Origin of the sequence: Massilia sp. Bi118, assembly GCF_918697865.1 — a bacterium.
Taxonomy (GTDB): Bacteria; Pseudomonadota; Gammaproteobacteria; order Burkholderiales; family Burkholderiaceae_D; genus Telluria.
Map to the genome: position 1 here is coordinate 57672 of NZ_CAKKMV010000019.1, position 45970 is coordinate 103641.

Annotated in this window: 49 protein-coding genes (1 of these 49 running past the window's edge); 26 read left to right on the forward strand and 23 right to left on the reverse strand. The window is 65.0% G+C overall.

Annotation, left to right across the window (positions count from 1 at the left end; translation table 11 throughout):
- Positions 1-178 carry the 3' portion of an SIR2 family protein gene (locus LQV39_RS22980; protein WP_230029507.1) on the forward strand. Its footprint begins 1127 nt before the window's first position, so 178 of the gene's 1305 nt are visible here — the last part of the coding sequence; the start codon falls outside the window, past its left edge; its stop codon occupies positions 176-178.
- A 193-nt stretch (positions 179-371) separates the two neighbouring features.
- Here LQV39_RS22980 and LQV39_RS22985 read toward each other — a convergent pair whose 3' ends face one another.
- A complete protein-coding gene (locus LQV39_RS22985) occupies positions 372-2135 on the reverse strand; it encodes a bifunctional 2-polyprenyl-6-hydroxyphenol methylase/3-demethylubiquinol 3-O-methyltransferase UbiG (RefSeq protein ID WP_230029508.1) in 1764 nt (587 codons plus the stop codon).
- 163 nt (positions 2136-2298) lie between these two features.
- Between LQV39_RS22985 and LQV39_RS22990 the strand changes: the two genes are divergently transcribed.
- The gene (locus LQV39_RS22990; RefSeq protein ID WP_230029509.1) at positions 2299-2526 is read left to right on the forward strand and encodes a hypothetical protein; all 228 of its coding nucleotides are present in this window, start codon (positions 2299-2301) and stop codon (positions 2524-2526) included.
- Positions 2527-2532: 6 nt separating this feature from the next.
- On the opposite strand, the gene LQV39_RS22995 is transcribed toward LQV39_RS22990, so the two are convergent.
- Entirely contained in the window at positions 2533-3420 is an 888-nt protein-coding gene (locus tag LQV39_RS22995) for a LysR family transcriptional regulator (RefSeq protein ID WP_230029510.1), read from the reverse strand.
- Between the two features lie 104 nt (positions 3421-3524).
- Between LQV39_RS22995 and leuC the strand changes: the two genes are divergently transcribed.
- From leuC to LQV39_RS23010, 3 genes are read left to right on the forward strand one after another with little or no spacing between them, the layout of a single operon-like run.
- Positions 3525-4931, forward strand: coding sequence for a 3-isopropylmalate dehydratase large subunit (gene leuC, locus LQV39_RS23000; RefSeq protein ID WP_230029511.1), 1407 nt, complete (start codon positions 3525-3527; stop codon positions 4929-4931).
- The gene (gene leuD / locus LQV39_RS23005) at positions 4928-5578 is read left to right on the forward strand and encodes a 3-isopropylmalate dehydratase small subunit (RefSeq protein ID WP_230029512.1); all 651 of its coding nucleotides are present in this window, start codon (positions 4928-4930) and stop codon (positions 5576-5578) included. The genes leuC and leuD overlap by 4 nt, the downstream gene beginning before the upstream one ends.
- 29 nt (positions 5579-5607) lie before the next feature.
- Positions 5608-6951 (forward strand): MFS transporter, encoded by a 1344-nt coding sequence (locus LQV39_RS23010; protein WP_230029513.1) that lies wholly within the window; start codon positions 5608-5610, stop codon positions 6949-6951.
- Here LQV39_RS23010 and LQV39_RS23015 read toward each other — a convergent pair.
- A complete protein-coding gene (locus LQV39_RS23015; RefSeq protein ID WP_230029514.1) occupies positions 6891-8456 on the reverse strand; it encodes an amidase in 1566 nt (521 codons plus the stop codon). The genes LQV39_RS23010 and LQV39_RS23015 overlap by 61 nt on opposite strands.
- 68 nt (positions 8457-8524) lie before the next feature.
- On the opposite strand from LQV39_RS23015, the gene LQV39_RS23020 reads away from it, so the two are divergent.
- Positions 8525-9256 carry a transcriptional regulator gene (locus LQV39_RS23020; RefSeq protein WP_230029515.1) on the forward strand — a complete coding sequence of 244 codons (732 nt, stop codon included), beginning with the start codon at positions 8525-8527 and terminating at the stop codon, positions 9254-9256.
- Positions 9257-9260: 4 nt separating this feature from the next.
- Positions 9261-10931 carry an AMP-binding protein gene (locus LQV39_RS23025; protein WP_230029516.1) on the forward strand — a complete coding sequence of 557 codons (1671 nt, stop codon included), beginning with the start codon at positions 9261-9263 and terminating at the stop codon, positions 10929-10931.
- Here the strand turns inward: LQV39_RS23025 and LQV39_RS23030 are convergent.
- Positions 10928-13051 carry a TonB-dependent siderophore receptor gene (locus tag LQV39_RS23030; RefSeq protein ID WP_230029517.1) on the reverse strand — a complete coding sequence of 708 codons (2124 nt, stop codon included), beginning with the start codon at positions 13049-13051 and terminating at the stop codon, positions 10928-10930. The genes LQV39_RS23025 and LQV39_RS23030 overlap by 4 nt on opposite strands.
- A 117-nt stretch (positions 13052-13168) precedes the next feature.
- Between LQV39_RS23030 and LQV39_RS23035 the strand changes: the two genes are divergently transcribed.
- From LQV39_RS23035 to LQV39_RS23045, 3 genes are read left to right on the forward strand one after another with little or no spacing between them, the layout of a single operon-like run.
- Complete coding sequence (locus LQV39_RS23035) at positions 13169-13498, forward strand: helix-turn-helix domain-containing protein (RefSeq protein ID WP_230029518.1); 330 nt, start codon at positions 13169-13171, stop codon at positions 13496-13498.
- 8 nt (positions 13499-13506) lie between these two features.
- Positions 13507-13764 (forward strand): hypothetical protein, encoded by a 258-nt coding sequence (locus tag LQV39_RS23040; RefSeq protein ID WP_230029519.1) that lies wholly within the window; start codon positions 13507-13509, stop codon positions 13762-13764.
- A 17-nt stretch (positions 13765-13781) separates the two neighbouring features.
- Entirely contained in the window at positions 13782-14225 is a 444-nt protein-coding gene (locus LQV39_RS23045; protein WP_230029520.1) for a hypothetical protein, read from the forward strand.
- Here the strand turns inward: LQV39_RS23045 and LQV39_RS23050 are convergent.
- Entirely contained in the window at positions 14192-15532 is a 1341-nt protein-coding gene (locus LQV39_RS23050) for an alpha-amylase family glycosyl hydrolase (protein WP_230029521.1), read from the reverse strand. The two genes, LQV39_RS23045 and LQV39_RS23050, sit on opposite strands and share 34 nt — an antisense overlap.
- Before the next feature lie 176 nt (positions 15533-15708).
- Between LQV39_RS23050 and LQV39_RS23055 the strand changes: the two genes are divergently transcribed.
- Positions 15709-16707, forward strand: a complete 999-nt coding sequence (locus LQV39_RS23055) for a porin (RefSeq protein ID WP_230029522.1) — start codon at positions 15709-15711, stop codon at positions 16705-16707.
- A gap of 49 nt (positions 16708-16756) precedes the next feature.
- Positions 16757-17182 (forward strand): hypothetical protein, encoded by a 426-nt coding sequence (locus tag LQV39_RS23060; protein ID WP_230029523.1) that lies wholly within the window; start codon positions 16757-16759, stop codon positions 17180-17182.
- Positions 17183-17235: 53 nt separating this feature from the next.
- Here LQV39_RS23060 and LQV39_RS23065 read toward each other — a convergent pair whose 3' ends face one another.
- From LQV39_RS23065 to LQV39_RS23080, 4 genes are all read right to left on the reverse strand, one after another.
- On the reverse strand, positions 17236-18276 hold the full coding sequence (locus tag LQV39_RS23065) for an SDR family oxidoreductase (RefSeq protein ID WP_230029524.1): 1041 nt from the start codon (positions 18274-18276) through the stop codon (positions 17236-17238).
- 26 nt (positions 18277-18302) lie between these two features.
- Entirely contained in the window at positions 18303-19358 is a 1056-nt protein-coding gene (locus tag LQV39_RS23070; RefSeq protein ID WP_230029525.1) for an SDR family oxidoreductase, read from the reverse strand.
- A gap of 217 nt (positions 19359-19575) precedes the next feature.
- Positions 19576-20586 (reverse strand): sulfate ABC transporter substrate-binding protein, encoded by a 1011-nt coding sequence (locus tag LQV39_RS23075; RefSeq protein ID WP_230029526.1) that lies wholly within the window; start codon positions 20584-20586, stop codon positions 19576-19578.
- Positions 20587-20690: 104 nt separating this feature from the next.
- Positions 20691-20903, reverse strand: a complete 213-nt coding sequence (locus LQV39_RS23080; RefSeq protein WP_230029527.1) for a hypothetical protein — start codon at positions 20901-20903, stop codon at positions 20691-20693.
- A 152-nt stretch (positions 20904-21055) separates the two neighbouring features.
- Between LQV39_RS23080 and LQV39_RS23085 the strand changes: the two genes are divergently transcribed.
- Genes LQV39_RS23085 through LQV39_RS23095 form a run of 3 tightly spaced genes read left to right on the forward strand, consistent with a single transcriptional unit; the run spans position 21056 to position 23563 of the window.
- Positions 21056-21784: a phosphatase PAP2 family protein gene (locus tag LQV39_RS23085; protein ID WP_230029528.1), complete on the forward strand. Its 729-nt coding sequence runs from the start codon at positions 21056-21058 to the stop codon at positions 21782-21784.
- Complete coding sequence (locus tag LQV39_RS23090; RefSeq protein ID WP_230029529.1) at positions 21781-22749, forward strand: diacylglycerol kinase family protein; 969 nt, start codon at positions 21781-21783, stop codon at positions 22747-22749. The genes LQV39_RS23085 and LQV39_RS23090 overlap by 4 nt, the downstream gene beginning before the upstream one ends.
- The gene (locus LQV39_RS23095) at positions 22724-23563 is read left to right on the forward strand and encodes a metallophosphoesterase (protein ID WP_230029530.1); all 840 of its coding nucleotides are present in this window, start codon (positions 22724-22726) and stop codon (positions 23561-23563) included. The genes LQV39_RS23090 and LQV39_RS23095 overlap by 26 nt, the downstream gene beginning before the upstream one ends.
- Positions 23564-23683: 120 nt before the next feature.
- On the opposite strand, the gene cls is transcribed toward LQV39_RS23095, so the two are convergent.
- Positions 23684-25084, reverse strand: a complete 1401-nt coding sequence (gene cls / locus LQV39_RS23100; protein WP_230029531.1) for a cardiolipin synthase — start codon at positions 25082-25084, stop codon at positions 23684-23686.
- The gene (locus LQV39_RS23105; protein ID WP_230029532.1) at positions 25081-27180 is read right to left on the reverse strand and encodes a site-specific recombinase; all 2100 of its coding nucleotides are present in this window, start codon (positions 27178-27180) and stop codon (positions 25081-25083) included. The genes cls and LQV39_RS23105 overlap by 4 nt, the downstream gene beginning before the upstream one ends.
- A gap of 120 nt (positions 27181-27300) precedes the next feature.
- Between LQV39_RS23105 and LQV39_RS23110 the strand changes: the two genes are divergently transcribed.
- Positions 27301-28137, forward strand: a complete 837-nt coding sequence (locus tag LQV39_RS23110; protein ID WP_230029533.1) for a branched-chain amino acid aminotransferase — start codon at positions 27301-27303, stop codon at positions 28135-28137.
- A 274-nt stretch (positions 28138-28411) separates the two neighbouring features.
- On the opposite strand, the gene LQV39_RS23115 is transcribed toward LQV39_RS23110, so the two are convergent.
- The 7 genes from LQV39_RS23115 to LQV39_RS23145 form a co-directional block, all read right to left on the reverse strand.
- Positions 28412-28975 carry a DUF3617 domain-containing protein gene (locus LQV39_RS23115; RefSeq protein ID WP_230029534.1) on the reverse strand — a complete coding sequence of 188 codons (564 nt, stop codon included), beginning with the start codon at positions 28973-28975 and terminating at the stop codon, positions 28412-28414.
- An 81-nt stretch (positions 28976-29056) separates the two neighbouring features.
- Positions 29057-29650: an NUDIX domain-containing protein gene (locus LQV39_RS23120; RefSeq protein ID WP_230029535.1), complete on the reverse strand. Its 594-nt coding sequence runs from the start codon at positions 29648-29650 to the stop codon at positions 29057-29059.
- A gap of 104 nt (positions 29651-29754) precedes the next feature.
- Positions 29755-32610: a TonB-dependent receptor domain-containing protein gene (locus LQV39_RS23125; RefSeq protein ID WP_230029536.1), complete on the reverse strand. Its 2856-nt coding sequence runs from the start codon at positions 32608-32610 to the stop codon at positions 29755-29757.
- Positions 32611-32993: 383 nt separating this feature from the next.
- Positions 32994-33671, reverse strand: a complete 678-nt coding sequence (locus tag LQV39_RS23130; RefSeq protein ID WP_230029537.1) for an OmpA family protein — start codon at positions 33669-33671, stop codon at positions 32994-32996.
- A 104-nt stretch (positions 33672-33775) separates the two neighbouring features.
- Positions 33776-33922, reverse strand: a complete 147-nt coding sequence (locus tag LQV39_RS23135) for a lmo0937 family membrane protein (protein ID WP_230029538.1) — start codon at positions 33920-33922, stop codon at positions 33776-33778.
- 91 nt (positions 33923-34013) lie between these two features.
- The gene (locus tag LQV39_RS23140; protein WP_230029539.1) at positions 34014-34244 is read right to left on the reverse strand and encodes a hypothetical protein; all 231 of its coding nucleotides are present in this window, start codon (positions 34242-34244) and stop codon (positions 34014-34016) included.
- Positions 34245-34398: 154 nt separating this feature from the next.
- Positions 34399-35256: a glycine zipper 2TM domain-containing protein gene (locus tag LQV39_RS23145; protein WP_230029540.1), complete on the reverse strand. Its 858-nt coding sequence runs from the start codon at positions 35254-35256 to the stop codon at positions 34399-34401.
- A gap of 177 nt (positions 35257-35433) precedes the next feature.
- On the opposite strand from LQV39_RS23145, the gene LQV39_RS23150 reads away from it, so the two are divergent.
- A complete protein-coding gene (locus LQV39_RS23150) occupies positions 35434-36177 on the forward strand; it encodes a Crp/Fnr family transcriptional regulator (protein WP_230029541.1) in 744 nt (247 codons plus the stop codon).
- Between the two features lie 105 nt (positions 36178-36282).
- Here the strand turns inward: LQV39_RS23150 and LQV39_RS23155 are convergent, their stop codons facing one another.
- The 3 genes from LQV39_RS23155 to LQV39_RS23165 form a co-directional block, all read right to left on the reverse strand.
- Positions 36283-36504, reverse strand: a complete 222-nt coding sequence (locus LQV39_RS23155; RefSeq protein WP_230029542.1) for a glycine zipper 2TM domain-containing protein — start codon at positions 36502-36504, stop codon at positions 36283-36285.
- A 25-nt stretch (positions 36505-36529) separates the two neighbouring features.
- Positions 36530-36841 carry a BON domain-containing protein gene (locus LQV39_RS23160; protein ID WP_230029543.1) on the reverse strand — a complete coding sequence of 104 codons (312 nt, stop codon included), beginning with the start codon at positions 36839-36841 and terminating at the stop codon, positions 36530-36532.
- Between the two features lie 89 nt (positions 36842-36930).
- The gene (locus LQV39_RS23165; RefSeq protein ID WP_230029544.1) at positions 36931-39057 is read right to left on the reverse strand and encodes an AsmA family protein; all 2127 of its coding nucleotides are present in this window, start codon (positions 39055-39057) and stop codon (positions 36931-36933) included.
- 189 nt (positions 39058-39246) lie between these two features.
- Here LQV39_RS23165 and LQV39_RS23170 point away from each other — a divergent pair, with 189 nt between their 5' ends.
- From LQV39_RS23170 to LQV39_RS23195, 6 genes are all read left to right on the forward strand, one after another.
- The gene (locus LQV39_RS23170; RefSeq protein ID WP_230029545.1) at positions 39247-39639 is read left to right on the forward strand and encodes a DUF4398 domain-containing protein; all 393 of its coding nucleotides are present in this window, start codon (positions 39247-39249) and stop codon (positions 39637-39639) included.
- Positions 39640-39673: 34 nt separating this feature from the next.
- Positions 39674-40618, forward strand: a complete 945-nt coding sequence (locus tag LQV39_RS23175; protein ID WP_230029546.1) for an OmpA family protein — start codon at positions 39674-39676, stop codon at positions 40616-40618.
- Positions 40619-40657: 39 nt separating this feature from the next.
- Positions 40658-41194, forward strand: a complete 537-nt coding sequence (locus LQV39_RS23180) for a bacterioferritin (RefSeq protein ID WP_230029547.1) — start codon at positions 40658-40660, stop codon at positions 41192-41194.
- Positions 41195-41325: 131 nt separating this feature from the next.
- Positions 41326-41592 (forward strand): YqjD family protein, encoded by a 267-nt coding sequence (locus tag LQV39_RS23185; protein WP_230029556.1) that lies wholly within the window; start codon positions 41326-41328, stop codon positions 41590-41592.
- Between the two features lie 18 nt (positions 41593-41610).
- Positions 41611-41997: a phage holin family protein gene (locus tag LQV39_RS23190; RefSeq protein ID WP_230029548.1), complete on the forward strand. Its 387-nt coding sequence runs from the start codon at positions 41611-41613 to the stop codon at positions 41995-41997.
- Positions 41998-42008: 11 nt separating this feature from the next.
- On the forward strand, positions 42009-42362 hold the full coding sequence (locus LQV39_RS23195) for a hypothetical protein (protein ID WP_230029549.1): 354 nt from the start codon (positions 42009-42011) through the stop codon (positions 42360-42362).
- Positions 42363-42452: 90 nt separating this feature from the next.
- Here the strand turns inward: LQV39_RS23195 and LQV39_RS23200 are convergent, their stop codons facing one another.
- Together LQV39_RS23200 and LQV39_RS23205 are read right to left on the reverse strand one after the other, a co-directional pair.
- The gene (locus LQV39_RS23200; protein WP_230029550.1) at positions 42453-42863 is read right to left on the reverse strand and encodes a hypothetical protein; all 411 of its coding nucleotides are present in this window, start codon (positions 42861-42863) and stop codon (positions 42453-42455) included.
- Positions 42864-42928: 65 nt separating this feature from the next.
- Positions 42929-43405, reverse strand: coding sequence for a glycine zipper 2TM domain-containing protein (locus tag LQV39_RS23205; protein ID WP_230029551.1), 477 nt, complete (start codon positions 43403-43405; stop codon positions 42929-42931).
- A 195-nt stretch (positions 43406-43600) separates the two neighbouring features.
- On the opposite strand from LQV39_RS23205, the gene LQV39_RS23210 reads away from it, so the two are divergent.
- The 3 genes from LQV39_RS23210 to LQV39_RS23220 form a co-directional block, all read left to right on the forward strand.
- A complete protein-coding gene (locus LQV39_RS23210; protein ID WP_230029552.1) occupies positions 43601-44170 on the forward strand; it encodes a hypothetical protein in 570 nt (189 codons plus the stop codon).
- Positions 44171-44256: 86 nt separating this feature from the next.
- Entirely contained in the window at positions 44257-44571 is a 315-nt protein-coding gene (locus tag LQV39_RS23215; protein WP_230029553.1) for a BON domain-containing protein, read from the forward strand.
- A gap of 131 nt (positions 44572-44702) precedes the next feature.
- Positions 44703-45970: AI-2E family transporter (locus tag LQV39_RS23220; RefSeq protein ID WP_230029554.1), on the forward strand; the 1268-nt coding region annotated here is incomplete at its 3' end.

Below are 45970 nucleotides of genomic sequence, written 5' to 3' on the forward strand. Positions count from 1 at the left end.
TTTAAAGTCTATGGATAGTATGTCGAACAAATTTATGTATGGCTCTTCTTGGGATGCCTACAAAGCATGGGACGCGCGGTGGCCCAATATCCTTTGGGCGAATCGCGCTCTGATAAAGGGCCACATAGAGGCGAAGTGCTACAACGACGATGCCCTCGAAATTGTCGGTCGAGAGTAGGGCGTTGATCAAGCTCATGTCGAAGGGGGTTGGCATGTGGGTAGGCCTTAATTAATTGAAATCCTCATAGTGGAGTTGGCGGACACCGCTTCCGCCAAGAATACTGAACTAGAGCCCCATTTGTTGGGGCTTTGTTCTTTGTTCTTTGTGATGCGACGAATATTCAGCGTAATCACCGCATAAACTGCAGGGATTAGCCCGATGTCTGTCGACAGCGCGGTTCCGCTACCTCCACCGCTGGTGGTTTGCGACCTGTGAAACTGGCCGGTTCCCAAGGCCGCAACCCCTGATCCTTGCTCAGCCGGATACGGTGCACCTTCATCGCATCGATAACGTCAGCCGGTTCCGGACTGTTCACGAGTATCGGCAGGGTCTGTGAAGCTTCAAGGAAGAACTGGCGGCGCAAGCCTTCGCCTTGCGTAAGGAAGGCTTCGCGCCACCACTCGCCGATCGTTTCGCTCGCCCGTTCAAGCGCAGCCTGGGTAACAAGCCGATTCGACTTCTGAATATTGATCTGCCGCGCCGCCGGCATCAGGTTCCACGCATCCCCGCAAGGCCAGGCAGCAAAAGGGAAGCAGTGATCGACGTCGTACACGTCGCGCAGGCGGGCGCCGGACCACACGCAGTAGACCGGCTTGCCGGCTGCGCGGATGCGATCGACCGCCGCCCTGGCGAAGCTGGTGTCACGCACCGGATCCACCCAGGCGAGCAGCGAGTATGCAAGCGCGCGGATGTCCGGGCGCCCGTCGTTACAGTAGGACTCGATCAGCCTGACCCATTCCGACACCAGCACCGGCTCGATCCACACGTTGTAATGCGTCAGCGCCTGCCAGATCTCGAGCGGAATGCGGAAGTCACCGAGACTCCACAGGAAGGCTTCGTCGATCTGCAGCTGGGCGGGCGTGGACACCATGCGGCGGCGGGTGACTTCGAAGATCGGATTGTCGCTGGCCGGCCATCGAAGGTAATTCGCCGGCATGTTGCGAATCACTTGAGAGATCTCCGAAAGACTCCGGTGCAGGTGCTTCGCCGTCTGTCCGCTGAACACGGAGCCGATGCGCAGCTCGACTGCGGTGATGGGCCGGAGGGCGAGAAAACTGTCGGTAACGAAGCCGGGGCCCGTGCCCAGCCGCGACGGCGGCATTTGCGGCAGCGCGTTGTCGATTAGCGGCTTGTACATGCGCATCCAGAACAGGGACACCAGGCCGAGCGGAACCACCACGGAGTCCGCCTCGTAGCGGGCCAGGCCCGCCGCGGTATCGGCGATGCGCTCCAGGACACGCAGGAGCGCAATCTTGTACGTCGAGGCCTTCTCGTCGACCAGGATCAGATGCCGCAGCAAGGGAAGGGCGCCGAGACCATCATCAGGAAGACCCAGCACGACGTTGGTCCACGACACCTCGCTCCGGCCAAGCTGGTCCTGGCTATCGTTTGTGCGAACGATGCGGAGGCCGAACTGTTGGGCAAGGTTCGAGAGTTCCGGCAACGAGACCTCGTACATGGCGCGCTCGCTGTCGGGCGGGCCAAGCCGCAGGCTGATCGCGATGCGTCCATTTGGCGCCAGCAGCGTTGCCAGCTTCCTCAAGGCGCGCTGACGCGCCGCCGGCGGGATGTGCATCCAGACGGCGGAGAGGAGGATGAGATCGAAGCTCAGGCCGAGGCGCCGAACGTTCGCAAGGTCCGGCAGGCTGTCGGGCACCCAGTGAATGCGGCTCGAGGGATGCAACTTTCGCGCATGGGCGAGCATGGCCTCGGACGGCTCGACGGCGACCACGTCGTATCCATTCGCCGCGAACCAGGCCGCGTCACGGCCGGAGCCGGCGCCGACATCCAGCACCGTTGCGCCTGGCGGCGGCAGCATGTCGAGGAGGCTTGCGTGGACCTCTTGAAAAGACAGCGACTCGTATTGTTCGACCAGTCGAGGCGCATGCTGTTCGTAGTGAGGGATAGAGGCCATCTCCGGCTGTTCATGATTGTTTAGCTACAGCATATTGCAGTCCGGAAACGCAGCTTGGCGAGTCCAGGATGCGATGTAAAGGGCACTTGACATCGCAAATTACCTAACCTACGATGTAAAGCATGCTTGACACACCGTGAAAAACCCACCGAGGACCAAGGCCATGCCCAAACCATCGCACTGGATCGTTCAGTACCTGTTCGCCGTCGTCTCCATGTTCGGCCTCCTGCTCGTCATCGACCTCCTGATGCGCGACGAAACCTTCGCCCGCGCCTGGCCATCGGCACTGATCTGGGCAGCAATCGCATCCGCCCTCTTTATCGGAACCCGTTATCGCAACATGAAGCGAGGCATCGCCTGCGTCGTGTGCGAGACGCTCGACAAGAAATAAGTGCTCTCACTCGCCATCGCTCTGCAAATGCTTCAACAGGCGCGTCGCCGCCGGCGACTGCGGCAAATGCGCATTCCAGAGAATCTTGAATTTCCGCACGCACCACTTGTCGGTCAGCCGCACGACGCAGAAGCGCGAATTGTCCACGCCTCTCAAGGCAATCTCGGGGATGAGGGCAATCCCCAAACCTTCGGCCACCATATTGCGCATGGCCTCGAAATTGGTGACGAGCACGGACTGCTGGATCCGGCGGTCGAGCACCTGGGCGGCGGCCTGGGACATGGTGTGGATCGAGGCGCCGCTCTGCATCATGATGTGTTTTTCGTCCAGCGTTTCTTCGAAGGCGATGCGCTTGCGCTGGGCGAATTTGTGGGCGCGCGGGACGATCAGCACCAGCTGGTCGGTCACGTAATTTGCTTCCGAGACGCCGGGCATGCTGCCGGAGGGGGCGCAGATGCCCAGGTCGGCTTCGCCTGCCTTGACGGCATGGGCGATCGAATCGCTCAGCTTTTCCACCAGTTCGACCGAGACGCCCGGGTATTGCGCCATGAAGGTATTCAGCTGCGGGGGCAGGTAATAGCACAGCGCCGTCATGTTCACCCAGACGCGCACGCTGCCGGAAACGCCCGCGTGGTGCTCGCTGATGTCGCAGTCCATCTGGCGTAGCTGGCCGAGGATGGCTTTGGCGTGCTTGTAGACGGTCAGGCCGGCCGCAGTCGGTTCCACGCCCCGGCTCTTGCGCCGCAATAAGGCGACGCCGACGGCATTTTCCAGCTCCGACAGGCGGCGGCTGATGGCGGAGGTCACCACATTGCCGGGCTCGGCGGCGGCGGAGATGCTGCCGTGCTCGACGACGAGCACGAACAGGCGCAAGGTATCCAGGTCGTAGCGCATTGGTATCCAGTGATTTGCCGAATTGCGATAGCTCCGCTGACGAATCATCACTCCACGTCAAGGATGCACCCTGTTAGTCTTCTCACCAGACAGGAGACATCCGAATGCCCAAGCAAAAGACACTGTTCGAGAAAATCTGGGAGCGCCATGTCGTCGCGGATTACGCATCGTCGGCGCTGCTGTATATCGACAAGCACCTCGTCAACGAAGTGACGAGCCCCCAGGCCTTCGATGGGCTGCGGCTTGCCAACAGGATGCTGTGGCGTCCGAATTCGGTCATTGCAACGGCCGATCATAACATTCCCACCAAGAACCGGCAGGCTGGCATGCACGACCGCGTAGCCCAGCAGCAGCTGGAGGCGTTGGAGGGGAATTGCGCCGAATTCAAGGTCAATTACTTTTCGCTGCAGGACCCGCGCCAGGGCATCCTGCATGTGGTGGCGCCGGAACTCGGCGATACCTTGCCCGGCACCACCATCGCCTGCGGCGACTCGCATACCACCACCCACGGCGCCTTCGCCGCGCTGGCCTTCGGCGTCGGCACCTCGGATATCGAGCAGGTGCTGTCGACCCAGACCCTGACCATGCCCAAGCTCAAGTCGCTGAACATCCAGGTGGACGGGCCCCTGCCGGACGGTGTGTTCGCCAAGGACCTGGCGCTGGGGATCATCCGCGCCTTCGGCACCGATTGCGGTGCCGGCCACGTGCTGGAATTCTCGGGCAGCACGATTTCGGCCTTGAGCATGGAAGCGCGCATGACCCTCTGTAACATGGCGACCGAAGCCGGGGCGCGCGCCGCGCTGATCGCCGTCGACGAAGTAACGCTGGCCTATCTCAAGGACCGCCCGCTGGCGCCGAGCGGCGCCGAGTGGGACGCGGCCGCCGCTTATTGGAAGACGCTGAAGTCCGACCCCGGCGCCGTCCACGACAGGCAGCTGCGCTTCGATGCGAGCACACTGGCGCCGCAGGTGACCTGGGGCACGACCCCGGCGATGACGGCTTCGATCGACGAAACGGTGCCGACCCCGGACAGCATCGCCGACCCGTCCGCGCGCAAGGCGGCCGAGAATGCGCTGGCCTACATGGGCCTGCGCGGCGGCGAGGCTATCCGCGCCATCAGGCTGGACAAGATCTTCATCGGCTCCTGCACCAATTCGCGCATCGAAGACCTGCGTGCAGCAGCCCAGGTCGTGCGCGGCAAGACCGTCGCCGGCAACATCAAGCAGGCGCTGGTGGTGCCCGGTTCCGGACTGGTCAAGCAGCAGGCCGAAGCCGAAGGACTGGACCGCATCTTCATCGACGCCGGTTTCGAATGGCGCGACGCCGGCTGCTCGATGTGCCTGGGCATGAACGACGACCGCCTGTCGGCCGGGGAGCGCTGCGCGTCCACCTCGAACCGCAATTTCGAAGGGCGGCAAGGCCATGGCGGCCGCAGCCACCTGGTCAGCCCCGCGGTGGCGGCGGCGACGGCCATTGCCGGGCATTTCTGCCTGCCGGGAGAACTGCAATGAAGCCCTTCGACACCCTGCGCTCGAACCTGGTGCCGATCGACCGCGAAAACGTCGACACCGACGCCATCCTGCCGAAGCAGTACATGGCGATCATCACCCGGCTCGGCTTCGGCGACTACCTGTTCGACAGCTGGCGCTACCGCGAGCCCGGCGCCCCCGGCCAGGACAATTCGCGGCGGCCGCCGAATCCGGATTTCGCCCTGAACCAGCCGGCCTACGAAGGCGCGCAGATCATGCTGGCGCGCCGGAACTTCGGCTGCGGTTCCAGCCGCGAGCACGCGGTGTGGGCGATCCAGCAGTACGGCATCCGCGCCCTGGTCGCGCCCAGCTTTGCCGACATCTTCTACGGGAACTGCATCCGCAACGGCCTGCTGCCGGTGCGGCTGCCCGCCGATGCCGTCGATGGCCTGTTCGCGCGGCTGGCCGCGAACCCCCGGCTGCAGGTCTGCATCGACCTCGAGGCCCAGCAGCTGAGCGTGGAGGATGGCGCGCATGTCGAACACCACGGCTTCGGGATCGAGGCGCGCCACAAGGCCACGCTGCGCCAGGGACTGGATGAGATCGACCGCATCCTGGCGGAAAACAAAGCCGCAATTGAAGCGCTCGAAAGCCGCCGCTTCGCGCAGGAACACTGGCTCAGAAAATAAACATTCCGAATTCGGAAGAGGAGACGATGATGTTGGAAGCAACCCAAACGCAGCAACTCGCGCAGGCGCAAGGCAAGTGGAATGCGCGCCTGACCCCGAAGCACTGGAAGACCCTGAAGGGCGCTTTCTTGGGCTGGATTTTCGACGGCTATGAAGCGCTGGCGCTGGTGGTGGTGCTGTCGCCGCTGCTGGCGTCCCTGATGACGCCGGAGCAGGCGGCCTCGAAACCCTTCTATGCTGGCCTGGTGATCGGCATTACCTTGCTGGGCTGGGGCATCGGCGGCCTGATCGGCGGCGTGCTGGCCGATTATGTCGGCCGCAAGACGGTGATGATGTGGTCGGTCCTGCTGTATGCCTTGTTCACCGGGATGACCGCGTTCTCCGACAGCATCGCCATGCTGTGCGCCCTGCGCTTCATCACCGGCCTGGCGATGGGCAGCGAATGGAGCACCGGCATCGCGCTGGTGGCCGAGACTTGGCCGCCGGAAGCGAAGGCGAAAGGTGCGGGCTTCCTGCAATCCGGCTTCGGCTGGGGCACGCTGGCGGCCGCCTTCATCTGGTATCTGCTGCAGCTGGTGGGTCCGCTCGGCGTGGACGCCTGGCGCATCATGTTCCTGGTCGGCGCCGTGCCGGCCCTGTTCGTGCTCTACATCCGCAAGGACGTCGATGAATCGGAAGAGTGGATCGCCGCCGTCAAGAACGAGCAATGGGGCGCGACCGAAGCGTCGAAGGCGTCGAAAGAGAAGGGCGGCAAGCGTCCCTTCACCCTGAAACAGCTGTTCACGGAACGCGAAGCGGTGCGCCGCATCGTCCTGACCTCGATCCTGTCCGTCGTCAGCATCGCCGGCTGGTGGGCGGTGTCGAGCTGGCTGACCGAATACACCCGTACCCTCGCCGCGGCGCAGGGCGGCGGCTTCCACTGGGATTCCTATGTGTCGCTGCTGTACACGGTCGGCGCGATCGTCGCCTACATGGTCTCGGGCTTCATGGCCGACGGCATGGGCCGTCGCTGGTTCCTGTTCCTGACCTTTGCCGGCTCCCTGGTCACGACCTTCCTGATCTACGGTTTCGCCACGACGCCGCTGCAGGTGCTGGTGTTCTCGCCCATCAACGGCTTCTTTACCCTGGGCTGCGCCTTCGCCTGGCTGGCCATCTATCCGTCGGAGCTGTTCAACACTTCGGTGCGTTCGACCGCGGTCAGCTTCGTGTTCAACTCGGCGCGCCTGGTGGCCTGGTTCTTCCCGATCGCGGCCGGTTCGATGATCAAGGCCTTCGGCGGCATCGCCCCGACCGCGATGGCTTTCGGCTGCATCTACATCATCGGCATGGCGCTGCCCTGGTTCCTGCCCGAGACCGTGGAGCGCGGGCAGTAAATGTAGCTGCCGGTCACGGAGGCCGGCAGGCGCGCGAACCAGGGCTGCGCCTGTTCGAGCTGGTGCGCCAACTGCAGCAGCCGGTCCTCGCTGCCGAAGGGGCCGACGAACTGCACGCCCAGCGGCAGGCCATCCGCGCTCCAGTGCAGCGGCACGCTCATCGAGGGCGTGCCGGTCAGGTTCGACAGCTGGGTAAAAGGCACATAGCGCAGGTTGTCGGTGGCGATCTTTTGCACGGTGGCGTCGAGCAGCCCCATCTTCGCCAGCAGGCCCATGATGCCGGTGCCGTGCAGGAAGCCGAACAAGGACTTCTCGAAGCCCGAAGGATCGCCGGCACCATGCTTGACCGGCGGGGCGGCCAGGGTCGGCGTGAGCAGCAGGTCGTACTGCGCGTGGAAAGCCGCCAGGGAACGCGAGAACTCGTTCCACTTGTTCAGCTGCGTCGTCAGTTCGGTGGCGGACACGCTCGAGCCGAGGGTGACGAGAATGCGGTTCATCAGCTCCAGATCGTCCGCCTTCCCACCCAGCTCCCTGGCCTGCGCCACCGCCGCCGGAATCTGCCCGAAGTACAGGTGCAGATAGCTCCGCGCCAGCGCCGCCCCATCGATCTGCGGCGCGGCTTCCTCGACATGATGGCCGAGACTGGCCAGCAGCCTGGCCGCCCGCTCGACCGCAAGAACCGCCTCCGGATGCACCTCCGTCCCGATCGGCGAAGCGGACGTGAAACCGATTCGCAAGCGCCCGGGCTCACGCAGCATCGCCTGCACATAGGGTTCGGCGGGCGGCGCGATCACGAACGGATCTCCCGGCTCGGCGCCCTGCAGCACATCCAGCGCCAGCGCCGAATCCCGCACGCTGCGCGAGATCACGCCTTCGCTCGAGGCCCCGAACCACACCTCGCCGATCCCCGGGCCGGGTGATATGCGGCCGCGCGACGGACGCAGGGAAAACAATCCGCAGCAGGCCGCCGGAATGCGCAAGGACCCGCCGCCATCGTTCCCTGCCGCCATCGGCACGATGCCGGCAGCGACAGCGGCCGCCGCGCCGCCGCTGGACCCGCCAGGCGTGCGCGATAAATCCCAGGGATTGTTCGTGCGCCCGAACAGCTCCGGATCGGTCACCGCCCGGATCCCGAACTCGGGCAGGTTGGTCTTGCCGAAGATGACCAGGCCAGCCTTCAGGTAGCGCTCGACCACGTGCGCGTGCCTGGACGGGACCACGCCGGCCATCGAACGGCTGCCATAGGTGGTGGGGATGCCGGCATAATCCTGCACACCGTCCTTGAGCAGGAAGGGCACGCCGCCGAACGGGCCGTTCGGCGAACCGGCCTTCAGCTGGGCACGCGCTTCGGATTCCATCAGCCGCACGACGGCATTCACATCGCCATGCATCCGGCGATGCTGGCCCAGGGCCAGATCCAGCAGCTCATCCGGCCGCACCTCACCCCGCGCCACATGCTGGGCGAGGGCAGTCGCATCGCAGGCAAGGTATTCGGCAAAATCCATCTGGCGTCTCCAATGTTGTTATGGTGTAATCTGACACCGTATATTGTCATAGAAGAAACCCTACCGCAATGTCCGAAGTTTCCCAACTCCTCACCACCATCAAGCGCCAGCTGAAATTGCAGGGCAAGACCTACCGCGATGTCGCCGGCGCATTGCAGCTGTCGGAAGCAAGCGTCAAGCGCCTGCTTACCTCGGATACGCTGGGCGTCGACCGCCTGGTCGAAATCAGCAACATGCTCGGCTTCACGCTGGCCGAACTGGCGCAGGAAGCCGCCGTGACGGAAACGCGCGTACGCACGCTGACAGCGGCGCAGGAAAAGGAACTGGTGTCGGACACACGGCTGCTCCTGGTCGCCGTCTGCGCGCTCAACCACTGGACCCTGCAGGACATGCTGGCGGTCTACAAGCTGACCGAGGCGGAGTGCCTGCAGAAGCTGCTGCACCTGGACCGCCTGCACCTGATCGCGCTCATGCCCGGCAACCGCATCCGCCTCAACGTGGCGCGCGATTTCGACTGGCTGCCGGATGGGCCGATCCGCCGCTACTTCCGCACCGAGGGCCTGGACGATTTCCTGGACAGCGGTTTCGACAAACCGGAGCAGTCGCTGGCCTTCACGCACGGTATGCTGACGGAGAGCGCGCTGGCGCGCATGCAGGCCGAGCTGCGGCAGCTGCGTGCCCGTTTCGCCGAGCTGCACGAGGAGAGCCTGGCCTCGCCGCTGCCCAAGCGCCGCGGCAGCGGCCTGCTGCTGGCGCTGCGCGAGTGGGAGCCGGCGGCCTTTACTGCCTTGCGGAGATGAAGTCATGAACAAACCAAGCTATGTGCACGGCGCCCACGATGTCCCGCTGATCGGGCAGACGATCGGCAGCTTCCTCGCCGATGTCGCGGAACGATACGGCGGCAACGAAGCCCTGGTCGTGCCGCACCAGCAGGTACGCTGGACTTACGCGGCGCTGAACGAACGGGTGACCAGCCTGGCCGCCGGCCTGCTGGCGCTGGGCCTGCGTCCCGGCGACCGGGTCGGCATCTGGTCGCAGAACTGCGCGGAGTGGGTGCTGGTGCAGTTCGCCACTGCGCGCGCGGGCCTGGTGATGGTCAACATCAATCCGGCCTACCGCCGCTCGGAACTGGAATACGTGCTGGCCAAGGTGCAGTGTGCGGCCCTGATCCTGGCGCCGTCCTTCAAGTCCAGCGACTATCTGAGCATCGTGGCGGACGTCGTGCCGGAACTGGCCGCCAGCCAGCCTGGCGCCTTGAACGCAAGCGCCTTGCCGCACCTCCGCCATGTGATCAGGCTGGGCGCGGACAAGACCCCAGGCATGTGGAACTTCGACGATCTCACGAAACCAGCGACGCAGCTGCAGCTGGCCGGCCTGAAAGCCATCGAAGCCAGCCTCCAGTTCGACGACCCCGTCAACATCCAGTTCACCTCCGGCACCACCGGCTCGCCCAAGGGCGCCACGCTCACCCACCACAACATCCTGAATAACGGCTTCTTCGTCGGCGAGGCGATGAAGCTCACGGACCGCGACCGCCTGTGCATTCCGGTGCCGCTGTATCACTGCTTCGGCATGGTTCTGGGGAACCTTGCCTGCGTCACGCATGGCGCCACCATGGTCTTCCCGGGCGAGAGCTTCGAGCCGGCTTCGGTGTTAAAGACGGTGCAGGCCGAGCGCTGCACCGGCCTGCACGGCGTGCCGACGATGTTCATTTCCCTGCTCGACCATCCGGACTTCGGCAGCGTCGATTTGTCCACGCTACGCACCGGCATCATGGCGGGTTCGCCCTGTCCGGCGGAGGTGATGAGCCGCGTGATCGACAAGATGCACCTGGCGGAGATCACGATCGCCTACGGCATGACGGAAACCTCGCCGGTCAGCTTCCAGAGTTCGACCGGGGACCCGGTGGCGCTGCGCGTGGCGACGATCGGCCGCGTGCATCCGCACCTCGAGGTCAAGATCGTGGATGCGGAAGGCCGCATCGTCCCGCGCGGCGTCAAGGGCGAACTGCTGACGCGCGGCTACTCGGTGATGCTGGGCTACTGGGGCGACGAGGAGAAGACGCGCGAAGCCATCGACGCCGCCGGCTGGATGCATACCGGCGACCTGGCCGTGATCGACGAGGATGGCTATGCGGCCATTGTCGGGCGCGCCAAGGACATGGTGATCCGCGGCGGCGAGAACATCTATCCGCGCGAGATCGAGGAATTTCTGTACCGGCATCCGAAGGTGCTCGACGTGCAGTGCGTCGGCGTGCCCGACGAAAAATTCGGTGAAGAGCTGTGCGCCTGCATCGTCCTGCGTCCGGGCATGAGCGCCTCCGAAGACGAGATCCGCGCCTTCTGCAAAGGGCAGATCGCGCACTACAAGGTCCCGCGCTACATCCGCTTCGTGCCGGGCTTCCCGATGACGGTCACCGGGAAGATCCAGAAATACCTGCTGCGCGCCCAGGTGGCAGAAGAGCTCGGGCTTTAAAGGCTCTGCTCCCACTGCAGGCGCCACACGGTGCGGTTGCGGTACACGTAGCTGGTCCTCAGGTCCGGGTCGCCGGCATAGACGCTGCGGCCGAGGTAGTTCGGATGCAGAAGGTCCGACACGGATACACGCAGGCGTGAGCGGGCGTCGCGCTTCCACAGCGCATACAGGTCGAGCTGGCGCTTGGGGCCGCCGTAGTCGGCCAGCAGAGGGCCCTGGCGCGATGCGAAGCTGCTGCGATACGTCCAGGTGCCGCCCAGGTCGAGGGCCTGGCTCGCCGCGTAGTCCAGTCCCAGGTTGCCGCTCCACGCCGGCTGGCCGGCGATGCGGTTGTCCGGCCCCGCCACCGCTTCCAGCCGCGACCAGTTGCGCGCCACATTCATGCGTGCGGCCAGGGCGCCGCGATGCGTTTTGGCCTCGAACTCCAGGCCGCGCACGCTGGCCGCGCCGACATTGGAAGGCGTGACGATCCACACGCCGTTCTGCTCGAACACGCGGTCCAGCGTGATGTCGCGGATGCGCTTGGCGAAGGCGCTCACGCTGAGCATGTCCTCTTTTCCAAAGTAGTGCTCCCATGCCAGGTCGGCGCCGAGCGACAGTTCCGGGCGCAGGTTCGGGTTGCCCTGCTGGTCCGGGTTGGTGGCGCTGTTGTTGTTGTCCACCGTGTAGCGGCGCGGCATGAGCTGGATGATGTCCGGCGCTTTATACGTGCGGCTGAGGGCGAAGCGGAACTGGCTGCCCTTGTTCCCGGCGCCGCCCGGCTTGAACAGGGTCTGGAAGATCGGGCTCCAGACGCCGGCATCGACGTCGACCGCGGCGTGCGCACTGCCTTCGCCCGAGGTGTGCAGGTCTTCGCGCCGCAGGCCCAGGTAGGCCGACCAGGCCTCGCTCAGGTCCCACTCGTCCTGGATCCAGAAGGCGCTGCGCCTGACCGTGGCCTGGAAGGCTTCGTCGCTGTCCAGCAGCGGGCGCCCGCCGGCGTCGGCCTGGTGCTCGCGGCGGAATTCCTCGCGCTGCGTGCGGCCGAGTTCCCAGCCCAGGGCCAGCGCATGCGTTTTGAAGATGGGCCGGCGGTAGCTGCCGTTGAGGTTCAGGCCGCGCTCGAGCTGGCCGGAGTCCACGTGGTGGGTCTCGCGCAAGGTGTCGAAAGCGTCCATGCCGCGGTACAGGAAATCGGCCTCGATCGATTTCGAATAGCCGGACAGCTTGGCGGTGAAGCGCGCGCCGGCGTCCAGTTTGCGGATCCAGGACAGGTCCGCATAGCCCTGCACAGGTGAGCGCGCGCGGTAGCTGCTGACGCCGCGCGGGAAGCTGGTGGACTCGCCGACGGTCGTGTCCTCGCGTTCGAACTTGGCGTTGTCGATGCGCTTCCATCGCACCCAGCTTTGCGAGGACAGGGTGTCGCGCGCCGTCGGCTGCCAGTCCAGGCGCGGCGTCAGTTCCAGGCGATCGTTGATCTGGCGGTCGGCCCAGGCCAGGTGGCGCAGCAGCGGGCGCGCGATGCTTTCCTCGGTCGCCACGCCTCGATAGATCTCCTGTTTGTGGCTGTAAGCGAGCGTGAGCGAGTAGGCCAGCGGGCCCAGGCGGCCCGAATGCTGGGCGTTCAGGGTGGGCGACAGGCGGCGGCCGTCGGCGACGAAGCTGCCGGCTTTCAGCTCCGTTTGTGGCGTACCCGTCTTGCCGGGCTTGCGCAGCACGATGTTGATGGCGCCGGCCACTGCCTGGCCGCTGGTCTCGGCGGTGGGTGCGCGCATGATTTCGATGCGCTCGACCAGCTCCGGATCCATCGTCTCCAGCGAAAAGCCGCCGGGCGCGGGCAAGCCGTTCAGCAGGATGGCGACGTAGCCGGCGCCCAGCCCGCGCATGCGGATCGCCGGCTTGCCGGGTGCGCCGTCGATGCTGATGCCGGGCTGGCGCTTCAGCACCTCGATGAGGCTGGCGTCGCCCTGGCGCAGGATCTCGTCGCGCTTGATGACGATGGCGGTAGTCGTCGATTGCGCGCGCTGGTCGACAGTGCTGGCGCTGATCGTCACCTGCTGCATGGGCTGGGTTTGCGAGGAGGCGCTGGCGTGGAAGGCGAGCAGCAGTGCGGCGGAAAGGGCGGTGCTTGTCTTGGTCATGGGGCAACTATGCGATGCGGCTGGCGGGCCGGACAAGCACCGTGGGACGAATCGCCGCCAGCCTGTGACGGCCAAAAATCGCTTGACTTGTTTTCACGTGTAAGGAATTATTGACACGTGAAAGACAAAACCAAACCAATCGACGGAGACCGCCTGCTGGCCATGCTGGCGGCGCTCGCGAATCCGCACCGGCTGCGCATCGTCGCGGCGCTGGCGACGGGTGGGCGGAACTACGTCAGCCAGCTGGCGCGGGACATCGGCCTGAGCCGTCCGCTGCTGCATCTGCACCTGCAGAAGCTGGCGGATGCGGGCCTGGTCACCAGCCGGATGGAGCTGTCGGCGGACGGCAAGGCATTGAATTATTTCGAGGTGGCGGACCTGGATCTGCCATTGACGCCGGCCCTGATCGCGGAAGCGGTCAAGACCTTGAACAATAAGGAAGGATAGAGCTTGCCATGGACCCCCAAATCTATTTGTTGACCCTGTGCCTGCCGCTGGTGACGGTGCTGCTGGTGGTCCTCATCAAGTATGTCGCGAACGTGCTGCAGGCGAGGGCAAAGCTGGCGCACGACGACGCCTATCGCCAGCTGGCGGCCCAGGCCGCGCAAACCCAGGCCGAGACGGCGGCGCAGCTGGCGGCGATCGGCGCGGCGCTGGCGCGGCTTGAGTCGCGCACGGCCAGCGTCGAACAGATTCTCAAACAGATCGATTAACCCGCAAGGAGATTGTCATGGTCAAGGTATCCCTGTTCCGGCTGTACCTGTTGCGTGCAATGTACCTGTTCATCGTCGCCGGCTTTGGCATGTTCATCTGGCCGGGCATCCTGCATCACCGCGGCCCGTGGGAGCTGATGCAGGGCGTGGTCAACTGCATGCTGATCGCCTTCTGGACCCTGGCCATCTTCGGGCTGCGCTATCCGCTGCAAATGCTGCCGGTGCTGCTGTGGGAATTCGTGTGGAAGATGGTGTGGCTGGGGACGGTCGGGCTGCCGGCGTGGCTGGGCGGCGGGATGGACGAGGCCACGCAGGCGAATGCCTTCGCCTGCGTGTTCGCGCTGCTGATTCCCTTCGTGCTGCCCTGGCGCTACCTGGTCGCCCACTACTTGGTAAAGGCGGGCGATCCGTGGCGTGGTGAAGGCGATCAGCGGCTGGAGGCGGGCGCTTCGATCCGGTAATCCCAGGCCGCCAGCGATTGCTGCTTGCCGCCCGGCAGCGCATAGGTCTGGGCCGCGTTCGACAGGTTGACGCTGACCTTCACCGCATTGCCCTCGCGCTTGCGCAGGAAGGCGAAGACCTTGTCGTTGCCGGTTTCCAGCACTTCGATGCCGCCGCCGTACTGGCCGTTCCACAGCGCCGGGTTGTCGTGCTTGAGCTTGAGCAGGCTGGCGTAGAAGTCCGCGTACGGATAGTTCTTCCAGACGATCGGATCTTTCTCGAAGAATTCGATGCGCTTGTCCAGGCCCGCTTCCTGGCCGCCGTAGATCAGCGGCATGCCGGGCAGGGTGGCGGCCAGCACGGCCATCGCCTTGAAGGCCGGGCCGTAGAGTTCGGCGTCGCTGCCGGCCCAGGAGTTCTCGTCGTGGTTGGAGGTGAAGCGCATCCGGTAGGCGCCCGGCGGGTAGGCTTTCGGTGGATGCTCGAGGAAGTCTTTCAGCGCCTTCGCGTCCTTCTTGCCCTTGGCGATGTCCTTGAACAAGTCCTTGGTGTCCCAGCCGTAGCTCATGTCGAAGGCGTGTTCCTGCAGCTCGGGCTTGTCGGCCTCCGCCAGCATGAAGACCGGCTTGATGCGGTCGAGGGCATCGCGCGCCTGGTTCCAGAACGGGGTCGGCACCTTGCTGGCGACGTCGCAGCGGAAGCCGTCGATGTCGGTCTCGCGCACCCAGTAGGCCATCGCATCCGTCATGCCCTTCCACAGGGCTTTATTCCGGTAATCGAGGCCGGTGACGTCGGTCCAGTATTCCGGCTCCGCGCCTTCGGTGTAGGTGACCGGGAAGATCTCGCCCTTGTCGTTCAGCAGGTACCAGTCCTTGTGCTCCACGGTCCAGCGGTTGTCGAAGGCCGTGTGGTTGGCAACCCAGTCGATCAGCACCTTCATGCCGAGACCGTGCGCCTGCTTCACCAGGGCCTTGAAGTCGGCCAGGTTGCCGAATTCCGGATTCACGGCCGTGTAGTCGCGCACCGCGTAATAGCTGCCCAGCGTGCCCTTGCGGTTCTTCTCGCCGATCGGCTGGATCGGCATCAGCCACAGGATGTCGACGCCCATCTTTTTCAAACGCGGCAGGTGGGCGGCGAAGGCCTTGAAGGTCCCTTCCTTCGTGTACTGGCGGATATTCACTTCGTAGATGTTGGCGTTCTTCGACCAGGCCACGTGCTTCACCGGCGCAGGTACACTCGCTGGTTCCGCGGCGGCGGCGTGAACGTAGGCGAAAGCGCCGCTGAGGGCGAGGACGGTTGTAGCAAGGGTACGGGTGAGTTGTCTCATTGTGGTCGTTTTCCTGTAGTTTAGTTACAGCTGTAGAGCAATTCTAAACCGGATCGTGGCTGTAGCGTCGGATTTCGCCGACAAAAAGTCGAGCCAACTTGAGTATGTATCTGTGCGATTTTGGACAGAGTAGACTAGTCGAGACCGGCTACTGTAGGCGTACAGAGGAATTGATCATGAAAACGCCGTCCATCATCGCCATCGTATTCTGTGGAGCCGCGCGACTCGCGTTCGCACAGGACGCGGCCGCCGCCGGAGATCCGCCCGCATCTTCCGCGCAGCCGGCCGAGACCGCTTTGACGCCGGCGGGCGGGCACGATGTTGCCGTCTTCACCGGCGTACCGACCTCGACCCGCGGCGCCGACTGGGCGACGCCGCCGCGGCGCGTGTACGGCCAGCTCGGCCGTTCGCCCCTGGGCGGCATCGAAGGCTTCACCCTGGGCCGGCAGTACAACCTCGAATACCTGTCGCTGGCCGACGTCGGCGACCCTTTCCACACCGGCACGGCGGGCCGCGCCAGCAATCTGCTGCTGCAGAACGGCATGCGCACCAACGACAACGTGCGCTACTTCAGCACCAGCCGCGCAGGCCTGTCGACCGGGAGTTCCTGGACCGTCGACACCCTCGGCGGCGACACCATGGGCGACCGCGCCTGGGGCATGACGGTCGGCATCGACATGGGCGCCTTCGCGTTGCGCGCCGCGCACCAGAACCGGCACGTGGCCCAGGTCCACCTGTACGACCTGGCCGGCGCCAACATGGATGCGAAGAACTCGCTGATCGCCGCCAACCTGCGCATGCGCTGGGGCACGGCTTACGCGGCCTATGCGGCGAATCGCGGCTGGGGCAGCTCGCCGCTGTACAACCCCGACAATCCCTACGGCGCCGGCGTGGCCAGCACCTCGTCGACGGACAGCCGCGACACCCTGGTAGGCGTGGCGGTGCCGATGACGCGCTCGACGACCTTCCTGGCGTCCTTCATCCACAAGAACGACCGCGACCTCGCCAACCGCGACGCCAACCAGATCGCGGTGGGCGCCAGCTATGTCGTCTCGCGCAAGACCGACTTCTACGCGGCGCTCTCGCACACCGTCACGACCAAGGGCAATGGCGTGCTGATCGCCCACCCGAACGGCAGTTCCGCAGTGAATATCGGCATGCGCCATGCGTTTTGAAATTGGGGTAGCCTGACCCCATGATTTTTTGCATTCAATTGGAGGAACTATGACTGGCTCGAGCACACTAGACCCGGATAACTTTCCCGGCGCACCAGACCGTAGCCTGGGCAAAGGCCACGGCGTCGATGCCCTCGGCCCGAGCGATGTGACCGACAGCGGCAGCGACGTGGTCGGCGGCCCCGGCTTCGCAAGCAACCTGGACGATGACCAGATCCTGGACCTCGACCGCGGCACGACCTCGGACAACGAGGAAGGCTACGTCCACGACACTGCTGGCGCCGACATGGGCGACCCGAACCTGGAGAGCGACAGCGACTTCGGCGGCACGGGCGAACGCGCCGCGGCGGGGCGCGATCTGAACATCAAGGATGGCGCGGATATCGATACCGACCATATCGAGTCGATTCCGGATTTGCCCTTGACCGACGAGGATGTGGATTTTTTGGGGACGCGTCCGCCGAAGGGGAAATAGTCGGCGAAGTTTTGCCGAACGTAAAAAACCGGGCGCATGCCCGGTTTTTTACATCACGCGTGCCAAACGTTTCGCGCGGCCGGCCGCCGCATCATCCCCCACGCCGCCAGCAAGGCCCCACCGACGATCACCGCCTTCACCGGCGTCGACCGCAACTGATAAGCCTGGTACACGCTACGCTCGCTGGTCTTGTGCGGCAGATTGCTCCGCTGCCGCAGCTCACGCGCCGGGTCGGGCGCATACAGCGCGTCTTTCCGGTCCGGATTGTTCGGCACGTCCATTTGCTGCTCCTGGCGGAAGGCTACGGCCCGCATCAGCCCGTCGAGCGGCCGCGGCAGCACATTGCCCATGACCGACATCAGCTTGGCGCGCCCGCCGACGAACAGGTCGCGCTCCGGCTTGACGGCCGCGTGCAGGATGGTCTTGGCCACCAGTTCCGGTGCGTAGATCGGCGGCGGCAGGTCGGGCTCGTGCTCCATGTAGTTTTTGGCATGCGCCGGGAAGGGCGTAGCGATCGACGCCGGTTTTACCAGGGTCAGCGAGATCGGCGCCTTGTCCTTTTCCAGCTCCATGCGCAACGATTCCGTAAAGGCCCGCACCGCGTGCTTGGAGGCGGCATAGGTGCCCATCAGCGGCACCGAGCGGTCGGAAACTTCGCTGCCGACGGTGATGATGGCGCCGCCGCCGCGCATCTTCATGTGCTTGACCGCGGTCAGGCTGCCGTGCACCACGCCCCAGAAATTCGTCTGCATGACGCGCTGCATATCCTCCAGCGGGGTCTGCTCCAGGGTGCCGTAGACGCCGATGCCGGCATTGTTGACCCAGGTGTCGATGCGGCCGAAGCGCTCGATCGCGGCCTGGCCGATGCGCTCGACGTCGGCCGGGTTGCCGACGTCGGCCGCCACCGTGATCGCATCGACGCCGCGCTGGCGCATCTCGTGCGCCAGGGTGTCCAGTGCATCGGCATCGCGCGCGGCCAGCACCAGCTTGACGCCGGCCTCGGCCGCCTGGCGCGCCGTCACCAGGCCGATGCCGCTGGTCGCGCCGGTCAGGACCATCACTTGTTCGTTCAGCTTCTTGAGTTTGACTGTCATGATCGTTCCTTTCGAATCCGGTGCGTTCAGAAGGCGCTGCGCAGGTGGTTGCGGCGCAAGCTCGGGCTCTGAATGAGTTTCCAGGCGGCGAACAGGGCGCCGGCGCCGAGCAGGGCGGGCATGATCTTGTTCGCGCGTAGCGAGACCGAGGTGTAGGCGCTGGATTCGGCCACGTGGTGCTTGTCGTCCATGCCCTGGCGCTGGCGCAGTTCGTTGCGCGGATCGAATTCGTGCAGCGCATCCTTGCGGTTCGGCGAGCTCGGCACGTCCGACTGCTGCTGCTTGAACATCGATGCGTTCATGAACTTGTCGAGGGCGCGCGGCATGGCGAAGCCGCTGGAGGCGATCGCCTTCGAGGCGCCGCCGACATAGACGTCGCGCTTGCGGTGCTGGGCCGCGTAGATGATCGCGTTGGCGACCACTTCCGGCGCGTAGATGGGCGGCGGCAGCGCCGGTTCCTTTTCCATGTAGTTCTTGGCGTGCACGGTGAACATGGTGTCGATCGCGGCCGGCTTGATCAGGGTCACGGCCAGCGGCGCGCCTTCCTTTTCCAGCTCCATGCGCAGGGCGTCCGTGAAGGCTTTCACGGCGTGCTTGGAAGCCGAGTACAGGCCCTGCAGCGGCACCGCGCGTTCCGACAGTTCGCTGCCGAGGTTGATGATGGCGCCGCCGCCGCGCGCCTTCATGTGCTTGACCGCTTCGAGCGAGCCGTGCACCACGCCCCAGTAATTGGTCTGGAACAGGCGCTGCATGTCTTCCAGCGCCACGTCCTCGTTGCGGCCGAAAATGGAGATACCGGCATTGTTGACCCAGGTGTCGATGCGGCCGAAGCGCTCCATCGCCGTGCTGCCGATGCGGGCCACGTCCTCGGCCTTGCCGACATCGGCGGTGACGGTGGCGACCTGCGTGCCTTTGCGGCGCAGCTCGCCCGCCAGCTGGTCCAGCGCCTCGCCGTTGCGCGCCGCCAGCACCAGCTTGGCGCCTTGCTCGGCGGCCATGCGCGCGGTGGTCAGGCCGATGCCGCTGGTGGCGCCGGTGATGACCATCACCTGTTCGTCGATCTTGCGTAATTGCACTGACATGAATGCCCCCGTTGGTTAGCTTGTGAAGAGGACAATCGTGACCATGTCTGGGATTTCAAGTCGCACGCGTCAAAAACGTCGTCCGCGCGCTCCAAGGCCGTCGTCCCCGCGCGCCAATGCCGTCGTCCCCGCGAAGGCGGGGACCCAAGTTTGCTCGCGCTAACGAAACGCATGCAGAACTTGGGTCCCCGCCTGCGCGGGGACGACGGGTCAACTATTATTTCTTGCCAGGCTGATAGATCTGGTCGAACACCCCGCCATCCGCAAAGTGCGTCTTCTGCGCCGCAGTCCAGCCGCCGGCGATCTCGTCGATCGTGAACAGCTTGACCTTCGGGAATTGCGCCGCGTACTGCCTGGCGTAGGGCTCGACCACCGGGCGGTAGTAATTCCTGGCGGCGATCTGCTGGCCTTCGGCGCTGTACAGGTATTGCAGATAGGCTTCGGCGACGGCACGGGTGCCATGCTTGTCGACTACCTTGTCGACCACCGCCACCGGCGGCTCGGCCAAAATGCTGACGGACGGCGCGACGATTTCGAACTTGTCCGGGCCGAGTTCCTTCACCGCCAGCAGGGCTTCGTTTTCCCAGGCGATCAGGACGTCGCCGATGCCGCGCTCGACGAAGGTGGTGGTGGCGCCGCGCGCGCCGGCATCCAGCACCGGCACGTTCCTGTACAGCCTGGCGAGGTAATCCCGCGCCCTGGCGTCATTGCCGCCCGGCTGGCGCAGGGCGTAGCCGTAGGCCGCCAGGTGATTCCAGCGGGCGCCGCCCGAGGTCTTCGGATTCGGCGTGATGACGGAGACGCCCGGCTTGACCAGGTCGCCCCAATCCCTGATGCCTTTCGGATTGCCCTTGCGGACCAGGAACACGATGGTCGAGGTATACGGGGCGCTGCGATGCGCCAGGCGGCCCTGCCAGTTGTGCGCGATAAGGCCGCGTTCGCTGATAGCATCGATGTCATAGGCGAGCGCCAGCGTGACGATGTCGGCGGACAGGCCGTCGATCACCGAACGCGCCTGCTTGCCGGAGCCGCCATGCGACTGCTTGATGGTGACCTTGTCGCCGGTCTTTGCCTTCCACTGGCGGGCGAAGGCCTGGTTGAAATCCTGGTACAGCTCGCGCGTCGGGTCGTAGGAGACGTTCAGCAGGGTGATGTCCGCGGCGTAGGCGGCGGACTGGCCCAGGACAGCAAACAGGGCCAGCGCGGTGGCGATTTTTTTATGAAACATCGTTTTCTTTCGGAGCAGTGAGGAAGCCCTAGAGTAGGTTCCTGCTCAGCGAAAGAAAACGAATTAAAACGATGAACCTTATACGACTTTTGATGCGGCGCTTTTCAGTGCGCCTTCGACAGGATCAGCAGCCAGCGGCGGAACAGCAGCACTTCCAGGTGGCCCGGCACGACGCCGGTGTCGAATTCGATGATCGGGTTGACTGCATAGAAGCGCTTGCGGAAATCACGGGTAACCAGAATCTCGCGGCGGCCGAGGCGGACCAGGAACGGAGTCGGTGCGTATTCCATGCCGAAGGAGCTGTTCAGAGTAGTCATGACGATCCCTTAATCGAATTATGTTGGTCAGAGTTGTGTTGCAGTGAAGATAGAATAACACAAGTACTGTATAAATCCACAGTTACTGTACGAAAACCCAGTTCTATTTCGCAACTGTTGTATTTTCACCAAAGCGCCCCATCTGGAGCGGCATGCTGAATCCCGCCTCCCGACTGCATAAATTCCTCGCCGCGCGCATCTCTCCAGAAGGGGAGATGGGCCTGCATTTCACCGTCGGCGTGGCGCTGATCCTGCTGGCGGCCCTGGCCTTCGGCGAGATCGCCGAGGACGTGGTCGAGGGCGACAAGATCACCCTCATCGACGTCCAGCTGGCGCACTGGTTCCGCGAGCGCGCCACCGCCGGCTTCACCGAACTCATGCTCTTCATCACGCACTGGAACGGCATCGTCGGCTCCAGCGTCATGGGGGTGCTGCTGGCGGCCTGGTTCTGGTACCGTAAGGCGCACTACTGGCTGGTAGTGGTGCTGGCGGCCGTGCCGGGCGGGATGCTGCTCAACGTCGCCCTCAAGCACATCTTCCAGCGCGCCCGGCCCAGCCTGGAGGATCCCCTGTTGACCTTGTCCACGTATAGCTTCCCCAGCGGCCACACGGCGGCCGCGACCGTGTTCTACGGCCTGCTGGCCTGCTACCTGGTGCGCCGCGTGCGGACCTGGCCGGCGCGCGCCGCCATCGTCGCCGCCTGCGTGGCGATGGTGATGCTGGTGGCGCTGTCGCGCATGTACCTGGGCGTGCACTACCTGTCCGACGTGCTGGCGGCCAGCGCGGAAGGCGCGGCCTGGCTTGCGGTCTGCATCACGGCCGTGTCGACCCTGCATCGGCGCCGGATCGCGCGGGCGCGCGGGCAGGAGCCGCAGTCGTGAAGCCCGTCACCGTGATCGTCAACGGCGGCGCCGGCAAAGGCCATGACGACCAGGCCGCCGAGGAGCTGCGCGCCAGACTGCGCGAGGCTGGCCTGGACGCCGAACTGGTGCTGGCCAGGGATGGCGAAGAGATGATCGCCACGGCCCGCCGCGCCCTGGAGGACGGCGCGCGGATGGTGGCGGCCGGCGGCGGCGACGGCACCATCAACGCGGTCGCCTCCGTGATGGCCGGCAGCGGCGTGCATTTCGGCGTGCTGCCGCTCGGTACCTTGAACCATTTCGCGAAGGACCTCGGCATCCCGCTCGACCTCGACGAGGCCGTGCGCAACCTGGCCGGCGGCGTGCCGCGCCAGGTCGACGTCGGCGAGGTGAACGGCCGCATCTTCCTGAACAACTCCAGCCTCGGGCTGTATCCGGACATCGTGCGCGACCGCGAGAAACAGCAGCGCCGCCTGGGCCGCGGCAAGTGGCCGGCGGCGCTGTGGGCGAGCCTGGCCGCGCTGCGCCGCTATCCCTTCCTGTCGATGCGCCTGACGGTCAAGGGCGAGACGCTGGCGCGGCGCACGCCCTTCGTCTTCATCGGCAACAACCGCTACACCATGCAGGGCCTGGCGATCGGCGAGCGCGACCGCCTCGACGACGGGCTATTGAGCCTGTACGTGGCCCAGCATCCGACCCGTCTCGGCCTGCTGCGCTTTGCCGTCGACGCCTTGCTGGGCAAGCTGGGCAGCGAGCGCGATTTCGACGTGCTGGAAGCGGAGGGCTTCGAGATCGACACCCATCACAAGCGCCTCCACGTGGCCACCGACGGTGAAGTCACGCAGATGGACACGCCCTTGCGCTACCGGGTGCGGCCTGGCGCACTGACGGTGCTGGTCCCGGCTGCGACAATGGAATCAACTACAACTACAACGACTTCGGGAAAGGAGCTTGACCCCCATGCGCACACTCGTTCACCTCTCTGACCTGCATTTCGGCCGCGTCGACCCTGAACTCCTCGACCCGCTGCGTGACCTGGTCCACAAGATCGCGCCGACCGTGGTGGTGGTCTCCGGCGACCTGACGCAGCGCGCGAAAAGCGAGCAGTTCGAGGAAGCCAAGGCCTGGCTCGACACCTTGCCCGGTCCGCAGATCATCGTCCCCGGCAACCACGACATCTCGCTGTACAACGTGTTCCGCCGCTTCGTGCTGCCGCTGGACCGCTACAAGCGCTACATCACCGACGACCTCGACCCGGTCTACATCGACGAGGAGGTGGCGGTGCTGGGCGTGAACACGGCGCGCTCGCTCACCATCAAGGACGGGCGCGTCAACAAGGAGCAGGTGGCGAAGATCCGCGAGACCCTGGCCGGGCTGCCGAAGGAGGTCGTGCGGGTCGTGGTCACGCACCACCCCTTCGAGCTGCCGGAAGGCTGCACCGAAGAGGACGACCTGGTCGACCGCGCGCACATGGCGATGGACGCCTTCGCCGAGAGCGGCGTCGACCTGCTGATGGCCGGCCACCTGCACAAGAGCCACGCCGGCAATACCATGGCGCGCTACAAGATCAGCGAGTACGCGGCTTTGGTGGTGCAGGCCGGCACCGCGACTTCGACCCGGGGCAGGGGCGAGGTCAATTCCTTCAATGTGATCAGGACCGAGCCCTCGAGGATCGAGGTGGACCGGTATGGCTGGGATTCGGTGCACAAGCAGTTTCAGTTGCTGGCGACCGAGAAGTTTATCCGGAGTGGGAATATCTGGGCGGAGGTCAACGAAGGGATGCTGGCGGCGGGGATTTGAGTGTTTGCTCGTCGTCCCCGCGAAGGCGGGAATAATGCCCCCGGCATTATTCCCTCCAAGTTGGACGAGCAGACGTGACGCATGCAAACTTGGGTCCCCGCCTTCGCGGGGACGACGATATCAGATCCAATACTCCCCCAGCCGCGCCGCCCACTCCCGTATCCTGTCCATCCACGGCCGGTGCTTCCACCGCTCCAGCGTCACTTCCTTGGAATCCCGCAAATCCTCATTGAAGGCGCTCTCCATCGCCAGCCCAAAGGCCGGATCCATCACCACCACGTTCAACTCATAATTGTGCAGGAAGCTGCGGCGGTCGATATTGGCGGAGCCGATGGTCGACCAGGCGCCGTCGATCACGGCCGTCTTCGCGTGCAGCACCGCCACCTGCAGCTCGAAGATCTTCACGCCGGACCTCAAGAGCTGGTCATAGAAGCCCTGGCCGGCGTAGCGGATCATGCTGTGGTCGGACACGCCGGGCAGCACCAGCCTGACGTCCACGCCGCGGCGGGCGGCGGCGGCGAGGGCGTCGACGATCTGCTGGTCGGGCACGAAGTAGGCGGAGGTGATATGGATGCTCTTCTTCGCTTCCTGGATGGCGACCACCAGCGCCTTGTAGATGTCCGAGTCGCCTGCCGGATTGCCGGCCAGGACGCGGATCAATTTGTCTCCGGCGGCGCTCAGGGTGGGGAAGTACTCGGCCTTCGGCAGTTCGCCGCCTTCCTGCTGCACCCACAGGTTCACGAAGGACCACTGCAGCGGCGCGACGGCCGGGCCCTCGATCTTGACGTGGGTGTCGCGCCAGCCGACCTTGGCGCCGTCCGCGGTCTCCTTCTTGAATTTCGAGCGGAACAGCGAGCTGTTGGCATAGGTCGAGCTGATGTTGATGCCGCCGGTGAAGGCGACGCGGCCGTCGACTACCATCAGCTTGCGGTGGTTGCGGTTGTTCAGGTCCCAGTTGCCCTTGGCCTTGGCCGGATTGACCGGGTTGAAGATCAGGACCCGGATGCCGGCCGCGCGCATGCGCTCGAAGAAGGCGGCCGGGGTGGCGATCGCGCCGACCGCGTCGACCATGATGTTGACCGCCACGCCCTGGCGCTGCTTCTCGATCAGCACGTCGGCGAATTCGTTGCCGACCTGGTCCTGGTCGAAGATATAGGTCTCGAGGTTGATCGAGCTGGTGGCGGCGCGCGCCGCGGCCATCATCTCGCGCATGGTGGCGGGGCCGTCGAACAGCAGGGTCACGCGGTTGCCGGCGATGAGCGGCACCCCGGTCGCCTGTTCCTCCAGCAGCGCCATCGATTTCAGATCGGTCGAGGCGTTGGCCCAGCGCTTCGACACCAGCGCCGACACCTGCCTCGGCGCCAGCGTGCCTTTCGTGCCGGCGACGGTGGGCGTGGCCTTGTTCGGTGCGACCGGGTCGACTTCGGGCAGGGACTTGCAGGCGATCAGGGTCAGCCCCACACAAAGGGCGGCGATCCAGGATTGCCAGGCCAGCCGGGTTTTCTTGGGGGGAGAGCTCATTCGACACCTTTTGGTTGTTCGCTCAGAAAATCGGCTTTCGGGCCGATGAAGAAGTCCAGCGGCGCCATGCGCAGGCGCCGGCCCAGCGCACGCAGCAGCGCGAAGCCGTGGTAGAAGCGGATCTTGCGGGCGCGCAGTGCAACCCACAGCGCCAGCCCGAAGCTGACCAGCAGATTGACCATGGCGATCAGGGCGATGCCCAGCAGGGTGATGCCGACGGTCTCCAGGTCGACGTTATAGTCGAGGCCGACGAAGCCGATCGCGAAGTTGGCCGAGGAGAAGGTCACGTGGCGCACGTCGAGCGGAAGGCCGAGCAGGAAGCCGACCATGGCCGTGGTCCCCATCAGGAGACCGAAGACCGCATTGCCCATCAGGCCGCCGAGATTGTCCTCGACGTAGCGGCCGAAGCGCGCCAGGCGGTCCTTGCCCAGCAGGCGCCGCAGCGTGTGCAGCTGCTGCACGCGCAGGGACATGCGGGTATATAAAGCCTTGTTGTCGTAATAGCCGGACACCAGGCCGGAGACGAACAGCCAGACGCCGGCGATGGCCGCATGCAGCAGGGCCAGCGATTGCCAGGGGTGGCTGTCTTCGATCAGGTGGCGGGCCTTGAACACATTGACCAGGTGGTGGCCGGTCAGGTACCAGTAGCCGAGCGCCAGCAGGAAGGAGATCGGGATCACGGTGGCCAGGTTGCCCAGCACCGCCGCCACCTGGGTGCGGAACACCTTGTTGACCAGGGCCGCCATGCTGTCGGCGTCGGCCTGTCTGTACCTGCTGCTTTTCTGGTCGCTTTCGTGCAAAGCGGCGGCGATGCGCGCGGCCGTCATCGCCGGCTGCTTGGTGGCGACCGTAAAGTGCAGCACGTGGATCAGCATGAAGCCGAACGCGTAGTTCATGCTGTACAGGGCGGCTTCGATCAGCGGCGCGCGGTGCATGTAGGACATCAGGATCTTGATGACCGCCATGACGCTGATGATGAAGCCGGCGCCGGCCGCGGCGTTGAACATCTGGCGCAGCGCGCTGCGCTCCTCGGCGATGTAATGCTCGCCGGTGCGGCTGGCGTTTTCCGTGACGTTCCGCGCCAGCAGGTCGATGTTGTCGCGCACCAGGCCGCGCACCTGGTACTTGGTGTTGTGGGCTTCGGCCAGCTCCTGGGCGAGGTCGATCGCGGCGGCGCGGCGCGGCGAGATCGTCGGCTCGGCCGGCGGCGTGGATTCGATGGCCAGCGCAAGCAGGTCGACCGTCGGCGCGGCCGGCAGCTCGCCGCTGGTATCGACCAGGAACAGGAGCTTACGCAGGCGGTCGACGCTCTGGGTGATCGCCAGCAGCAGATAAGTGAGGGAGACGCTGGTGCCGGCCGCGAGCGCGCGCCGCCTGACTTTCAGCACCACCTCTTCGCACTGGTCGAGCATCACCAGCAGGTGGCGCGCGTCTTCCATGCGATCGAGTTCGCCGGCCAGCAGGCGGCCGTACTGGTCGAGGTAGTTGTTGGCCTCGATGTTCTGCATCAGGAAGGGCGAGTCGACTTCCTCGATTTCCATGTGGGCGTGGATCAGCTTCGGTTCCAGTCCCAGCGCGCAGACGCGGCAGGAGAGGGTGCGGATCGCGTCCAGCAGGCCGAGCAGGGTGACGTGGCGGGCGCGGTCCGGGGTCGCGTCAAGCGGCGGCGGGGCGTTCGAGACGGTGTCGAACAGCTCCAGCCAGTCGGCGTTCGGCACCGCCCGGATCCACAGGTAATCGTCTTCGCGGCACAGCAGTCGGTCGAAGGTATCGGAGAGGTAGATCTCGTCGAGGGCCGGCGGCAGCATGCGGTAGGCGATGCGCTTTTTCAGCTCCGTGAAGAAACCGTCGTTCGACAGGATGCCGACGTCCGAGTACAGGCTGGTGTGGCGGCGTGTTTCGAGCAGGGTGGTGATGTAGCGGCGCAGGGCCCAGGCGTGGGCGGGATCGCCCTTCAGCAGCTGGGTCAGGGTGCGCACCTGGGCGCGCGCATAGGCGGCGTCCGGCGCGCGGCGCGGGCGGAGCTTGTCGACCAGGTCGACCAGCAGGTCGATGCGGTCGCTGTCGGGATCGAGGCGTTCAAGGATGTCGAGCATAAAAGCTAGTGTACTCGCGGACACCCCTGCGCTGTGTACGCCACCGAACTGAGCGGGGCCGGGCGCTGCGGTGGCGCGCCTGCCGGGTTACACTGATGGAGTCCACATAGGGAGAAAAAGATGTATCTGACTTACTATAACGGCGAATGGGCCGAAGGGAATACGCCGCTGTTCGGCGCCATGGACCACAGCGTGTGGCTGGGCTCGTCCGTGTTCGACGGTGCGCGCGCCCTGCGCGGCCACCTGCCGGACCTGCGCCCGCACCTGCAGCGCGTGATCGACTCGGCCGAGAAGCTGGGCCTGACCTGTCCGCTGTCGGTGGACCAGATGGAAGCGCTGGTGCGCGAAGGCGTGGCGCGGTTCCCGCTTGACGCCGAGCTATATATCCGTCCGCTGGTGTTCGCGTCCGAGGGCTTCCTGATCCCGGTGCCTGAGAAGGCCGGCTTCGCGCTGACCCTGTTCGACGCGCCGCTGCCGCCTTTCGCCGGCTTCTCGGCCTGCCTGTCGGACCTGCACCGCCCGCAGCCGACCATGGCGCCGACCGACGCCAAGGCCTCGGCCCTGTACGCCAACACCGCCCGCGCCCTGCGCGACGCCCGTGCCCGCGGCTTCGACAATGCCATCATGCTCGACCTGGCCGGCAACGTGGCCGAGTTCGCGTCCTCGAACCTGTTCCTGGTCACCGCGGATGGCGCAGTGGTCACGCCGGCCTTGAACGGCACCTTCCTGGCCGGCATCACCCGCGCCCGCGTGATCGCGCTGCTGACGGAGGCAGGCGTGACGGTCGAAGAACGCACCGTATCCCCGGACGAGCTGGAAACGGCCCGCGAAATATTCAGCACCGGCAACTACGGCAAAGTCACACCCTGCGTCCGCTACCAGTCGCGCGAACTGCCGGCCGGTCCGGTAGCAAAACAAGCACGTGACCTCTACATGGCCTACACCGAAACCACCTGAGCCAATAATTCGGGGTCAGAGCACATTTCGCTGTAAATTCGGGGTCAGAGCACTTTTTTGATCAATTGATTTGCAGCGAACTGTTTGTGTTGGGAGCGCGAACGCCCCGCATCGGGCCGCGGCAGCCGGCGCGGCTTTTGAAGTTGGGAGATTTCCTCAAAAAGTGCTCTGACCCCGAATTAAATCGAAAAAGTGCTCTGACCCCGAATTAAATAAAAAAAGCCGGGATCGGCTTGCGCCAGTCCCGGCTGAAATCCCGTGGGGGTCGTTGCTGCTACTTCGCTTGCGGGATACCGATTGGACGGAGGGTGCCGCAGTCGGCGCTCAGCCATTTGCCGGCGACGTCCATGTCCACGACCTGTTGCTTGCCGTCGTCCGTGCCCTTGATGTGCATTTTGGCGCGGTAGCTGGTGTCGCTGTCCAGGGTCATTTCGCCTTCGCCGCTGGTGGGCGGCCTGCTGCAGCTGAAGACGATCTTCATCTTGCTGGCGGACTGCTGGGTGACTTTCTGCTTGCAGTCGCCTTCCTGCACCGGGAATTCCTTCCGCTGGATCATTTCCTTCGTCATGCACATGCGCGTCGTCAGCGCGCCGCCGGCGCCGATGTTCATCTGCACGCCGTTGCGTTCCATCATTTGCTGCATGGCTTTGCGCTGTTCCGGCGGCATGCTGGCCAGCTGTTTCTGCATCTCGGCCATGGCCGACTGCATCTGGCCACCGCCGGAGCTGACCGTGTTGCTCAGCTCCCAGAGCCCCGGCTTCATGGTCTGGGCGCCGGCCGGCAGGGCCGCGCAGGCCAGGACAATCGCGCCGGACAAGACGGCAAGGGTATTCATCATGGGGATGTTCTCCTGTAATGGGATGCATTGTGGCGGACGCGCCGGTTCCCCGGCAGCACCACCGATGGGGGGAAAGAAGACTCAGGAGGCTTCGTGCCGGCCCAGTACCCGGCGCTCCAGGTGCAGCAGGAGCAGCACGGTCTTGGCGTCGATAATGCCACCGGTGTCGATCAGCGCCAGCGCATCGTCGAAGTCCATTTCGACCACTTCGATGTCTTCGCCTTCCTCGGGCTTGCCGCCGCCCTCGCCACTGCGCCGCGAAGGATCGTATTCGGCCACGAACAAATGGATGCGCTCGGTCAGCGAACCCGGGCTGACGAACAGCTGCATGACCGGGTCGACATGCCCGATCTCGTAGCCGGTTTCTTCCCGCGCCTCGGCAATGACCCGGTCGGCAGGTGCGGCGCCCTCCAGCACGCCGGCGGCCGCCTCCAGCAGGAAACCGTCGCTGCCATTCAAGAACGCCCCCAGCCGGAACTGGCGTGTCAGCACCACCGTGCGGCGCTCGCGGTTGTACAGCAGCACGGCGGCGCCGGAGGCCGCGTCGTAGACTTCGCGCTCCTGTTCCTGCCGGCCGCCGTCGCTGCGCAGCTGTTCGTACTTCACTTTCTTCAGCGGATAGTAGTCGTCCGCGAGCACCGTCTCGCCAACGATGCGGATCTTCTCTTCAGCCATGTAAGCTCCCGGTAAAAGCGTCAGCCGAGCATACACCGCAGGAATGAAAAAAGCCGCCCGGCTTGCGCGGGGCGGCTTTCACTCATACGGGGTTCAGACAGCGATTACTTGAACTTGTACGAAGCGGTCAGGCGGAAGTAGCGGCCCATACCGTTGTGCAGCTGGGTGTTGAAGCCTTCGTTCGGATAACGCGGATCGTAAGGCGCCTTGGTATCCAGCAGGTTCTTGATGTTGGCCGACAGGGTCCAGTTCTTGAAGCCGGTGTACGAGTACGACGCGCCGAAGGTCAGCCATTCGTCGACGTTGCAATCCGGGTTCGAGTACAGGTAGTTCGGCAGGCCGCCGGTCGACACGCCCTTCGGCACCGGCACGGTGTTGGTGCCGTAGTAGCAGAACGGAACCGGGTAGGTCGTGGTGTTGTCGGTACGGCGCATCAGCGAGACCGACGACACGTAGTCGGCCGACAGGGTTGCCGCGTGCTCGCCGCGGGTCCAGGTGGTGACCAGGTTCAGGCGGTGACGCGGGATATCGCCCACCGAGGTCGCCCAGTCGGACAGGCCGCCGTTGGTGCCGACCACGTTGGTCGAGACTTCACCCGGACGCTCCGAACGCTTGTAGGTCAGCGCGTAGGTGTAGTTCAGGCGGGTCGACAGGCGGCCGTTCTCGCCCAGGTTCAGGCGGTGTGCGACTTCGAGGTCGATGCCCGAGGTGTCGGTCGAGCCCTGGTTCACGAAGGTGCGGTTGATCGCCAGCAGCTGGCCCGAATTCGGGATCACCTTGCCGGTCGCGTCGACCAGGTTGTTGCTGTCGCGGATCGCCAGGCCCGGGTACAGGTCCGGGTGCTCGGCCACGAAGGTTGCCGACAGCAGGGCGGTCTCGTTTTCCTTACGAATACGGTAGTAGTCGATCAGGATGTCGAGGTTCTTGGTCGCGTTGATGATCGAACCGAAGGAGTAGCTCTTCGAGGTTTCGTTCTTCAGGTTGGCGTTCGGGGTCGACATTGCCGAGATGCTGCGCGAGCAATCCAGCTTGTCCGCGCCCGGCAGCGGGTTCACGCCGTCCGGGCAACGGACCGGATCGACGAAGCCGTTGTTGAACGACTGCACGCCGCCCGGCGACACCTGCGACAGCGCCGGTGCGCGGAAGCCCTTGGCGAACGAGCCGCGGAAGGTGATCTTGTCGGTGGCTTCCCACTTGGCGCCGACTTTCGGCACGAAGCTCTTCGCGGTCGGGTACTTGTCGTAGCGGCCGGCGAAGTCCATCTCGAAGGTCTTGGTGAACGGCGTACGCAGTTCGACGAAGCCCGACTTGACGATGCGGCGGCCGTCCATGACCGAGTTTGCCAGGCCGATGATGTTACCGGCAGCCAGTTCCGGATCCGAGTTCAGGCCGATCTTTTCCTGGCGGACTTCACCGCCGAAGGCGAAGCCGATGTCGCCGCCGGCCAGCTTGCCGAAGGTGGTCGAGGCCTTGGCGTCGATCTGGGCGACTTGCGAGAAGCCCAGGTTGTCGACGTCGCGGACCGCGTTCGGGTCGGCGATGGTCGCGGCGATGGTGCGGTTCTCGGTCACGATGCGGTCGACGACCGGACGGTACAGGTAGCCATGGCCCAGATCGTCACGCTCGGTGCGGTTGTACAGGAAGCCGGTTTCCCAGTCGAAGGCGCCGGTGGTGCCCTTCAGGCCGGTCAGGAAGCGGTAGGCCTTGTTGACGTTCTCGCCGCTGGCGTCGGTGCCGGCGAAGCGGAACACGGCCGCTGCGCGGTAGCCGGTGAACGGGTTGTCCGGGTGGCCCGACGGCAGCAGCAGCTGGTAGCTGGTCGGCAGGCCGTTGACGCGGAACACGGTGGTCGGTGCGGTCGACGAGATGGTCTTCGGCAGGCCGACGTATTCGCGCTGGACGCGCGAGAAGCCGATTTCGGTGAACGACGTGACGCTGTCGCTGATCTTGAAGGTGACTTTCGACAGCAGGTTGACGTCGGTGCCCTTCGACTGCGCTTCGTAGTTGTCGTAGATGTCGTAGTTGCAGAACTGGCGGTTGTACAGCATCGAGCTGGAAGCGATGTTGTACTGCGGGCCGCCGGTGATGACGTTGCCCTGGCAGCCAGCGGTGCTGTTGACGACGTACTTGCCGTTGGCGGCGCTGGTCGAGAAGTTGGCGGCGCCGGCGGTCAGTTCACGGAAGATGAACGGGTTGCCCGACGCGTAGCTGCCATAGCCGTTCAGACGGCTGTTGATCTTCGACAGCTGGTCCTTTTCGATGTCGTTGACATCCTTGATGCCGGTGTGGCCGCGCTTGGCGACGTCGAAGCTGATGAAGGCGTTGTAGCGGTCGGTTTCCAGGTCGCCGAAGCCGATCACGCCGTTGATGTTGTTACGGTTGAATTCGCCGTTGTCGTTGGCCGAGGTCGAGGCCGAGATCTGCGCGCCCTGGTAGTCGTCCTTGGTGATGAAGTTGATCACGCCGGCGATCGCGTCGGAGCCGTACACGGCCGAAGCGCCATCCTTGAACACTTCGACGCGGGCGATGGCCGACACCGGGATGTTGTTCAGGTCATAGACGGTCGACTTGCCGTTGTTCGGGTCGGCGTAGGCCGAAGCGGCGATGCGGCGGCCGTTCAGCAGGATCAGGGTCGAGGACGAGCCCAGGCCGCGCAGCGAGGCGGTCGAAACGCCTTTCGAGAAGCCGCCGTCGGTGATGTCGTTCGAGGTGCCCGAGCCGAAAGCCGGGATGTTGTGCAGCAGTTCGGCAACGGTGTTGGCGCCGGTGGCGGTGATTTCCTTGGCGGTCATCACGGTGATCGGCGAGGAGTCTTCCTTGTCGGCGCGCTTGATGTTCGAGCCGGTCACGTAGACCTTCTGGGTCACGGGCTGCTCGGCCTGTGCGAATACGAAGCCTGGCGCTGCCAGGGTGAGGGCGACAGCGAGGACGCTGTGCTTAACTGCGAATTGCTTAGTCAAAATCTCTCCAATGCTTTATCTCGAAGCCGGGGCTTCTCTTTGTCAACCTCGGCGGGTATATATTCCTGCCAAGGGGGACGATCAAACCATTTCTGATGAGAAAAAGTCAAATTGGATACGTGATTTTGTGTGATCAATACAACGGGTATAAACAGCAGGAATGGTGCTATGCAGAGGTGACAATATTTCTGTATATGCATAAGTAAAACTAATGCATACAAATGTACATGCCTTGAAGGTAATCCGGCGTCACCGATTTTGCTTGTGCCGAAGCGGGATTGCCGGTTTCGGGCGCGTCGTTGACGCTGCGCTGCAATAAGGCCGCAATTGTCACGCATACTCACCGGACGCCGCGCCGGGGGAGGGCGGCGCCCGGCGCTGCATCAGCCGGCGCGGGCTGGCTCGTTGACGTAGATTTCGACGCGGCGGTTGCGGGCGCGGCCGGCCGGATCGTCGTTCGAGGCGACCGGCTCGCGCGCCGCGCGGCCTTCGACGGTGATGCGGTTCGGATCGATGCCGCGCGCCGCCAGGTAGTCGCGCGCGTGGGCGGCGCGGTCCAGCGACAGCGGCTGGTTGATGCCGTCGCCGCCGGTGCTGTCGGTGTGGCCGATGATGGTCACGTAGGTGGCCGGGTTCTCGTTCAGGGTGGTTGCGAAGCGGTCGAGGATGGGCCGGAAATTCGGCTTGATGTCGGCGCGGTTGGTGTCGAACGAGATGTCGCTCGGGATCTCGAGCTTGAGGCGGTTGTCGGCGGTCTGCGAGACCTGCACGCCGGTGCCGCGGGTGGCCTGCTCCATCGCCTGGCGCTGCTGCTCCATATGCTTGGACCAGATGTTGCCGGCCACCGCGCCGGCCAGGCCGCCCAGTACGGCGCCGCGGGTGGCGCGGCCGCTGCCGCCGCCGCCCGTGCTGGCGCCGATGATGGCGCCCAGCCCGGCGCCGACACCGGCGCCGGTGGCGGTGCCGCGCTGGGTCGCATTCATGTCCGCGCAGCCGCCGGCGGCCACCGCGAGTGCGGTCGCGCACAGGGTGGAGCGGATGAAGGTCGTGTGTTTACGCATGATGTCCTCCTTCAAAAAAAATATCCGTTTCGTAGTCGCACCCGCTGATTGGGGCACGACCGCGAAACGGATCGGACAGTGTTGCTGATAAGGCGCGGCGGGCCTTATATGCCGCGTCCACTGATCAGGCGAACCAGGATCATGATGACGGCAACGACCAGCAGGATGTGGATGAAGCCGCCGACGGTATAGGAAGTTACCAGGCCCAGCAGCCAAAGAATGATGAGTACGACAGCGATAGTGTAGAGCATGATAGTGTCCTCTTCTGTTTGAACCGGCGATGTCTGTGCCGTGAATTCAGTATCTCGGGATCCGTGGCTGTGCTCCGTACGTTGACGTACATTAGGCCGCGGATTTTTGTTCTTTTCGCAATCCCGGGACCCAGCCCATGAAGCCCGTCAAACCGATGAAACCGATGAGGCAGGTCAGCAGGCCGCCGCTGATCAGGAAGAACACGTCGTGGGCGGCGATGTCCGCGCTGCCGGGCTGGGGCGCTGGCCCGGCGCTGACCAGGCCGAAGGCGGTGAGAAGCAGACCCCAGAGAATGATACCCATCCATGCGATGCTGTTCATTTGGACTCCCTTTCGTGTGGTTTTCTCTGATTCTTGACCGCCCAAGGGCCGCGTTCCGTGCGCTGGCGCACATTGCGAAAAAGAAAATAAAAACGGGGCCACAGCCCCGTTCGAAACGACCCGGCCTGCATGGCCGGGTATGCGCATGACATGTTCAGGCGGCGCGCAGCGCGCCCTTGACGATGCGCACGCGGTCGCCGGTGCGCCATGCCGGCGCGCTCTGCTGGTGGAAGGTGCGCAGGGTGCCGTCGTCCAGGCGGACCCGGATCTCGTAGCTGTGGCTGGCCTTCATATTGCCTTCGACCTGGTTGCCCATCACGGCGCCGCCGACCGCGCCGGCCACCGTCGCCAGCTGGCGTCCATGGCCGCTGCCGACCTGGTTGCCCAGCAGGCCGCCGAGGATGGCGCCGCCGGCCGCACCGACGCCGCTGCCTTGCGCGCGGGTCGTGATCTGGCGGATCGATTCGACGTTGCCGCAGTTGCCGCACCAGTTGCTCGAGGACTCGGCCTGCGCCACGCGGGTCGTGGTCCTGGCCTTCGGATGGCTTTCGCGCACCGGGGCCGGTTCGTCGTAGCCGGCCGCGGTCGAGCCGGCGGCGCTGCTGCCGTAGGCCGTCGTGCCGCCCTGGGCGACGTAGCCCGGCGGATAGGTGCTGGCGGTGGTCGGCGCGATCGTCGCCGGCGGCATGGCCGGCAGCGGTGCCGTCGAGGAAGGCGTGGCCGGCACATAGCTGCCGACGGCCGGCTGGGCCGGGTAGGCGGGCGGCAGCGCGCCCGGCGCCATGCTGCCCGGCGCAGGGGCGCCCGGCTGCTGCAGGCTGGCGGACAGGGCGGCGCGCTCGGCGTCGCTGAGGCCGCCGTTCGCGGTGCGTCCTTTCGAGCTCGGCAGCCAGCCCATGATGGCGGCGGTGCCGACCGCGCAGAACAGGATGACGGCAAGCGCCGCCAGGATCAGGAGCGGATGCTGGCCCCTGCGGGTCGGGGATGACGGTGGTGTCGGGTGCGTGTTCATGAGGGCGTCCTTTTCTTCTTCAGTCTGGTGAAGCCATTGTCCCTGTCAACAACACCCGGTTCCGTGCGTCACCGTACATACTTGCCCTGCCCGCGCCGCTACGCTGACCAAAAGTTGTTAGCAAATGATACTGCGACGCCAGCCGCAATTTTCCTGGCGTCCTACTGCGAGGGTCCAATGAATTCTCCTGCTGCACCCATGGTCGCCGAGCATAACGCCAACCTGCTGCTGGCCGCGCTTCCGCCGGAAGACCTGGCGCGCATGCTGCCGGCGCTCGACCAGGTCCAGGTGGAGCTGGGGGCCGTGCTGTGCGAACCGGGCGACCCCATCCGCCACATCTATTTCCCGCACGATTGCCTGGTCTCGATGATGGCCGTGGCGGAAGTGCGCATGACGCTCGAGGTCGGCCTGGTCGGCCGCGAGGGCATGCTGGGCGCCACCGTCGCCCTCGGCCACGACACCACCCAGGTGCGCGCCGTGGTCCAGCGCGCCGGCAGCGCCAGCCGCATCGACGCCGATCTCTTCCGCAGCGAATTCGCGCGCAGCCCGGCCCTGCAGCGGGTGCTCTACCGCTACACGGACACGCTGCTGGCCCAGGCCATCCAGATTGCCGTCTGCAGCCGCTACCACGTGCTGGAAGCGCGCCTGGCGCGTTCTCTGCTGGTCACGCGCGACCGCCTGCAGTCCGACCGCTTCCACCTCACCCACGAATTCCTGGCCCACGCGCTGGGCGTGCGCCGGGTCGGCGTCACCAAGGCCGCCAGCGCGCTGCAGCAGCAGGGCCTGATCGACTACAGCCGCGGGAATATCGAGATCCTCGATCCCGAGGGCCTGGCGCAGGCGGCTTGCACCTGCTACGAGATCGTTCGCGAGGCGGGGGCGGGCGCCGGCGTTTCGGCTGCGGCTCCCCTGTTCGTGTAGGGCAGGCAGGGGCTCTCCGAGCCCACATGCCAAAAGCAAACGCCCCGTCGAAACGGGGCGTTTTGCTGCAGGGTGGGCACGGCGTGCCCACCCTGCGTGGACAGCTTAGTGCGTCTTGCTGGTCTGGTTGCCGATCACGCCGCCGACGGCTGCGCCGCCCACGGTGCCGATAGCGGAACCGCCGGTCAGGACCGAGCCTGCCACTGCGCCGACGCCTGCGCCGACAGCGGTGTTACGGTCCTGGTTCGACATGCCTGCGCAGCCGGTCAGGGCCAGGGCAGCGGTAGCCAGCGAAGCGGTAACGACGATTTGTTTGATGGTTTTCATGTTGATCTCCTTACGGTGGGTTTCATTACCTGAGGCGCAGGTCATTCCTGACCGATTTCACACCCCTGACGGTTCTGGCAGCGTCCGCTGCTGCTGCCACGTCGACCGCCGAGCTGACGAACCCGCTCAGCTGGACGACTCCTCTCTCGGTTTCCACATCCAGCTCGGACACCGAGAGCTTCGGATTCCCGTTGATAGCTGCCTTGACTCCGGTCGTGATGGCGGCGTCGTCGACGGCCTGGCCGGCTGAACTACCGGTTGCGGCACATCCCGAGACAGTCGCCAATCCCAGCACCAAGGCGGCCAGCAGCGTCGCGGTACATCCGAATTGCTTCATCTTGCGTCCTTGCTTTGTTGCGTGATGCAGTGATACCAGATTAACAACGCACAAAAGCAAGGTCTGTACGACATCTCACACTACCGCACTCAACGCTTTTGCTTGCCCGGCGGCGGCGCCTGCGGCTTGGCCTTCGCTTCGGCCAGCAGCGCCGCGCAGGGACTGTCCTTGCCCGGACCGGTGTTGATCAGCGGGAGCAGGGCGGCGGCCGGCGCGGCCACCACGGCCAGTGCGACCGCGGCGCCGCCCTTCATGGCCAGTACTTTCTTGTCGAGCTGCAGGTCCGGATTCTTGAAGGTGCCGCGCACGTAGAAGGGCGTGCGCAGGGTGAACAGGCGCAGCGCCTTGGTCTCCGGCTTCACGCGCAGGTCCATCTGCTCGTTGCCCAGGTTGACCCAGCCGTTGATGTCGACGATCGCTTCCTCGGTGTCCAGCACGAAGGTATTGGTCGAGGCCACGCCGTTCTTGACGTCGAGGTCGGAGGCCAGGCAATTCAGTTTGACCTGCTTGTCGCCGAACAGCTTGGTGATGATGACGTTGCCGACGTTCAAGCCGGCTTCCTCGAGCAACAGCTTGCTGACCACGCCTTCGCTCACCAGGCCCTTCACTTCGCCGTTCGACTTGGCCAGCATCTCGCCGACGGAATCGCCGGTGGCGGTCAGCTTGGCCTGGGCGTAGATGTCGCCGGCCGTGGCCTGCTGGATCTTCTGGATCTGCGGGAACAGCTGCTTGACCTCGATGTGGCGCGCGGTGGCGTCCAGCGTGGCCTTGATCGCATCCTTGCCGGCGCTGCCGCTGCCGTCCAGCGTGATGTTCGAGCTCACGGTGCCGCCGGCCAGGCCGAAGTCCAGCGGCCGCAGCTTCAGCACGCCATTGTCCATGGTCAGGTGGGTATTCAGCTTGTTGAGCGGCAGCTGGGCCGTCTTGACGATGCGGTCGGCGCTGAAGCGCACGTCGGCATCCAGCACCTTCCATTTTTCGGTGTGGAATTTTTCGACCGGCAGCGCCTTGTTATTCGGCTGCACCGCGGCCACGCCGCGTTCGCGCTTGCTGGCATTGGAATCGGCGCCGATCAGCGGGCCCAGGTCGGCAAAGCGCAGCTGCTTCGAATGGATGGTGCCGGTCAGCTTGTTGCGCGGCTTTTGGGTGCGGAAAGTCAGGCTGCCGTTGATGTCGGACTCGCCTACCTTGCCCTTGAACTTCTCGTAGGTCCAGCTGCTCTGCTTGCCGTCCTTGCCGTCGCCCAGCGAGCCGGTCAGGTGGCCTTCGGTCGAGAAGGCTGGGGTCTCGGGCAGCACCACGCCGGTGAAGGCATAGAGGCGCGCCAGGCTGGGGCCTGCCAGCTTCAGGCGCAGGTCGAGCCCGGCCAGTTTCGCGGGCCGCGTGACCGTGCCCTGGACCGCCAGCGCGTAGGGGCCGGAATGCACGTCGGCCTGGATCGGGAAGGGCGCATCCATGTTCTCCTTCAGGGTCAGCACGCCCCCTAGCTTGCCGCCGCCTGTCACCGGCGCATCGTTGTAGGTGCCGTGGACCTTGAAGACTATGCCGTAGGTCGGGTCGTTGGCGATGGTATCGACGTCGGCCGTGATGTCGGCGTCGGTGACCGCATCCTTGATGTGGATGACGCCTTTCGCCAGCACCAGGCGCTCGAGATCGAGCTCCCACTTCGATTCCTTCTTCTCGTGCTTGTACGCCCAGTTGTAGTGTGTGGCGTCGGTGCGCAGCAGCTCGAGGCGCGGACCGTCGACGCGCAGCACCGGAATGTTGATCGTGTGGCTGAGCAGCGGAAAGGGATTCAGCGAAAACGAGATTTGGCGCACACTGGCGGTATCGCCCTTTTGCATGTTGACCGGATTGCCGACGTGAATGTCGTTCGCGTACAGGTGCGGCCAGGGAATGTGGTCGCGCCAGGTGCGCTGGCCGGGAACGATGCTCTCGGAGGGCCGCTCCCATTTGACGGAGAGGTCGCCGGCGATGGCGAAGGGGCGCTCGATGGCCTCGCTGACCTTGGCGTTGAGCCAGGGTTTGACGCGGTTCCAGTCGAAGGTCAGGAGGATGATGATGGCGATGACCGGGATGGCGATCAGGATGCCGATGATCCAGAGCACGGCCTTCAAGGCGCGCGACTTCGGGCGCTTGTCCTTGTGCCTGCCGGATGCGTTGCCGCGGTTCGTCTCGTCCGCCGGCTTGTTCTCCTCATGCTGTTGGGTTGTCATGGCAATCCTTCTGGTGGGAGTGTGTTGAGATCAGATTAACGTAAAGGTCTTCCGATCAATGTGCGGTGCCGCACCGTAGCGGGACAGGCCTTGCGTCAACGCCGCCCTATGTGCGGCAGCGAACCGATCTCTTCAAGCAAGAGGCTTATAACGTTACCAACACAATCTTTCTTCAATGGGAGAACACAGATGGACATGAAATCGATGAACCTGCTGGTGCGGGTTGGCGCGGCTGCCGCGGTCTTGAGCCTGGCCGCCTGCGCGAGCCCGGAAAAGACCCCGGCCACGGCTGCCGTCGCGGTATCGCACAACGCCGTCGATAACGCAGTGTCGGCCGGCGCACCGGAACTGGCGCCCGAAGAGATTTCCGCTGCGCGCAGCAAGATGATGCAGGCCAACCAGGCGCTGGCCGCCAAGGATTACAAGCGGGCGCGCGAACTCGCGGTGCAGGCCCAGGCCGATGCCAAGCTGGCCCAGGCCAAGGCTGCCTCGGCCAAGGCCACCGCGGCCTCGAATGCGCTGAACGAAGACCTGCGCGTGCTGCGCCAGGAAGTGGACCGCGCGAATTCCGATCAGCAATAACTATTTCGGCACACACAAGAAGAAAGGAAGCACGATGAAATCGACGTTTCTGAAATCGGCGGTCTTCGCCTGCGCCGTGCTGCTGGGCGCCTGCAGCACCGTCCCGACCACCACCGCCACCCTCGACGAGGCGCGCGCCGATTACGTTGCCGCCAGCAACAACCCGGCGGTCGCCAGCTATGCGCCGATGGAATTCCGCCAGGCCAGCGAAGCCCTGGACCGCGCCAACCAGGCCGCCGCCAAGCGCGAGAGCCTGGACACCATCGACCGCCTGGCCTACGTGGCCAAGCAGCGCATCGCCACCGCCCAGGAAATCGCCAAGGCCAAGTCGGCCGAGGCCGAGATCGCCAATGCCAGCCGCCAGCGCGACCGCGTGCAGCTGGAAGCCCGCACCGCCGAGGCCGAACGCGCCAGGCGTGAAGCCGCCGCCGCCAACGCCCAGATCGCTGTTGCTCAGCAGCAGGCCCAGAACGCCCAGCAGCAGGCCCAGGACGCCCAGGCCCAGGCCGCCGCGGCCCAGCAGCAGGCTGCCCAGCTGGCCGAGCGTTCGGCGCGCCTGGAAGCCATCCTGGTCGAGCTGCATGCGCAGAAGACCGAGCGCGGCATGGTGGTCACGATCGGCGACGTCCTGTTCGCCACTGACCGCGCCGAGCTGAATGCGAACGGTATGGCGACCGTGCGCAAACTGGCCGAGGTCATGATGCAGAACCCCGACCGCACTGTGCTGGTCGAAGGATTCACCGACAGCACCGGCAGCACGGGCCATAACCAGGACCTGTCGGAGCGCCGTGCGCAATCCGTGGCCCAGGCCCTGACCAGCCTCGGCGTGCCGCGCGAGCGCGTGGCGATGCGCGGCTACGGCGAGGCTTACCCGGTGGCGTCGAACGACAGCGCCGCCAACCGCCAGCTGAACCGCCGCGTCGAAATCGTGCTGTCGAACGAGAACGCGCCTATCCCGCCGCGAGCGGCGACGCGTTGATTTTGTATTGGCTTTATTGAGAAGAAGGGAAGACAGACCATGAACGAGACGACTAGCAACCTGGGACACGGCTTCGACATCGAGGAAATCCGCCGTGCCGCAGCCAACCTCGAGGACGGCGCCGTGACCGAAGGCTACGCCGCCGACCGCGAGGCGGTGATCGCGATGCTGAATGCCGCCCTCGCCACCGAGCTGCTGTGCGTGCTGCGCTACAAGCGCCACTACTACACCGTCAGCGGCCCGAACACCGGCCACATCAAGGCCGAGTTCCTCGAGCATGCCCAGCAGGAACAGGACCACGCCGACCGCATCGCCGAGCGCATCGTCCAGCTGAACGGCTCGCCGAACTTCAACCCGGCCACGCTGACCCAGCGCAGCCATGCGGAGTACGACGATTCCGAAGACGTGCAGGCGATGATCCGCGCCGACCTGATCGCCGAGCGCGTGGCGATCGAGTCCTACCGCCAGATGATCCAGGCGATCGGCGACAAGGACCCGACCACCAGGCACATGCTGACCGAGATCCTTGCCGTCGAAGAAGAACACGCCGACGACATGAGCGACCTGCTGGCATAACGAATCCCATTCAACCCACCAATAACAAGGAGTACAACATGCTCGATTCCATCCGCGCCAACGCCGACGCCGTGCGCAACAAGGCCACCGCCGCTTCCATCGACAGCAAGCTCGACGACGCCGGCGCCGACATGAAAACCCTGGTCAAGGATGCCCAGTCGCTGCTGACCTCGGCCGCTTCGCTGACCGGCACCAAGGCCGACGAACTGCGCGCGCGCGGCATGCGCATGCTGGATGCGGCGCTGGGCAAGAGCAGCGAGTACAAAGATCAAGCCATGGTCAAGGGCAAGGAACTGGCAAAGAACGCCGATGTCTACGTTAAGGACAATCCGTGGCGCACCGTGGCCGCGGCGGCCGGTGTCGGCCTGCTGGTGGGTATCCTTCTGGGTCGCAAATAACAAGAGCCGGGGGCAGCCATGGAAAATAAGGAAACAGTCGTGCATGGCCCCGGCCTCATGGGTGGTATCACGGGCCTGGCGAAAAACCTGTTCGGCCTGGTGGTGTCGCGCGTGGAGCTCGCCGCACTCGAAATGACCGAGGTGCGCAACCACGCGATCGAGCTGGTCGCCATCTTCGCGATGGCCATCCTCGCCACGTGGTTCGCGCTTGCCTACGGCACCGCGACCATCGTCGCCCTGGCCTGGGACGAAATGGGCTGGAAGATCCTGCTGGTCATGTTCATCGTCTTCCTCGTCATCACCGGCATCCTCGTGGCCAAGGGCCTGTCCATGCTGAAGCAGGGCAAGCTCGCCTTCCCCGAGACGATGAAGGAATTGCGCAACGACCGCGACATGCTGATGTAAAGGAAAAAGACATGGACAAGAACGATCATCGCAGCCACGAAGAAAAGAAGCGCGCGCTGCTGCGCGACGGCGAGTTCTACCGCGCAGGCGTGGCGCACGCGCGCGCCCAGATCTCGCATGCGGCGCGTCCCGAAGTGATGTTCCATTCGGTGCTCGACCACGCCACCTGGGTCCTGCGCACGCGTGCCGATGCACTGCTGAAACCTACCGGTACTAGCGTGTCGGTGCTGGCTCCTTATGCCCTAACCGTGCTAGGCTTCATCCGTAAGCGCAAGCTCGGTAAACCGGCCCTGGGTGTTGCAGCGCTGGCGGGTGTTGCCGCTTGGTACATGCAGCGCAAACGCGCGCAACAAATGGCATACTGAAAGCGAATTCTCACAGAATATGGTGGGGCTTGAGCGGCGTCGCAATCCTCGGATTGGACGCCGTCTTTTTGTCGCCGCCTGGCGCGTCGATCAGCGCGAGGCAGGGGTGGTGGTCTGGACGGTGGTCTGCACCGATCCCTGCGGCGCCGTCTCCAGCTGGGACGGCGCATTCTTCATGTCCTGCTCGTAGGTGGCGCGCGCGTCCTTCAGGCAGGCGCTGCGCTCGGCCGCCGGGTTCTCGCCGCAGGCCTTCTTCGCTTCCGCATAAGCCGCGCCGATTTCCTTCTGCAGGGTGCGCAGGCGCGCCTGCTGCGTCGGATCGCCCTGGTGCCAGCGCGCCGGATCGCCGCGCCGGATTTCGCTGGCCTGTTTCGCTTTCACGGCCGGGGCGACCGTGCTGCCGTCGTTGGCCTGGGGCTGGGTCTGTGCCTGGGCCGCCGCGGCGGCGGCCAGCATGCCGGCCAGTGCGAGCGCACGCCAGCTTCCTTGTTGTTGTCTCATAGCATTCTCCTTCCTCTGGACGAGCGAAAGCCGGCGCAGAATGCGCCGGCTGGCTGGCTCACGTCTTAATAGCGGTAGACGCGGCCGTCGACGATGCGCACGCGGTTGCCCACGCGCAGGTCATACACATTGTCCTGCACCACGGTGCGGTATTCGCCGTTATCGAGGCGGATGTTCACCGCGTAGGCCTGCTGGCCTTCGTTGCGGTTGCGCTCGACGTTGTTGCCGATCGCCGCACCGGCCACGCCGCCGGCCACGGTGGCCGCGGTACGGCCGCCGCCGCTGCCGACCTGGTTGCCGGCCAGCGCACCGACCAGGCCGCCGACGATGGCGCCGGCGCCGCTGGTGCGGCCTTCCGTATTGGTCACCTGGATCGATTCGATGGTGCCGTAGCCGGCCGAGGCGCTGTCGCGGTAGCTGGTGTTATAGCCGTCGCGGTAGCCGCCGTTGTTGCCGTAGTAGGGATCTGGATTGCTGCTGGCGCAGCCGCCGAGGATGGCGCCGGCCGCGACCAGCGCGGCAATAGAGCGGGTAGCTTTCATGACTTGTTCTCCTGGCAAAAGATGTAGGGTCAGATTAAGCAGCGGCACGCCTGAGGTCTGTGCGATGACGCACCGTCTTTACTTGTGACTCATCCATGTCCATACAACACTTTTAACTAGTGTTCGGCACCGTACAGAACACTCTCTTACAGCAGAGTAAAACGTCAACAGTGCATTAAAAACAAGGAGAACAAAATGCGGGCACCACCTCATGCGATCTTGCTGCTCGGTGCAGCAATGCTGTACGCCGCGCACGTACGCGCCGGCGAGCCCCTGATCCGGAAAGTTTCGCCGGAAACGAAGATGGCCTACCAGCAGGCGCGCGACCTGGCGGCGGCCAACTACAAGAATGCGCGCGCCCAGTGCGATGCCGTGACCGGCAATCCGAAGGATCTGTGCGTGGCCGAAGCCAAGGCCATGCGCGTGCGCACCGAGGAAGAGGCGCGCGCGAAGTACGAGGACACGCTGAAGGCCTATACCCGTGCCCGCCTGCGCATCGCCGACGCCAACTACGACCGCGACAAGACGCGCTGCGCCGGCCTCGTGGGTAATGACAAGGACGTCTGCCAGGCCCAGGCCAAGGCGGCGCTGGTGGCCGCGCGCGCCGACGCCAAGGCGGACCAGAAGACCATCGAAGCGCGCAACGAAGCGCGTGACGACAAGCTGGACGCGGCCTGGAAAGTCGCGATGGAACGCTGCGACGCCTTTGCGGGCGCCGCCAAAGACCAGTGCGTCTCGGATGCCAAAGTCCAGTTCGGAAAGTAATTCAGGAAGTAGTACAAGGATTTACAACCGGCCGCATCGGCCACTTCGTATCACCCGTGTGATGCATTGACAACAAGGAGCTCATCATGAACATGACCAAACGTATCGCTACCGCCGTCTTCACCGCCACCGTCGCCTTCACCATGGTCGGCTGCGCATCGGGCCCGAACAAGGAAAGCACCGGCGAGTACCTCGACGATGCCGCCATCACCGGCAAGGTGAAGGCCGCCTTTGCCGCCGACCCGAACGTCAAGGCCACCGAAATCAACGTCGAAACCTACAAGGGTGCGGTGCAGCTGTCGGGCTTCGTCGCCCAGCCGGGCGATGCCCAGCGCGCTGCCGACATCGCCCGTGGCGTGAAGGGCGTGAGCTCGGTGAAGAACGACATCCGCGTCAAGTAACTCTTAGAATGAGCTGACGCCGGATCGCACTCCGGCCGCGTGGGCGATCGTGGAACGGTCGCCCGGCGCGTCGGCTGGAATGGAATCGACGGCCAGCCCTGGGGTTGGCCTTTTCTTTTGCAGGACACGATATGCAGCTCGCTCCACCCGGCACCACCAGCGCCAAGCCATCCGATGCCCCCGCCGCGCCGCCGCCTTCGCCGGCGACCGCGCCGGATATCCCCCGCTCACCAGAAGAGGCGGCGCGCGAAGCCGGCCTGCTGAGCGAGGAGGGCGCGCCCACCGGCGAAGAGCTGGGGGCCGCGCACGGCGCCCTGCGCCTGCCCGTGCACGTGAACGCGCGCGGCATGTCGCTCGGCATCCTGGCCACCGTCGCCTTCGTATTCGGCCTGCAATGGGCCAAGAATTTCTTCGTGCCGCTGCTGCTCGGCATCTTCATCGCCTATACCCTCAGCCCCGTGGTGCGCTGGCTCGAACGCTGGCACATCAAGCGCGCGATCGGCGCCACCCTGGTCTCGGCCGCGATCCTGGCCGGCATGGCGCTCACCATCCAGCGCGTGCAGGGCGAATTCTTCAACATCATCGACGAACTGCCCTCGCTCACCCACAAGGTCACCAGGCTGATCACGCAGGCCTCGGACGGCCAGCCCTCGACTATCCAGCAGGTGCAGGCGGCGGCCGCCGAGATCGAGCAGGCGGCCGCCAATGCGTCGGGCGCCGGTGCCAAGCGAGCGGCGCAGCAGCGCCGGGCGGCAGCGGCCGCCAACGCGCCCGGCGCCACCAATTTCCGCGTGATGGACTGGCTGCTGGCCGGCTCGGTCGGCCTCGCCAGTTTCATATCGCAGGCCACCATGGTGGTGTTCCTGGTGTTCTTCCTGCTGCTCGCGGGAGACACCTTCAAGCGCAAGCTGGTCAAGCTGACCGGCCCTTCGCTGACACGCAAGAAGGTGACCGTGCACATCCTCGAGGATATCAACACCTCGATCCAGAACTACATGTTCATGCTGCTCGTGACCAATAGCCTGCTGGCCCTGCTGATGTGGGGCGTGCTGCGCCTGGTCGGCCTGGAGAACGCCGGCGCCTGGGCCATCTTCGCCGGCGTCGCCCACGTGATGCCCTACTTCGGCCCGCTGCTGATCACCCTGGCGACCGGCCTGGTCGCCTTCCTGCAGTTCGAATCCCTGCGCATGGTGATCCTGGTGGCCGGCGCCTCGCTGGCCATCGCCACCCTGGTGGGCATGGTCGTCACCACCTGGATGACCGGCAAGATCGCCAAGATGAACCCGGCCGCGGTGTTCGTCAGCCTGCTGTTCTGGGGCTGGCTGTGGGGGATGTGGGGCTTGCTGCTGGGGGTGCCGGTGGTGGTGGTGGTGAAGGTGGTGGCGGAACGGGTGGAGGG

What these genes read in the sequence shown, in the direction of transcription:
- LQV39_RS22985 (WP_230029508.1), bottom strand. Translation starts at nt 2,135, where the DNA reads ATGGCCTCTATCCCTCACTACGAACAGCATGCGCCTCGACTGGTCGAA.
- LQV39_RS22990 (WP_230029509.1), top strand. Translation starts at nt 2,299, where the DNA reads ATGCCCAAACCATCGCACTGGATCGTTCAGTACCTGTTCGCCGTCGTC.
- LQV39_RS22995 (WP_230029510.1), bottom strand. Translation starts at nt 3,420, where the DNA reads ATGCGCTACGACCTGGATACCTTGCGCCTGTTCGTGCTCGTCGTCGAG.
- leuC (WP_230029511.1), top strand. Translation starts at nt 3,525, where the DNA reads ATGCCCAAGCAAAAGACACTGTTCGAGAAAATCTGGGAGCGCCATGTC.
- leuD (WP_230029512.1), top strand. Translation starts at nt 4,928, where the DNA reads ATGAAGCCCTTCGACACCCTGCGCTCGAACCTGGTGCCGATCGACCGC.
- LQV39_RS23010 (WP_230029513.1), top strand. Translation starts at nt 5,608, where the DNA reads ATGTTGGAAGCAACCCAAACGCAGCAACTCGCGCAGGCGCAAGGCAAG.
- LQV39_RS23015 (WP_230029514.1), bottom strand. Translation starts at nt 8,456, where the DNA reads ATGGATTTTGCCGAATACCTTGCCTGCGATGCGACTGCCCTCGCCCAG.
- LQV39_RS23020 (WP_230029515.1), top strand. Translation starts at nt 8,525, where the DNA reads ATGTCCGAAGTTTCCCAACTCCTCACCACCATCAAGCGCCAGCTGAAA.
- LQV39_RS23025 (WP_230029516.1), top strand. Translation starts at nt 9,261, where the DNA reads ATGAACAAACCAAGCTATGTGCACGGCGCCCACGATGTCCCGCTGATC.
- LQV39_RS23030 (WP_230029517.1), bottom strand. Translation starts at nt 13,051, where the DNA reads ATGACCAAGACAAGCACCGCCCTTTCCGCCGCACTGCTGCTCGCCTTC.
- LQV39_RS23040 (WP_230029519.1), top strand. Translation starts at nt 13,507, where the DNA reads ATGGACCCCCAAATCTATTTGTTGACCCTGTGCCTGCCGCTGGTGACG.
- LQV39_RS23045 (WP_230029520.1), top strand. Translation starts at nt 13,782, where the DNA reads ATGGTCAAGGTATCCCTGTTCCGGCTGTACCTGTTGCGTGCAATGTAC.
- LQV39_RS23050 (WP_230029521.1), bottom strand. Translation starts at nt 15,532, where the DNA reads ATGAGACAACTCACCCGTACCCTTGCTACAACCGTCCTCGCCCTCAGC.
- LQV39_RS23055 (WP_230029522.1), top strand. Translation starts at nt 15,709, where the DNA reads ATGAAAACGCCGTCCATCATCGCCATCGTATTCTGTGGAGCCGCGCGA.
- LQV39_RS23060 (WP_230029523.1), top strand. Translation starts at nt 16,757, where the DNA reads ATGACTGGCTCGAGCACACTAGACCCGGATAACTTTCCCGGCGCACCA.
- LQV39_RS23065 (WP_230029524.1), bottom strand. Translation starts at nt 18,276, where the DNA reads ATGACAGTCAAACTCAAGAAGCTGAACGAACAAGTGATGGTCCTGACC.
- LQV39_RS23070 (WP_230029525.1), bottom strand. Translation starts at nt 19,358, where the DNA reads ATGTCAGTGCAATTACGCAAGATCGACGAACAGGTGATGGTCATCACC.
- LQV39_RS23075 (WP_230029526.1), bottom strand. Translation starts at nt 20,586, where the DNA reads ATGTTTCATAAAAAAATCGCCACCGCGCTGGCCCTGTTTGCTGTCCTG.
- LQV39_RS23080 (WP_230029527.1), bottom strand. Translation starts at nt 20,903, where the DNA reads ATGACTACTCTGAACAGCTCCTTCGGCATGGAATACGCACCGACTCCG.
- LQV39_RS23085 (WP_230029528.1), top strand. Translation starts at nt 21,056, where the DNA reads ATGCTGAATCCCGCCTCCCGACTGCATAAATTCCTCGCCGCGCGCATC.
- LQV39_RS23095 (WP_230029530.1), top strand. Translation starts at nt 22,724, where the DNA reads ATGCGCACACTCGTTCACCTCTCTGACCTGCATTTCGGCCGCGTCGAC.
- cls (WP_230029531.1), bottom strand. Translation starts at nt 25,084, where the DNA reads ATGAGCTCTCCCCCCAAGAAAACCCGGCTGGCCTGGCAATCCTGGATC.
- LQV39_RS23105 (WP_230029532.1), bottom strand. Translation starts at nt 27,180, where the DNA reads ATGCTCGACATCCTTGAACGCCTCGATCCCGACAGCGACCGCATCGAC.
- LQV39_RS23110 (WP_230029533.1), top strand. Translation starts at nt 27,301, where the DNA reads ATGTATCTGACTTACTATAACGGCGAATGGGCCGAAGGGAATACGCCG.
- LQV39_RS23115 (WP_230029534.1), bottom strand. Translation starts at nt 28,975, where the DNA reads ATGATGAATACCCTTGCCGTCTTGTCCGGCGCGATTGTCCTGGCCTGC.
- LQV39_RS23120 (WP_230029535.1), bottom strand. Translation starts at nt 29,650, where the DNA reads ATGGCTGAAGAGAAGATCCGCATCGTTGGCGAGACGGTGCTCGCGGAC.
- LQV39_RS23130 (WP_230029537.1), bottom strand. Translation starts at nt 33,671, where the DNA reads ATGCGTAAACACACGACCTTCATCCGCTCCACCCTGTGCGCGACCGCA.
- LQV39_RS23135 (WP_230029538.1), bottom strand. Translation starts at nt 33,922, where the DNA reads ATGCTCTACACTATCGCTGTCGTACTCATCATTCTTTGGCTGCTGGGC.
- LQV39_RS23140 (WP_230029539.1), bottom strand. Translation starts at nt 34,244, where the DNA reads ATGAACAGCATCGCATGGATGGGTATCATTCTCTGGGGTCTGCTTCTC.
- LQV39_RS23145 (WP_230029540.1), bottom strand. Translation starts at nt 35,256, where the DNA reads ATGAACACGCACCCGACACCACCGTCATCCCCGACCCGCAGGGGCCAG.
- LQV39_RS23150 (WP_230029541.1), top strand. Translation starts at nt 35,434, where the DNA reads ATGAATTCTCCTGCTGCACCCATGGTCGCCGAGCATAACGCCAACCTG.
- LQV39_RS23155 (WP_230029542.1), bottom strand. Translation starts at nt 36,504, where the DNA reads ATGAAAACCATCAAACAAATCGTCGTTACCGCTTCGCTGGCTACCGCT.
- LQV39_RS23160 (WP_230029543.1), bottom strand. Translation starts at nt 36,841, where the DNA reads ATGAAGCAATTCGGATGTACCGCGACGCTGCTGGCCGCCTTGGTGCTG.
- LQV39_RS23165 (WP_230029544.1), bottom strand. Translation starts at nt 39,057, where the DNA reads ATGACAACCCAACAGCATGAGGAGAACAAGCCGGCGGACGAGACGAAC.
- LQV39_RS23170 (WP_230029545.1), top strand. Translation starts at nt 39,247, where the DNA reads ATGGACATGAAATCGATGAACCTGCTGGTGCGGGTTGGCGCGGCTGCC.
- LQV39_RS23175 (WP_230029546.1), top strand. Translation starts at nt 39,674, where the DNA reads ATGAAATCGACGTTTCTGAAATCGGCGGTCTTCGCCTGCGCCGTGCTG.
- LQV39_RS23180 (WP_230029547.1), top strand. Translation starts at nt 40,658, where the DNA reads ATGAACGAGACGACTAGCAACCTGGGACACGGCTTCGACATCGAGGAA.
- LQV39_RS23185 (WP_230029556.1), top strand. Translation starts at nt 41,326, where the DNA reads ATGAAAACCCTGGTCAAGGATGCCCAGTCGCTGCTGACCTCGGCCGCT.
- LQV39_RS23190 (WP_230029548.1), top strand. Translation starts at nt 41,611, where the DNA reads ATGGAAAATAAGGAAACAGTCGTGCATGGCCCCGGCCTCATGGGTGGT.
- LQV39_RS23195 (WP_230029549.1), top strand. Translation starts at nt 42,009, where the DNA reads ATGGACAAGAACGATCATCGCAGCCACGAAGAAAAGAAGCGCGCGCTG.
- LQV39_RS23200 (WP_230029550.1), bottom strand. Translation starts at nt 42,863, where the DNA reads ATGAGACAACAACAAGGAAGCTGGCGTGCGCTCGCACTGGCCGGCATG.
- LQV39_RS23205 (WP_230029551.1), bottom strand. Translation starts at nt 43,405, where the DNA reads ATGAAAGCTACCCGCTCTATTGCCGCGCTGGTCGCGGCCGGCGCCATC.
- LQV39_RS23210 (WP_230029552.1), top strand. Translation starts at nt 43,601, where the DNA reads ATGCGGGCACCACCTCATGCGATCTTGCTGCTCGGTGCAGCAATGCTG.
- LQV39_RS23215 (WP_230029553.1), top strand. Translation starts at nt 44,257, where the DNA reads ATGAACATGACCAAACGTATCGCTACCGCCGTCTTCACCGCCACCGTC.